This window comes from Acinetobacter sp. G11, assembly GCF_049808495.1.
GTDB classification, from domain to species: domain Bacteria; phylum Pseudomonadota; class Gammaproteobacteria; order Pseudomonadales; family Moraxellaceae; genus Acinetobacter; species Acinetobacter kookii.
In genome coordinates this window covers 1-57,671 of the sequence record NZ_JBNCAT010000018.1, presented here as the reverse complement: position 1 = coordinate 57,671, position 57,671 = coordinate 1, and the positions used below count along the sequence as shown (strand labels likewise).

Genomic DNA, 57,671 nt, shown 5'->3' with positions numbered 1-57,671 from the left:
ATGGAGTTCTAAGGACGTAAACGGTTCCAGGCATCACGTGAGGCATGTTTAGCCTCTTCCCAAGTTAGACGGGACTGTGCTTTTGATCCTTCCCACTTGGCACGAAGATCCGGCTCTACGTCTTCAAACCGCTTGCTTGAATCATACGCAGATACATCTTCATAACCTACCCGATAGGCGTGATGATAATCCCGATCATAGTCCAAATCAGGATAAGTATTTTGGCTGGACTTATAATAAGGTTGATTAACACTGTTTTCACGCCAATACGCATCTTCAACAGTGGGATCAATCGCCTCGCCTACTGCATGGCCAGCCACACCGCCGACAATTGCACCCACTGTCCCTCCGACAATAGCTCCGATTGGACCACCTGCACTACCGATTGCGGCACCTGCGGCAGCAGCACCCGCGGCACCTACACCCGTTCCCACTGGATGTGATTCATCTGTATCTGGGTCATTATCTACATCCTTTCTTACATCATTTGGATCGGCCATTTTTTTCTCCTTATAACAATAGGGTATTGAGGAAAATAAGCTGGTTATAGCCATTTTCACCTAGAGTGTTTCTATTTAAAAAAACGTCCAGGTTCGGTTCTTTAAACACGATCATCATTGGTATTAGGGTATTGATCTAGACGTTTGAGCTTATCTTATGCACAGGACTCACCCATGTATTACCTTGCTCATTCTTTAAATTTCCCATATTTTCATCTTTATTTCTTTCATATATGGAATAAAGAATGACTGCAATGATGACCACGACAATGACAGCGATTATGATTTTCACATCTTTTGAGTTCATATTATTCTTCACTTTTGATTAATGTGGATGAATAGAAATAATGAGACTATAAATCTGGAAAAACTTTTCACAAAGAACACTACCCGAGTATTAATCAATACTCCGATCAGAAAATCCAAGTCTTATTTCTGTGGTCTTTGCGGATTTTTAACTTACTGATTCTATTGTTTATGCTGAATCTTTTGAGTATTTTCTTGTGTAGCCATTTTATTTATCTCCTATGGTCTGAATTACTGCACACCTACAGCTTTATTCACTCTACTCTTTATATTTCATTGACCAAGCTTATATCTGTTTCAATTCTCTTCAATGTAAATCCTTTTATTTTATGTGGTTGATCTATATTAGAAGAGTGTTACGTACTTAACATTTATTCTTTAAAGTTTGACAAAAATAAATACAGCAAAATATAAAAGGCATAATAACCAGGCGATGAAATTCTATCTGATGCTTTAGAGATTTTGCTAAAATATGAGGCATATTCTACCTACAGGAAATTCATGTTTAGCTTCTGAATTTTTAAGATTAAGAAAGAACTCTTTTTAAAAAATTAAATATATACATTCAAGAAGTATTTTAAATTCCAACTTAATGAAAACCATGCAAAGAAAAATTAAACATGTGTTCTTGTTATATTGAGGAGATAAATTGGAGCTTCTTTTCTTAAGCATCGTTACAATATTGAATTAACAGATTCAAAAATTTTTGCCTTTCACATTTACTCAAGCTTTATTTTGTGAATAGAATTATAAGTATAAATGGCAAAGCAAAATGTTATGTTCCAGAAATTTAGACTCTTGTTGTGGTTCAAACTTTCTTTAATGTTTGATATTTATAACTTTCGTTTTCGAAATTTGACTACGGGTGAGATCAATCTTGCACGTCAAATTTTCGGTAATTTAATCAATTACGATGACGTTAAAATATTTAATATCAAATATCTTCCCTGGCAACCCGTAAACATGTATATGGCACCCAATGGCAAAATCTTTATGAACAACGAAAATTTTTGTGAAGACTTTTCCCAGCGATCCAAAGCAATGCAAGGTCTGTTCATACATGAGATGACTCACGTTTATCAATACCAGTCCAATATCAATGTTCTCTTGCAAGGTGCTCTATTACAGTCCGGATATTTTTTGAGTTTTAAAAAATATAATCCTTATCAATATGACTTTATTGAAAGCAAACCCTTTCATACCTATAACATTGAACAACAGGGCGAAATTGCAAGAGACATATTTTTTAAAAATATTCCTAACATTATTTTAAATAATCAGCACATAGTGCATTGATTTTTTCTGCTCATTTTTTAATCTTTTTTTTATTTATATATTTGATTACTCATTTTATCCTTCTTTGCATCTCTCATCGCACCCATCATCTTGTTTGATTTTCTAAGGAGGTAATTTCATCCTCCAGCCAGCTGATTGCTTTAAGAACGAGCGAGATCATGATCTCCAAAAGTATCAGGTTATAGCGCTATTTGATCCAACTAAAAGCTATTTACAAAATTGCTGGGTATTCATAATGACTTGAGATGAATGGACTGATTTTTAGCCATCTCTCTACAAGCTTTAATATGTATAATTTTGTGTATAACTCTCAACCACACCCACCTATCTAGCCTTAAACCGCCTGGCAGTTGTCCACCCGTAGTCAAGATATAAGTTTTACCTCAATTAATTGATTTAAAACATTTAAAAAGAATTTCACTCCAAAATCATTTCATTCAATCATGCTAATTCATTAACAACATGGCCATTTTTGCAGCCATGCTGTATTTTTTTGTCTAAATTCAGATTTTTTTTTGTTTTTTTCTCTACAAACGATGCAATTCGTATATAGTATCGAATTGCTAATTATTGATTAATACTTCTATTTTATTTGTCGTCACGTACACAGCATTGAACCCATAACCATAATAAATCTAGGTCTGTGTATACATCCCTATAGGTAATAGGATTAAGTTGGAATGAAAAGTTTTAAAATTGCCCTTGCACAATTCTCTCCGCATATTGGCAATATCGAAGCAAACACTCAAAAGATGCTTGAACAGATAAATGAAGCCAAAAAACAAAAAGCTGATTTAATTCTCTTCCCGGAGCTTTCTACTGTAGGCTACCCTGCTGAAGATTTATTACTCCGTCCTAGCTTGGCAAAACGCACGCAAAAAGCATTTGAGCAGCTCAGCCAAGTCAAAGATATTGTGATGGTCTTTGGTTTTGTCAATCAAACTGAAGATGGTCAGCGTTATAACGCTGCAGCCGTAATGAAAGATGGGCAAGTACTGGGCGTTTACAATAAACAGAACTTGCCAAATTACAGTGTATTTGATGAAAAGCGTTATTTCAGCGAAGGCCATCAACACCTTGTTTTTGAATATTTAGGTCATAAATTTGGCGTGCTGATTTGTGAAGATATCTGGTCACTTAATACCGTTCATCAATTATCACAACTGAATGTTGAAACTGCTTTGGTGTTAAATGCTTCACCTTATGAAGTGGGCAAACCGCAACATCGTGTCACCACCATGAGTGAACTGGCGAAACAGTTGAATATTAATCTGGTGTATACCAACCAGATCGGTGGTCAAGATGACCTGATTTTTGATGGCACCAGTTTTGTGATCAATAAAGATGGCGGCATTGCTTTACAGGCAGCAAGCTTTAAAGAAGATCTTTATTACGCCGAATATGAAGCGGAACAAAAAGCCTATAAAGTCGGAACAGTGATTCCTGCTTTAGATACGCTGGCTGAAATCTATCAGGGTCTGGTTTTAGCGACTCGCGATTATGTTCAGCGCTCTGGTTTTCCTGGTGTAATTCTGGGCTTATCGGGTGGCATTGACTCGGCATTAACACTGGCAATCGCAGTTGATGCCATTGGTGCAGATAAAGTCCAGGCAGTGATGATGCCTTATACCTACACCGCGCAAATCAGTGTAGAAGATGCAGCCGCACAGGCCAAAACTATGGGTGTAACTTTTGGTATTGCTGAAATCAATCCAATCGTGAACAGCTTCATGCAAACCTTGTATCCTTTCTTCGGCAACAGTCCTGCAGATGCCACTGAAGAAAACCTGCAAGCCCGTGCTCGCGGTACGTTACTGATGGGCTTGTCGAACAAGTTTGGCAATCTGGTTTTATCTACCGGCAACAAGTCTGAACTTTCAGTAGGTTACTGCACCCTGTATGGCGATATGGTTGGCGGTTATGCCGTGCTGAAAGACGTGTATAAAACCATTGTGTTTGAACTGGCGAAATACCGTAACAGCATTTCAGAGACTCCGGTTATTCCAGAGCGTGTCATTACCCGCCCACCTTCTGCAGAACTGCGTCCAGACCAGAAAGACCAGGACTCTTTACCTGCCTATGAAGTACTGGATGCGATTCTGTATGCTTATATTGAAGAAGATATGAGTCAGGATGACATTATCGCCAAAGGCATTGAAAAAGAAGTGGTGGAAAAAGTCATTCGCCTGGTTGATCGCAACGAATATAAACGTCGTCAAGGTGCCATTGGTCCGCGTATCAGCTCGCGTGCCTTTACCCGTGAACGTCGTTATCCAATCATGAATGGATGGGCGCCAGGTGTCTAAGCAGGACTTGGCCCAACAGTTTGCTCAAGCGCTTATGCTTGAGCAAACCTGCTTTATTAAAAAACAATTATTAGCAGAACAACATAATCCCTATATCGAAAAATTTGTTCATCACCTCTATATTCGTTCAGAACACATCACCTTACAGCAATTCGTTGATCTGAAAGCATTGCAACAAGTGGTACAAAAATATGCCTTTGAATTAAATCTCGGCGCTGAAATTTTAGAGTTCATCGGGGTGGTTTCACAAAGAATTCATCAACTGGCAATCAACAGCCAGACTCAAATCAACACGCTGCTGTCTGATGAATCATTTGAATTGTGGATGTATAAGATTCTCGAACTGGATCAATTGCGTCATTACATCCATGACAACCTGCAGCATAATCCGCAAGTCAAACATGTCAGCTTACAGCTGGCCAATCAGATTCTTGAAAGCAATACCCCGTGGCTGGATCATCTACGCAAGTTAAATACGCATCAGCATGGCTTGGGTTCCAAGATACTCAGTTTTATTCAAGACCAGCAACAGGCGATTGAACTGAAACTGGAACAGCAGCTTGCTCAGGCCCTGGTCAAACAACTTGCCAACCTGTTTTTACTGCCCAATGAAGAACTGGCCGATATCAGCCTGCATTTATGGGAAGATATCAAGCAGAGAACACTGCAAGAAGCCTTTTCTCAATTCCAGGCCATCGACTTTGAAGAGTTTTTTATTCTAGTCTATGAAACCTGGAGACAGTTGAGACAAAGTGAATACCTGCAGCAAGTCGTACTGGATGTAGTTACAGTTTTTTATGATTATTTTGCCGACTACAACTTACAGGAACTGTTGCAATCTGTAGGATTGAATGAAACAGATTTACATCAAGAAGCACGACGTTTCCTGCCCTATACCCTTCAGGCTTTGGAACAACAGGGCTTATTGGATGGCATTATTCAGGAATTGATTGCACCTTTCTATTCAAGTGAAAATACCCATCAATTTATCGAGCAATTCCTTCAAGAGAATTTGTAATTATTATAAAAGGTCGGTGTAGTCTATAAACGGATGATCAACAGACCTTTTTTTCTTTCGAGAATCAGTCTGACTTTTTTGATCCACAAAAAAAGAGACCATGCTGAGAGCATGGTCTATAAAAATGGTGGCTATGACGGGACTTGAACCTGTGACCCCCGCATTATGAGTGCGGTGCTCTAACCAACTGAGCTACATAGCCGTAAACTGTGTGCGCATTATCTAAATTTCGACAACTAGCGTCAAGCCCTTTATTTTACGAGTGTTCAGAGTTTGAGCGTTTTATTTTTTTTCAGTTAATATTTAAACAAAACGGCTATTTATTCAGGCTCTTTTCTGTTTTAAGCTTAAAATTAAGGTACTGAAATATTGAGATAAAATGCATCCATTCAAATTCCTCGCTATCGGCTTAATGACAATACTGAGTAGCTCGTGCCAGCTGATTTCACCCATATTCGTCGATTATAATGGGGTTCGCATGGATGTGGCACGATGGATCAACAATCAACAGCTTTTGAGCATGCAGCAAAAGCGTAGCCTTGCCCAGCTCAGCAAAGCACAACAAAAACTTTATCGAATTGAACAGATTCCGCAAGACCAGAAATTAGCCATTGCCACGCAAAACCAGATTGCCCTACATTGTGCCCGGTTACATCTTACTGAAAATAAAATCAGTCAGTTGCAAAACATTATTTTTGGGGAAAATGAAAAAGTCGCTATTTTGCAAAAATACGCTGAAGAATTTCCTAAAGTAAAACTCGATGCTAGTGCAATTCAATGTGAATAATCTATTTTAAAGACAAATTTTACCCATAAAAAAAGACCACGCTTTTAGAAACGTGGTCTATGAAAATGGTGGCTATGACGGGACTTGAACCTGTGACCCCCGCATTATGAGTGCGGTGCTCTAACCAACTGAGCTACATAGCCAAAACTGTGCGCGTATTATCTATTTCAGGCAGCTTGATGTCAAGAAATATCACGCAATAATTGTAAAAAATTTAGTGAAGTGAGCCGATAAGCCGGGTTCTGTCGTGAACGATCATTCCTCTAGGCGTACAATCACTCGTACGCTCAAGCGACCTACCCGAATCCAGCACGGGCCGTGCCTGAAGGATTCCTATTTGGTCTTGCTTCTGGTGGGGTTTACCTTGCCGTGAACTGTTACCAGACACGCGGTGCGCTCTTACCGCACCCTTTCACCCTTACCATCTCTCTTGGTCTCCCCGAAAGGAGATTGCAAAGATGGCGGTCTACTCTCTGCTGCACTTGCCGTCGGCTTTCACCGCCCAGGCGTTACCTGGCACCCTGCCCTACGAAGCCCGGACTTTCCTCCCCTGCTTCAATCACGGAGATCTCCACAGCAGCGATCGTCTGGCTCACTTCGGGGCGTATGCTAACAAATTTCAGCACTAATTACTGGTGCTTTTTTGTGCAATCAGCTTTTTATATTTTTCCATCAGTTCATCTGCCGATTCCACATGCTGGGGATCATGCGGAATACAGTCGACTGGACAGAACAATTGACACTGCGGTTCATCAAAGTGCCCCACACATTCAGTACATAAGTCCGGGTGAATTTCATAAATGACTTCACCCATGTATATCGCCTCATTCGGGCACACCGGCTCACACACATCACAATTGATGCATTCATCGGTAATATATAAAGACACGCTACCAACCTTGCTGTTGTTTCCGCTTAAAGGCCTCAACCACAGCTTGCGGGACAAACTGCGCCACATCACCATTTAAGCGGGCAATTTCACGTACCAAAGTAGATGAAATAAAAGAATATTGCTCTGAAGGAGTTAAAAATACCGCTTCAAAACCTGAATCCAGACGGCGGTTCATATTGGCCAGTTGGAATTCGTACTCAAAATCCGATACGGCACGTAATCCACGCAGCACTGCTGTTGCTTTCTGTTCACGGAAAAAATTGACCAACAGACCATCAAAACCCACAAATTCTACATTAGGCAAATGACTGAGTGATTTCTTCGCCAACTCCACTCGCTCTTCCAAACTAAAGACTGGATTTTTATGATGACCGATGGCAATCGCCACCACAACTTCATCAAACATTTTCGCTGCACGTGACACCAAGTCGATATGTCCATTGGTAATTGGATCGAAAGTGCCTGGATAAATGACGCGAGATTTAGTCATCCATTTTTACTCTAGTTTTTAGTAGAGCCCTATTTTAACAAAAACTTATTTTTTTAGTGAACAATCTCCTTAATTTTGAAAAAACTTCACCTCAGCGCGAGTTTGAGGCAAAATAGAGTCAATATTGGAATATGCGTATTATGTCGAAATCAATCGTAGTTAAAAAAAATACTGGTGGCACCATTGCGCAGAACAAGCGTGCTCGCCATGATTATTTTATTGAAGAGAAATTCGAAGCCGGTCTGTCCTTACAAGGTTGGGAAGTCAAGTCCTTGCGTGCTGGGCGGATGACCATTACCGAAAGTTATATTCTTTTTAAAAACAATGAAGCGTTTTTGTTTGGTGCGCAAATCCAACCCCTGTTATCGGCTTCGACACACGTGGTGCCTGAAGCTACCCGCACACGTAAATTGTTGCTTTCACGTCGTGAAATTGAAAAGCTGCTAGGTGCGGTGAATCAGAAAGGTTATGCCTGCGTACCTTTGGCCTGTTACTGGAAAGGTCCATTGGCCAAACTGGAAATTGCCTTGGTAAAAGGTAAACAGTTACACGACAAACGTGCCACAGAAAAAGACCGCGACTGGCAGCGTGACAAGGCCCGGATTTTCCACAAGTAATTTTGCACAAAAAAACCTCCAGCCGGAGGTTTTTTGATATTTAAAAATAATTATTTGAATTTATTTAACAACAAGGCAATGTATTCACCAAACCAGATGGCCGTATCCAGATCCCCTTGTGGTGGTGTCACCTCTACCGGCGCGTTATCCGACTGGGTCATAAGCCCTAAAAAGCCCGACATCCGGTTCAGGTCCTGCGAACCACGTCCAGTCGGCATCAGCGGCAAACCTGCCCATAGCATGCCGTGCTGCATGGCAAACAGGTTAATCTGCTGCAATACTGCCAGCTTGTCACCACTTAATCCGCCACCATTGGTAAATCCTGCTGCAATCTTGCCTTGCCAGGTCCGTGCCAGCCAGCGTTTGGAAGACTGTTCCATAAATAACTTCAAGGCAGAGGTAATGCTGCCCATGTAAGTCGGACAACCCAACATGATGGCATCAGCCCGATCCAGAACTTCCCAATCCACCTGCTCGATGTTCATGCAATGTACCTGAATACCGGTTTGCTTGGCCCCTTGAGCAATAAAAGAAGCAACCTTTGCAGTATGTCCATAGGGGCTGTGATAAACGATCGCAAGAGATTTAGAAGATAAAGACATATCAATAAAAACAATAGATTTTAATCAAGTTTAACAGTTTCAGGCCATAAACACGAATGTCGCCATACGCCCGGTTTTGGCTGCACGGCGATAGGAAAAATATTCATCTGCCTGTGTATAGGAGCATTGATCGCCCCCCAGCACCATCTCAATTCCATGTTGCTTTAAGATAAATCGTGCAATGGCATATAAGTCAGCATAAAACTTGCCTGCTTTTTCACCCGCCTTAAAAGCGCTGTCCAGTTCAGGGTATTTGGAACAGAAAGCTGTTTTAACTTCTTCGCCAATTTCAAAACAGGGCTGGCTAATGGCTGCACCCAACCATGCCCAGGTCGGCTGGGTCTGCATGGCTGCAATGGTATTTTCCACAATACCATGCGCCAGACCGCGCCAGCCGGCATGCAAATTCGCTATCTCCGTTCCATCGGCATTGCCGAGTACAACAGGCAAACAATCCGCAGTCATCATCATTAAAGCATGTGCTTTACGCTGGGTCACCACTCCATCCCCTTCCAGGGCTTGAAAAGGGATTTCTTCATTGATGGTATGGCAGATGGTGCTATGCGTTTGCGTCATCCAGGTGACTTTATCTACCCCGAATTCGGCAAACTGTTGCAGCAAGGCCATACGGTGCTGCTGTACACGTTTTGCATCATCACCCACATGTAAGGCCAGATTAAATCCTGCCAATTCAGCTTGTGCAGAAGGCTGAGTTTTTTCATGATGCACTCGCGTCTGCCCAACCCACACACCTGATGGAAGCCCTTGAACAAATTGCATGTCAATTTCCTTGAGCTTTTCCTTATGATTCATACCCACCCATAAAACCGCTTAGTAGGCTTTATTTTCACTGCGCAACACCTCAATCAACTGCGCAAAATCCTCTGCCCATGGTGCTTCAAACATCATTTCTTCACCGCTACGTGGGTGAATCAGCCCAAGTTTTGCTGCATGCAAGGCCTGACGTTTAAAGCCGCGTAAAGTGTCGGCCAGTAATTCTGAAGCACCTGCCGGTACACGGACACGATTCATATAGACCTGATCGCCGACCAGACCAAAGCCCAGATAACTAAAATGTACACGAATCTGATGGGTACGGCCGGTTTCCAGACGTGCCTGCACACGGGTGAAATGCTGAAAGCGTTCTTTCACGTTGTAATGGGTCACTGCATCGCGACCGCCTGGCAATACAGCCATTTTCACGCGATCGACCGGATGGCGCTTGATTGGCTCATCAATCGTGCCACCGGCAATAATGTTGCCGTATACCACCAGATCGTAAAGACGGTATACCGATTTCTTCGCTAATTGCTTGCTTAAAGAAAACTGGGCTTCCAGATTTTTCGCCACCACCAGCAAACCGCTGGTGTCTTTATCAATACGGTGTACCAGGCCGGCACGGGCCAGTTCTGCAGATTTTGGATAATGATACAACAAGGCGTTCACCAGTGTACCGGTCGTATTTCCCGCACCCGGATGGACCACCATCCCCACCGGCTTGTTAATGACAATAATATCGTCATCTTCATACACCACATTGAGGGGAATATTTTCCGGCAAACTTTTGGTTTGTACTTCCAGCTCGACATCCAGCGTGAGCAGCTCATTGCCTTCACATTTATACTTGGGTTTGACAGTGTTACCATTTACCAACAAATGGCCATCTTTCAGCCACTGCTTCAATTTTTCACGGGAAAATTCATTCCAGATGAGTGCCGCCACCTGATCGATACGTTGCCCCAAATAACTTTCATCCAATTGAAATTGCAACGATAAACGTGTTGCAGTAGAGTCTGAAGTATGGTTATCTGCATCCTCAGAATCTTCAAGTAAATTGAAATCAGTTTCAGGGAAATTAGAATTAGAAGATTGTGCTTGACTCATTTGCTCATTCAGACAAAAGTGGTTTAATAGCGCAATTGTAGCTCATTGCCAGTATTAACAGAGGAATTTTTATGTCGTTACCACGTTATAAAATGACAATGCTTGCTTTATCTTTAGGCGTTGCGTCGGCAATAGTGGGCTGTAGCAGTAATCCAAAGAAAGAAGTTGTGGACACAGGACCGCAGTCTAGCGAGCAAGTGTATATCCAAAAAGCAGAAAAAGCGCTTGAGCGTGGACAATATACCGATGCGGCCAAACATCTTGAAGCCATAGATACCTATTATCCAACTGGTGACTATGCACAGCAGGCACAACTGGAATTGTTATACGTTAAGTTTCAACAAAAAGATTATGAAGGCGCAGTTGCCCTGGCTGAGCGTTTTATCCGCTTAAATCCGCAGCATCCCAATGTGGATTATGCCTACTATGTTCGTGGTGTAGCGAACATGGAACAAAACTATGACGGTCTGCTCCGCTATACCTCGTTAAAACAGTCGCACCGTGATGTCAGCTATTTAAAAGTGGCTTATCAGAACTTTGTCGATTTCATCCGCCGCTTCCCATCGAGCACTTATGCTGTCGATGCGGCTCAGCGCATGAAATTCATCGGCACGGAACTGGCTGAAAGCGAAATGAACGCGGCACGTTTTAACATTAAGCGTAAAGCATGGCTGGCTGCCATCGAGCGCTCGCAATGGGTGGTGGAACACTATCCACAAACCCCGCAGATTCCTGAAGCTTTAGCCACCATGGCTTATGGTTATGACAAATTGGGAGATCAGCAGACTTCACAGCAGTACATTGAAGTGTTAAAGCTGAATTATCCGCATCTGGTCAAAGCAGACGGTAGCGTGAATATGCGTGCCGCGCATAATGAAGGTAGCTGGGTTAACCGTGCCACTTTAGGTATTTTTGGCCGTGAAGCAAAAACCTCTACCGAGGCAGAGCAACAGCAAATTTCAGAACAGTCTGAAAAGCGCAGTCTCACCAACCGTTTAAGTTTTGGTTTGCTGGATCGCCCTAAAACTGAAAGCAGCATTCCTGCTGCACCAGAGCAACAGCCTCAAGCAGAAACGCCGACACCAGCACCCGGCGCAGAATAAGCCCGGCTTATTGTTCGCATTTTCATGAAGGGCAAGTTATCATACTTGCCCTTTTGCGATTTCAATGCATCATATTGATCATTTTGCGCAAAAGGTATACAAATTACTTTTAACCGAATCACGCAATTTTTACTTGCGTATATTCTGACGGCTTATTGGTCACTCATTTAAATAGATTACATACAACCCGATTGCATACCTATGGCTATTCCTCAACACACGATTGATCAAATCCTGGATCGTACCGATATTGTCGATCTGATTGGTCAGCGCGTGAAACTCAAGAAAACCGGTCGTACCTATTCTGGCTGCTGCCCTTTTCATCAGGAAAAATCGCCATCTTTCCATGTCTATCGCGACAAGCAATATTTTCACTGTTTTGGCTGTCAGGCCAACGGCAACGCCATCCGCTTTTTAATGGACATTGACGGTCGCAACTTTATCGACGTGATGAAAGACCTATCGAGCCGTACCGGGATTGAACTGCCGAAAGACAATAACGACAGCAATAAAATTAAATATAAACGTGAAGCAGTAAAACCTGCGCCCACAGCACAGCTGAAAGAACAACCGAAAAGCACCACCGATCAAGCACAGAATGCAGCACTTGACGCACATTTTGATCCTTTTGCAGAATTTCAGGCCCAGGAAAACGACTACTATGGCGACCCTTTTGCATCCTTTGAACAGATGCCAATGGAAGAAACCCCACAAGACGGCAACCTGTTTGATCTGCTGGAAAATATTGCCCAGTATTACCAACGCCAGTTACCGCAAAGTGCCAGTGCACAGCAATATTTTAAACAACGTGGCTTAAGTGCAGAGACCATTGACTATTGGCGCTTGGGCTATGCACCGGAAGATTGGCAACACCTGGAAAAAGCTTTTCCACAGGATATTGAAGGCTTAAAACTACTGGGTCTTATCCGCACCAGTGACAATGGCCGTGATTTTGACTTGCTGCGCGACCGGGTCATTTTCCCGATCCGTGATGCCAAAGGCCGTGTGGTCGGTTTTGGTGGCCGGGCCTTAAATGACGAAATCAAACCGAAGTACATCAACTCGCCTGACTCTGAAGTGTTTCATAAAAACCAGTTGCTCTATGGTTTATATGAAGGCCGCAAACAGAAAGCCCAAGACTGGCTGATGGTTGAAGGCTATATGGATGTGATTGCCTTGCAGCAATATGGCATCTCCGGTGCTGTAGCAACCCTGGGAACAGCGAGTAACACTGAACACTTAAACATCTTATTCAAACAAAACAACCGTATTACCATTGCTTTCGATGGTGATGCTGCCGGACAAAAAGCTGCCCGCCGTACACTCGAGATTGCCCTGCCGTTGCTGAATGATGGCCGCGAACTCAAGTTTTTTGTGCTGCCCAATGATCACGACCCGGATTCTCTGATTCGCCGTGAAGGCATTGAAAACTTTCAACGCCTGTTACAGCAAGCGCCGTTACTCTCCGATTTCGTTTTTGCCCATCTCACCCAGAATCATGATGTGACCAAGCCTGAGGGCAAAAGTCAGGTCATGGGTGAATTACGTCAACTGACCGAACTGTTGCCAAAACAGGGGTCCTACCGTTATTTATTGCAGCAGTTCTTTAGGGAAAAACTGGGCTTTAGCCGCAAATGGCAACCGCAAGTCAATAATGACGCATCCTTAAGCTTCAGTACCAAGATTGATGCCGAAGAATATGTCATTGCGATTTTGATGAACCATCCCTATCTGTATATTCATTTTGAACCGCTACGGGCCTTAATTGCGCAGAATCAACTGCTGTTTAAAATTTTAAATATCTTCAATATCATTTTTGATGATTTACCTGATGATACCGAGCTGTCGCAATATTACGTTTTAGGGGCTTGTGCAGCGTATCACCATGATCTGCAAAATATTTTGCTCCATGCCAATGTCAGTGATTACACTTCTTCACCTGAACAGGCCGATAAACTGGCGGAAGATTTTTCCATTAAACTGCAATACCAGTGCCTGCAACAAAAACTTAAATCGAAGAAATTTGCCAGCATTGCCGAAATGCGCAATCTGAAACAGAAAATTTATGAGATTGATAAAAAACGCTCGCTCACCCTGCTGGAAGACTAAGCGAGCGGCAGTCATTTACAGCTTAAAATTCGTGTTTGGTATTACGCCGTTTGGCAAATACTTCTTCTAATTGTTCACGCATCGATTCAAAACAGCCCGGATCTTCCGCCTTGGCTGCCTGTCGCAACAAGATAGAAGTCGGATGCAGTAATTTTTGTGTCAGCCGGTGCGAAAATTCCTGCAAAACCTGCTCCGGATTGTCACCCTTGGCTATACGGGACATTGCCAAAGCCAGTTCTTCTTGCCTGAGTACTTCACCCTGTGCACGATAAGCCTGAATGGTACTGCCGGCATTTTTAATTTTTTGCTGCGTGAGTAAATCCGTAGCCAACTGATTGACCATCACCTCGGCTTCAACCGCCGCCTGGCGGCGTTGGGCAAGATTGTCATCAATCACGCTCTGTAAATCATCGACGCCATAAAGATACACGCCATCCAGAGATTCTACTTTGGGATCAATATCGCGCGGAACGGCCAAATCCACCAACAGCATTTGCTGATAACGACGCTTTTTCAACGCTGTTTTAACATCCTGATAGGAAATAACCTGATGCAAACTTCCGGTACAACTTGAAATGACATCTGCACGGTGCAAATTTGCCGCCAGTTCGGAAAACTCGATAATTTCCACATCAACACGATGGGCAATTTCCTGTGCCAGATTTTCTGCACGCGCACGGGTCCGGTTGCAAATCAGGATTTTTCCCACACCCATTTCCGCTAAATGCTTCGCCACCAGACTGTTCATTTCCCCTGCAGCAACGACCATCACGGTCAGTTTTTCAGGTTTGCTAAAAACCTGCAGGGCCAGCTGGGCAACGGCATAACCCATTGAAACCGCATGACTCCCCACTGCGGTTTCCGAACGCACACGTTTGGCTGCATAAAAGGCATATTCAAAAATCCGGTTTAAATCCGGCGAAACGGTATGTGCATCTTTAGCCAGAGACAGTGCAGATTTTACCTGTCCCAAAATTTGCGGTTCACCCAGCATCAGTGAATCCAGGCCACTGGCCACCCGCATTAGATGGGTCACTGCCTGCGCATTTTCGTAACGATATACATGATTAAACAATTGTTTAACATCTAGGCCATTTGCTTCGGCGAGCCAATTCATTACCATGTCTGCATTTTCAGACATGGCATAAACTTCGGTGCGGTTACATGTAGAGACCACCACCATATCATTCAGGTCATGGTTTTGGCTTTGCTGGGCAAGCAAGTACATTAATTTTTCAGGATTAAATGCAATCTGCTCACGCAGTTCTACAGAGGCGGTTTGATGGTTGACACCCAATGCAAAGAAAGACATATCAGATCATCATTTCGCTAAATTTATGCTATTGTGCGGTATTGGTGTCATAAAAAGCATTACTTGGATCAAGAAAAATTGCGTCAAACAAATAGCCGGATAAACGGCACGACAATTAAGCAATATTCTACCACATTCTTACTTGTGGGTAGCATGGCTTCCAGTGCTCATATTAGAGCATCTGGAGAAATTTATCATGCCAATTCAAACTATAATGCCATAAAACAAAGCATGATTGCTGAATTTGCACTGACCTATCATGACATTCCCACAGCATTACACAACTACACTGTGCTTGCAATTAAAAGCAATTCCACCACGGTTAAACAGCGCGCCTTAAATGTTGCGATTGAACAGGATGACCTGAAAGCGGCCCTGGATATTGCCACCCATTGGGTGGTACAGGAACCGAGCGACGTACCGGCTTTATTTTATCTTTCACATATTGCCTTAAAAGCCCATGAATATGAACTGGCCGCAGAAACGCTGGACAAGATTTTAAAGATTGACCCTAATGCAGACCTGGAAAAAATTCTGGTCGGGATTGCCCCTGAAGACCCAGAAGATCGCGATTATTTAATTGATGCCTTGCGTAAAAGCAAAGAGCGGGACAATCCTTCGGTACTGGTGCTCATTGCAGGTTTAGAAGCACAGAACGGGCAACTGGAACAAGCGCTGACCACCATCAGTCGTGCATTAAAAAAGCGTGCCAATGTGACCGGCTTTATTTTAATGAAGGCCAATTTACTCACTGCCCTGGGAAATGATGAAGAAACCCTAAAATGGTACAACAAAGCCAGCCGCAAACATAAAAACAATATAGAGGTTCGCTTAGCTGAAATTAAATATTTGATTAAGCTAGATAAATCAGAAGAAGCACTCAATAAACTCGAAAATTTGCTAAAAAAATGGCCGCATGAAGAAGAAGCGCTGTTTATTGCCGGTTTGACCAGTATTGACTTGCAACAATATGAAAAAGCTGAAAAGTATTTAGTCGAGTTACGTTATTCTACTCAATATCAAAATGAAGCCTATTACTACCTGGCCGTCAATGCCGAAAGAAAGCAACATTTTGAAACGGCAAAAGCCTATTATCGTCTGGTAGATGGCAGCCTGTACACAGTTTCACGCCGCAGCATGATTAATATTTTTTCTGCCCAGAACCAGCCTACCGATGCACTGCGCTTCCTGACCCAAGAACGGGTTAATTACCCGCAATATGCCAGTTTTCTATATCAGGCACAGGCCGATATTTTAAAACGCATGGACAATAAAAAAGCAGCGATACGCCTGCTTGATGAAGCCATTAAAAACGTCCCGGATGATCCGGAACTGATTTACTCTGAAGTGTTATTGCTCGATCCTTTTCAAGACCGGGAAAAACTTGATAGATTATTGAAAAAATTGCTGGAAATAGAGCCCAATAGCCCGACTTACCTGAATGCCTATGCCTATACGCTGGCACTGCAAAACCGGCGTTTAGATGAAGCCCGCCAGTATGTCGAACACGCTCTGGAATTTGCTCCCGAACAAGCCTCTATTTTAGATACATTAGGCTATATCACCTTTTTACAAAACGACTTCAAAACCTCGGCTCAAGTGTTAGAACAAGCCTATAAATTAAGTCAAAACGTGAAAATTGGAGTGCGTTATGCCAAATCTTTATACATGCAAGGTGAGCTGACAAAATTTAGTAAAGTGTTACAACAATTACAAAAAAATCATCCGAATGATCCGCAATTAGAGCAATTGAAATCGTTACTGTTACCGCAACCCATGAAAAAGAGTTAACTATCTGTATGCACATTTTTTCTAAATTCAGTTTAAGCCTGATTGCAGCAAGCACGCTGATTCTGAGCGGTTGCCAACAATACACCCAACCCCAGGCACCGAATGTTGCCCAGATTCCTGAAGCGGCAAAAAACTTCAATCTGCAAGGTAAAATTGGAGTAAGAACACCCGGACAGTCTGGCAGTGCATTCTTCACCTGGGTACAACAGCAGGATGAATTTGACATCGAGCTCAGCGGAATTTTGGGCGTGGGTAAAACCCAGATTTCAGGTCAACCCGGTAATGTTACCCTCAACAGTGCCAAAACAGGTTTGATTCAAGCCGACACACCTGAAGAATTATTGCAGCGTGCCACTGGCTGGCAAGCCCCTATTACCCACCTAGTCGATTGGGTACAGGCCAAACCGGCAACCACACAGGCAAAAATCAGTAAAGATGAGCAAAACCGTCCCATTCAGTTTCTGGAAGATGGCTGGACCGTTGACCTGAGTTATAACGAGCAGGCGCAGCTGCCAAACAAGCTGATTCTCAAACAACTCCTTGAGTCCGGTCAGGAAAACCGTATTACAATGCTCATTCAAAACCGTTAAGCCTATCCAAAAGTTCAAAATTCTATGATTCGTGTTCCTTCTCCTGCCAAGCTTAATCTTTTTTTGCATATCACTGGTCGTCGCGAGGACGGCTATCATGAATTGCAAAGTATTTTTCAGCTGATTGACCTGTATGACTGGCTGGAATTTAGCCAAACAGCAAGCCCTGAAATTAGTATTGATGGATTAAGCAGCGTCGATTTAGAGCACAACCTGATTTTCAAGGCCACACAGATTTTAAAGCCGTATGCAAAAGCATTTTCGGGCTTAAACATCCGCATTGAAAAAAACATTCCCATGGGTGCAGGACTTGGCGGGGGCTCTTCAAATGCAGCGACCACGCTCATTGTGGTCAATCAGTTATGGCAATGTGGCTTAAACATTGAGCAGCTGGCCGAACTGGGGCTAAAACTCGGTGCCGATGTGCCCATTTTTGTCCATGGCCGGAATGCCTGGGCAGAAGGCATTGGTGAACACTTAACATTCATAGACTTAGATCAAAAACAATACATTGTGTTAAAACCTGATTGTTTTATCAGCACTCAACTGCTTTTTTCACAAAAAACGTTGACAAGAGACACGAAGCCTACTAAATTTTGCGCCTATCAGTTAAAGCCATTTAACTTTGGAAATAACTTTGAGCCTTTGGCAAAAAGCCTATATCCTGAAGTTGATGAAGCGATGCAGTATTTAGACCAGTTCGGTATTGCAAAACTTACAGGTACAGGTGCTTGTGTTTTTACTGAAGTAACTGCCGATATGAATATTGATGAGATTTTAACTCATTCACCATGTAAAGCTTACCTGGTCAATAGTTTAAATGAATCACCATTACGTCATTTCAAGGTTATATGATAGGGGCGTCGCCAAGTGGTAAGGCACCGGGTTTTGATCTCGGCATCCGTTGGTTCGAATCCAGCCGCCCCTGCCATCATATTCATCTGTAGATTACTGTATTAGGGGCGTCGCCAAGTGGTAAGGCACCGGGTTTTGATCTCGGCATCCGTTGGTTCGAATCCAGCCGCCCCTGCCATTTAAACTTACGGTTTAAATTACAATATAGCAATCAAATTTAGGGGCGTCGCCAAGTGGTAAGGCACCGGGTTTTGATCTCGGCATCCGTTGGTTCGAATCCAGCCGCCCCTGCCATTTTTCTCAAAAAAGACAGTACAGTATTTGCATGTTCATTTGTTAATTCACCTTGACACAGAACAGCAAAAATATTAAAGTTCTGCCGCATTAGGGGCGTCGCCAAGTGGTAAGGCACCGGGTTTTGATCTCGGCATCCGTTGGTTCGAATCCAGCCGCCCCTGCCATCTATTTTCAAACATTCCAACCGCCAAGGGTGCTTCATGCCCAATCTTGTCGTTTTTAGTGGAACTGCACATCCACAATTCGCCCAAAAAGTCGTAAGCCATCTGCACATCCCTTTAGGTGCAGCATCTGTAGGTCAATTTTCTGACGGTGAAATCGCTGTCGAAATTACTGAAAATGTCCGTGGTAAAGACGTATTCCTGGTACAACCTACTTGCGCCCCAACGAATGACAACCTGATGGAAGTCCTCGTTATGGCTGACGCTTTGCGCCGTGCAAGTGCAGGTCGTATCACTGCTGTCATCCCTTACTTCGGATATGCTCGTCAAGACCGTCGTCCTCGTTCAAGCCGTGTACCAATCACTGCAAAAGTTGTCGCAGACATGCTGACAACTGTCGGTATTGACCGCGTAGTAATGATCGACCTTCATGCTGACCAGATTCAAGGTTTCTTCGATATCCCTGTAGACAACATCTACGGTACTCCTGCATTACTTGCTGACCTTCGTCAACAGCAACACCATAACCTCATGGTTGTTTCTCCAGACGTTGGCGGTGTAGTTCGTGCCCGTGCTGTAGCAAAACAAATGGGTGATATCGATCTTGCAATCATCGATAAACGTCGTCAAAAAGCCAATGAATCACAAGTGATGCATTTGATTGGTGATGTTAAAGATCGTGACTGCGTTATCGTGGATGACATGGTGGATACAGCAGGTACCTTATGTAAAGCTGCTGATGCACTTAAACAGTTTGGTGCGCGCCGTGTAGTTGCTTATGCAACTCACCCGGTACTTTCTGGTAAAGCAATTGAGAACCTGAAGAATTCTGTAATCGACGAACTCGTTGTCACAGATACCATTCCTCTGTCTCAAGAAGCCCAAGAACTTGGTAAGATTCGCCAGGTTTCAGTCGCCAGCATGGTTGCTGAAACAATTCGTCGTATTAACAACGAAGAATCTATTAGCGCAATGTTTGATTCTTATCTATAATATAGCGCTAAATTTTCAAAACCCTGCCTCAAGCAGGGTTTTCTATCGCTGAGCTGGTCGAAAACTCAGCTTAATTAAACTTAAATAGGAATGTCTATCATGGCAAACTTCGTATTAAACGCAGCAGCACGTGAAGAAGCAGTACAAGGGAAAGGTTCGAGCCGCCGCCTTCGTCTTCAAAACAAAGTACCAGCAATCATCTACGGTGGTGCTGCTGAACCTGTAGCAGTTACTTTAGAGCTTCGTGAGCTTGTTAAAGCGCTTGAAAGCAACGCTTTCTTTGAAGAAGTTGTTGAAATTAAAGTTGGCGACAAAGTTGAAAGCGTTAAAATCCAAGCTTTACAACGCCACCCAGCTAAAAACACTCCATTGCACGCTGACTTCAAACGCGCATAAGTGTTAACGGTGTAAATTAGTGTCAAAACTTTCGCTAATTGTTGGTTTGGGCAATCCTGGCAAGGAATACGCCCAAACCCGCCATAATGCAGGCTTCTGGTTCGTTGAACGCCTTGCAGAACAATATGGCATCTCTCTCAAAACCGATCCTAAATTCTGCGGAATCAGTGGTCGAGGTAATATCGAAGGTCAGGACGTTCGTCTGCTGTTACCCACAACCTTTATGAATGCCTCTGGCAAAAGTGTTGTACCCTTCGCCAAATTCTATCAAGTTGCTCCTGAATCAATGCTGATTGCACATGATGAACTGGATATGGAACCTGGTATCATTCGCCTGAAAACAGGTGGTGGTCACGGTGGACATAACGGTTTACGTGATATCGTTCCGCATACAGGCCCTAATTTCCATCGCTTGCGTATCGGTATTGGGCACCCGGGTTCCAAAGAACGCGTATCGGGTCATGTCCTGAGCAAAGCTCCGAGCAGCGAACAAGGTTTAATGGATGACGCTATTGCACATGCTTTATCCCGCATTAAATTGCTGGTGAACGGTGACATACAGCCAGCCATGAATCAAATTAATGCCTACAAACCGAACTGATCATTCTACAAATAATTGAATTTTCCTTCTTGCCATGTTGCTTTTTTCGGAGCAAAATGCGCTTTCTGCGGATTACTGATCCAGTAAGAAGTGATTTGATTTAACTAAGATAAAATCTTAGGTCAACTAAGGAGACGCTAGCCATGCTTTCTCGTTTATTAAAAGCTAAAATTCACCGTTGTGTCGTGACACAAGCAGAATTACATTATGAAGGTTCTTGTGCAATTGACGGCGTGTTAATGGATTTAGCCGGTATCCGTGAATATGAAGAAATTCATATGTGGAACGTGACTAATGGTAAGCGTTTTACCACTTATGCCATCCGTGGTGAAGAAAATTCAGGCATCATTTCAGTCAATGGCGGCGCTGCCCTGCAAGCGGATGTGGGTGATTTAATGATTATCGCCACATTTGGTGATTTCACCGAAGCTGAAGCCAATGCCCATAAACCTCGCCTGGTTTATGCAAATCCGGACAATACAGTGAACCACACAGCCAACTGTATTCCTGTTCAAGTGGCTTAAGGTTGAAAGACATGAAGAGCTCGCAATAGGCGGGCTTTTTTATTACCTATTAATTTCATTTTATTATTCACATAATTACTATCCATATGACTGATTGATCTATAGAAATTTGTGCCCTCCCTGCAAAACAGGTCTATACTTATGGCACATCGCTTCAGGGCGGGGTGCAATTCCCCACCGGTGGTAATTTAAAACTATATTTTTATAGTATTTAATCAGCCCACGAGCCTGTAAACCAAAGAGGGTTTACTCGCAGATTTGGTGAAAAACCAAAGCCGACGGTATAGTCCGGATGAAAGAAGACGACGTAACCGATATTTATACGTAATATATCGCTGCGACCCCATTTCTGCATCAGTCCTGAAATGTTCAACCGTATGTTTATTTTACGAGAGCGTTTCAATGTCTAGTTTGATTCAACCCGAAATTTTCTTCTCAGCCCTTCCCCCAGCTGAACAACGTATTCAAAAAGCATTAGAAGATATCCGCCAGGGCAAACCGGTTTTGGTGATGGATGACTTTGAGCGTGAAAATGAAGCCGACCTGATTGTGGCGGCAGAAACCTTAACTGTGGAAACGATGGCTCGCATGATTCGTGATGGCTCCGGCATTGTCTGTCTTTGCCTGACCGATGAGCTCGCCAATCATTTAGAACTCCCACCTATGGTGACTGACAACTCCAGCCAGTTTAAAACCGCCTTTACCGTGACCATTGAAGCCGCACAAGGGGTGACTACAGGAGTTTCTGCAAAAGACCGTACTACCACCATTAAAGCCGCAATTCAGGATGGTGCCGTGGCCAGTGACCTCAACCGTCCGGGGCATGTGTTTCCCTTGCGTGCGCGCGAAGGCGGTGTTTTGACTCGACGCGGCCATACCGAAGGCACCATTGATCTGGCACGTTTGGCTGGCCTAAAACCCGCTGGTGTTTTGTGCGAACTGACCAATCCTGACGGTACGATGGCCTCTGGCATTCAGGTTCTGTCTTATGCACAGACTCATCATTTAACCGTGATTACCATTGAAGAACTTGTACAATACCGTTTGCAGCACACTCTCTAAACCACGCCACATAGCTTGCTACAAAAAAATAAAAGTCACCAGGCTGGATCATTAAGCCTGATGACTTTTTGAAATCCAGACTATTTCAATGCACCAAAAATGAAGGAATCTTATTTATAAATTTTAAGAGATAAAAATGAACCTAGTCCTCATCTTGCATACTTTGCAGCAAATGCATACTGATGCCATCCGCCCGTAAAAAGGCCAAATCATAACTAGCCGTGGCAAGGGCCAAAACACGTCGCTCAAATTCATCCCACAAAGGACGCACTTCTTTATAGTGAATACCTAAACCACTCTCATCAGTAAAATGACGATTTTTCTCACACAACTTTAACGCATGGTACAGCTTGCGTCCCTTGCTCGCGTCCGGACGCAAACGTACACGCTTGGACAAAACAAAACCTTCAACATGGGCGATATCCGCCATGGGCAACATCGGAATCAAAATCTGATCCAGTTGCGAATCCAATCGATGCCAAATGGCCGTATGCTGCTCTGCTGTATAGGTATTCCACTTAATCACTTCATGATTAAAACGACGGCACCCCCGACAGACCGAATCACCAAACACCGTAGAGCAACGCCCTGCACATGGAGTCAAAGAGGCCATTTGACGATCAGTATTCAAAATAAACTCCGAAATTCAACAACATTCAGGTCTGGCAAATTCAGACCATTTTTCTGATTTAAGATGCAATGAGCACAGGCATCATACATCCCCAAACAGCAAATTAAAAACCATATTTCATACTCGGTTTTATCGCTAATTGTGCCAATTCACGTTAGAATATGCGCCTTAAATTTTGTCTTACCTGAATACATTTGGAGTTTTCCATGAACGCTACTGTAGAACAGCTTGCACCTGTAGAACAGCAAGCGACCACTGACTGGGTTGTTGCGGCACTATATCAATTTAAAGAAGTTCAAGATCCGGCCGATCTGCAGCAACGTCTTCTTGATTTGGTAAAAACCATCAATCTTTGTGGAACTCTCATTGTTGCAGGAGAAGGCATTAACGGTACTGTAGCGGGTGACCGTGCAGCAATCGATACCATTCATCAATTCCTTTTGAATGAAGGTTTTAACACAATGGAATATAAAGAGTCTCACAGCTCTGACAAGCCATTCCGTAAAATGAAAATCAAACTGAAAAAAGAAATTGTAACTTTAGGCGTTGAAGTCAAACCGCGCGATTTAGTCGGGCACTATCTTGATCCGAAAGAATGGAATGAACTGATTGCACGTGATGACGTAATTTTGATTGATACGCGTAACGACTACGAATATAAAGCCGGAACGTTTAAAGGCGCAATTGACCCTAAAACTGAAACCTTCCGTGAATTCCCGGAATATGTCAAAAAAGAACTGGAGCAGCACAAAGACAAGAAAATTGCCATGTTCTGTACCGGCGGTATTCGCTGTGAAAAATCCACTTCATTATTGCTTCAAGAAGGTTTTAATGAGGTCTATCACTTGAAAGGCGGTATTTTAAAATACCTAGAAGAAACGCCTGCCGAAGAAAGCATGTGGGAAGGTGAATGTTTCGTTTTTGATGGCCGTACCGCTGTTACTCATGGTGTAGAAGAAGGTCAAAACATTAAGTGTCATGCTTGTGGCTGGCCTTTGCTTCCCGAAGAAGTGGAACTTCCAAGTTATGAACATGGCGTGTCTTGCAAATACTGCATCGACAAAACCAGCGAAAAGCAAAAAGCCGGTTTCCGTATGCGTCAGTCACAAATTGCAGCAGCTAAACGCAAACGCCTATAATCAAATGTCCTAAATCAAAGTCCTCATAAGAGGGCTTTTTTTTATTTACCTAAAAACAACAATAAATAAAAAAAAGATCACCAAGTTTTACCATTAATGTGTGTCAAGTCACAAATAATCTGTTAATCTGAGATAAAAACTACAACAAACTTATAAACCATTAATTTTTAACGTGAAATATTTAACTTATAACCTAAAAAGTAACGTGAAAAAGGAGTTAAATTATGTCAAGAACAATCAGTCGCTCAGCCAATTATACTCGACGCTTTTACCTGGTACGCGAAAAAAATCTGCAAAAAGTCGAACATATTAAACAAACTTTAGAGCAAGAATCCCATCTGTTTATTGTAATGATGGGAGCAGTGATTGGCAGTATTTTCTCCCTGTTTATTGCCTATCATCTCACACCTAATTTGCTGGAATATGCCTTGCTCGGTGTGATTCCATTTGCACTCGCCTATAGTTTAAGAAAAGTTTATATCCACACCCTGATTCATAGCCAGGAATAATCCAAAAGGATTGCTTGGCTATGCTTTACCCTGCAACAAATTAAATTTAGGATGGTGTAAATATCACTAATATTTTTATCACTTTATGAATCTGACAGAGTGGATTATTTCCATTATGGAACAATTGGGCTATCTCGGTATTGCCCTGCTGATGTTTCTTGACAATGTATTTCCTCCCATTCCTTCTGAAATCATCATGCCTTCCGCTGGCTATTCTGCATCGCAAGGCCAGCTAACTTTGTTTGGCGTCATCATTGCCGGCTGTTTCGGTTCATTGCTTGCGGCTGCTTTATTGTATTGGATTGGCTATAAGTTTAACCATGACAGCATCTTTCGTTTTGTCGACCGCTATGGCAGATATCTATTTATCAAATCGAGCGATGTTAAAAAGTCACTGGACTGGTTTGAACACTATGGACATCGCATCGTATTCTTTGGCCGCATGATTCCTGCCGTACGTTCGCTCATTAGCATTCCTGCAGGCATGAGTCGAATGCCTTTTTGTAAATTTATGTTTTACAGTGGTTTAGGTACTATTATCTGGACCACTTTCCTTGCCTGTGTCGGTTTTTATTTTGGAGAAAACCAGCATTTAATGCAGCAAATTTTCAGTAAAGTCAGTTATGTGATTATGTCCATTGTAGTCATCATTATTGGCTGGGTTGTATACCGTAGACAGCAGCGTAAAAATCGTCCATCCTGAATCAAAGTTATCCTCGGGAGGCTAAGGCAATGTCGCATTATCTTAAATATTTTGCAGTTGTTTATAGTATGGTCTTAATTCTTTTGGTCAGCCTCTTGATTTTTGGCTTAAAACTGAATGCCATTACCCTGCTGCCTGGGCTGATCGCTTCAGCATTTCTAAGTGCCAGACATTTTGTCAAAAAAGAACAACGTTTACCCAATGCCAAGGAGAAAAATACAATGGTTTGGGGATCAACAGTGATCGCCATGACCATTGGTTTTATCGTGATGTTTATCTCAATTTTTATGCATCCGCGAACTGAGGAAATTCTGATGACGATGAATTATGCCGGAAGAGCCCGAAATTCATGGTTGGTCGCAGCTGCGATTGCCCTACATGGGCTGATCTTTCATATTGCTTACAATGGCTATGCCCGCTATACATTAAATAAATTCAAATAGTTTTTAATGATGAATTACCCTGTCTCCTATAAAAAATCACGCCTAAAAAAAGCACCTTATGGTGCTTTTTTTATCTAAGGAATTAATTTGATATGAATACATGAACTGTGATTATTACAGTGCAAGGCGTACCATCACGCTGGCGTGTGGTACATTAAATATAATTCATTTAAGTTATCCGGAATTTCTTCAGCAATTTCATCCATGAGCTGGCCATTGCGACGGAAAGATTCCATTTGTGGATCTTCTTCATCCACACCACTGAACACCATCATTGGCAAAGTTAAGTCGACCAATTGCTCTTCATGTTCAGGCGTGAACCAAGCATCTTCATTTAAGAACATCGCATCGACAAAGCCAACGCTCCAGTCACCTAAACTTGAATCCACATCTGCTTCTTCAATTTCAAAAGGAAACTCGATTCCTTCTTCATTGGCCAAGCTTTGACGAATTGATTCTAACCATGCTTTTACTTGTGCAATAATTTCTGCAGGTACCTTCTTTTGATTGTTGTCAAAAAGTTCGTCCAGCCATTTATCGAATTTCGGACCAACCGCAATTGCACATAAAAAGCCATGAGTAGCCGGGAAATCTAGACCATATTCATTTTGGTCGCCATCTAGATATTCGCTCAAAAGGTCTAAATCTAAAGCACTCATTTAAAATCCAGTTTGTAAAATAACTACGGCATAGCATAGCATTTTAGCCCGCTATACAGAATCCAATTTTAGTCTTCTTCGTCATCAAAATCGTCGTCATCATCCAGATCATAATCAAAATCTTTCAGCTCGCGCTCTAAACGACGTTGTGCGAGAAGATCATCAATGAGGCGACGTTTTTCTAACGACTCTTTAGCACTAATTTTGCTTGATACTTCATCAAAACTAACATCATCATCACTGTAGCTATCATCTAGTTCAAAATCTGTAGAAGACACTAAAACTACCTCATGGTGAAAAAAAGTGAATGGGTCTAGGCGCTATTTATCCTGCTTATATACTATTGTCAAGTATTTTTATTTTTTTCTCTCACAAACCTGGTTTAATCTTGTTTTTCCCCCTAAAAATTGTGTATTTATTAGTACCTAGAATTTTCAGCCTGGCCCGTTAAAAACTCAGTATATTTTGAGTGTTCCACCCTGTGGACTTGAAAAAAAAAATTCCAGCCCAATATTGAAAACAATTGTTAAATCAAATTCATATTTTTAAATGAGACTTGAGCAATCAATATTCAAAACAATTTTAAGCAAATTGTGCTATCATGCACGGTTTTTCACTGCCACAGATTCAACGAAGAGTAAGCAAAGATGAGCGATATGACTTCCCCTACTTCGCAAGTAGCGGCTCTGATTAGCCGAGGCAAAGAGCAAGGTTACTTAACTTACGCTGAGGTTAACGATCATCTCCCGGACTCGATCACGGAAAGCGAACAGATTGAAGACATCATTCAGATGCTTCAGGACGTGGGTATTCCAGTTCATGAACGTGCGCCTGAATCTGATGACGCCATGTTCGATGGCTCAAATGCTGAAGCTGCCGATGAAGTTGCCGAAGAAGAAGCGGCAGCCGTACTTGCTTCTGTTGAAAACGAACCTGGTCGTACCACAGATCCCGTACGCATGTACATGCGTGAAATGGGCACGGTTGAACTATTAACGCGTGAAGGCGAAATTAGCATTGCTAAACGCATTGAAGAAGGTATTCGTGACGTTCTGCACTCGATTGCCTACTGGCCGAATGCCGTTGAAGTTGTATTAAAAGAATATAACGATGTCATTGAAGGTGAACGTCGTCTTGCTGATATTTTATCGGGCTATTTAGACCCGGAATCTGATGAAGAAATTCCAGAAGTTTTAGAAGATGAAGCGGACATTGATGACGAGGAAGAATCAACCTCTAAATCGACCAAAGATGTAAAACTGGACGATGATGACGAAGAAGAATCTGAAAGTGAAGATGATTCTGAAGGTGAGTCAGGTCCTGATCCAGAAATTGCACGCGTACGTTTTGCTGAACTGGAAGAAGCCTGGAAAACAACCAAAGCTGCAATTGAAAAGCACGGTCGCAACAGTAAACAGGCAGATGAAGCGCTTCAGGCACTTGCCACCGTGTTTATGATGTTCAAGTTCACTCCACGTCTATTTGACATCATTTCTGAAATGATTCGTGGCACACATGAACAGATTCGTACATCTGAGCGTGAAGTGATGCGTTATGCGGTACGCCGTGGCCGTATGGACCGTACCCAGTTCCGTACCTCTTTCCCGGGTCAGGAATCTAATCCAGCCTGGTTAGATGAACAAATTGCCAAAGCACCTGCCGAGCAGAAGGCTTACCTGGAAAAAGTACGTCCAGATGTACTGGCATTCCAGCAAAAGATTGCCGACATCGAAAAAGAGTTAGGCTTGAATGTTAAGGAAATTAAAGACATTTCTAAACGTATGGCAGTGGGTGAAGCCAAAGCCCGTCGTGCGAAGAAAGAAATGGTGGAAGCTAACTTGCGTCTGGTTATTTCGATTGCGAAAAAATATACCAACCGCGGTTTGCAATTCCTTGACCTGATTCAGGAAGGTAACATCGGCTTGATGAAAGCCGTAGACAAGTTTGAATACCGTCGCGGCTATAAATTCTCAACCTATGCTACCTGGTGGATTCGTCAGGCAATTACCCGTTCAATTGCCGATCAGGCGCGTACTATTCGTATCCCGGTACACATGATTGAAACGATTAACAAGATCAACCGTGTATCACGTCAATTGCTTCAAGAAATGGGTCGTGAACCAACGCCTGAAGAATTGGGTGAACGTCTGGAAATGGACGAAGTTAAAGTCCGCAAAGTGCTTAAAATTGCCAAAGAGCCGATTTCTATGGAAACGCCAATTGGTGATGATGAAGATTCACATCTTGGCGATTTCATTGAAGATGGCAACATCACCTCTCCGGTAGATGCAGCAACTTCAGAAGGCCTGAAAGAAGCGACTCGAGAAGTGCTGGAAAACTTGACTGAACGTGAAGCGAAAGTCTTGAAAATGCGTTTTGGTATTGATATGCCAACCGACCATACACTGGAAGAAGTCGGTAAACAGTTTGACGTTACCCGTGAACGTATCCGTCAGATTGAAGCCAAGGCATTACGCAAATTACGTCATCCTTCCCGTTCTGAACACTTGCGTTCATTCCTGGAAAATGACTAAGCCATAGTAATACCGATGGGGGTTGAAAAGTTGTCCAATAGCCCCATCTAGTATTCAGCAACACATAACGCCTGCACTACGCAGGCGTTTGATATATAAGTGGGACTATTATGACCATGTTAGACCGTACACCATCTCGCGAACTTCAAGAACATCTTTGGGTCTTTCCTATGGATTATCCAATCAAACTGATTGGTGAAGCCTGCGAAGAGTTACATATTGCTGTTGTAGACATTTTGGTAAAACATTTCCCAGACTTTGACGGTAACAGCATCAAGGTACAACCTTCACGTACCGGGAAATATCATTCTTTGACTGCTCGAATTGTTTTTGTCGAACTGGAACAGGTACATGCTTTATATGCTGACCTGGCAGCCTGCCCATTGATTAAAACTGCGCTTTAAGAATATAAAAAAACACGCTTCATGCGTGTTTTTTTATTTGTAGTACAATAAAAATATTATTAATACTACAAAAAAGTTTAAATCGTGCAGCGATCATCCCCATCTTGGCATGATTTCATTATAATTCTTTCATCCTCTTAAAAACTTTTAAGGACGCACTTCACGTGACTGATGCTGTTCTAAAACCTAAACTGATTATTCGCCAATTTAACCAGCTCACTCCCTATCTCGACCGCTTTCAGGATATGAAAAACCTGACTGAAAACCGTGATGAGAATACCCCAGATGAACTGTGGATTTTGCAGCATCATGATGTGCTGACCCAAGGCCAAGCCGGCAAGCCTGAACACATTCTTATGCCCAGCAATATACCAGTGGTACAAACGGATCGCGGTGGACAGGTCACCTGGCATGGTCCGGGTCAGCTGGTTGCCTATTTCATGTTTGATTTAAACCGTTTGGGCTGGAATGTACGCACCTTGGTGTCTTATGCTGAAAATTTAATGATTGCACTGCTGAAAAAATATGGCGTTGAAGCCTATGCCAAACCGGATGCTCCGGGCGTGTATGTCAATGAGCGTAAAATTGGTTCGCTGGGTTTTAAAATCCGCAAAGGACGCAGCTATCATGGACTGGCACTGAATATCGACTGTGACCTGTCTGGTTTCCATACCATTAATCCATGCGGTTATGCAGGTTTAGAGATGGTCCGTATTCAGGACCTGGTGCAAGATTACCCAAAATTCGAGAACTTATGCGGCGATATCATTGAAACTTTAAACAGCAGCGGTTACTTTAGGGAAGTTCAAATCATGCAACAATAACTTTGCTTTTGACATAAAAATAAATTAGAGTATTTACTCTAAACTAATAAAATATTTTTAGATAAGGGATACGCGAGTGATTTCAACCAAATCCGTTAAGCCCGCTTTACAACTGACCTATGTCAAACTCATGATGGATGTGATTGGCAGAGGTTTAGTCATGGCGAGTCAAGTCGATGCCGAAGTCAAACAGGAAGTTGCAAAATTTCCTGTCGGTTTTGTGCTATCGATGAAAGTATTTCCGAATGGCCCAGCTTTTATTGCAAAAGTCACGGAAGACCATCAATTACAATTACTGCAATCTGTAGACAGCAAACCTGACCTCACCATTACTTTTAAGCATTTAAGCCATGCTTTTTTAGTGTTTTCTTTTCAGGAAAGTACAGCACAGGCTTTTGCCCACGACCGTATGATAGCCGATGGAGATATTTCATTTGCCATTCGTCTGGTACGCTGCTTAAACAAAATGGAAGCGCTGATTTTACCTAAACTCCTCGCCGAGCTTGCTGTAAAACAATACCCAACCGAATTGAGCCTAAAAGAAAAACTGACTGGAGCTGCAAATATTTATTTGAAAGTAGCTCAATCCTATTTTAAACGGAGTGCATAACATGGCTAAGCCTTATTACGAATTTTTCTGTCCAGTCAAAGTCATCGCAGGTCATGCCGCCTTAGAACATATTCCGTTTGAACTTGCTACTTTAGGTGCAAAACGTCCGCTCATCATTACCGACAAAGGCGTACGCAGCAACAATCTGCTCGCTCCTATTGAGGCTGCTTTTGAATCTACCGATGCGGTAATTGGCCATATTTTTGATGATGTTCCACCAGATTCAAGCGTACAAACCGTTCGAAATGCAGCAAAAGCTTATCGTGATCATAATTGTGATGCGATTATCGCCGTGGGGGGCGGTTCAGTCATTGATACCTCCAAGGCAACCAATATCCTGGTGACCGAAGGCGGCGATGACCTGCTTAAATATTCAGGTGCACATAACCTGCCAAAACCGTTAAAACCATTTTTCGTGATTCCAACCACATCGGGTACCGGTTCAGAAGTGACTATGGTGGCTGTGGTGTCCGATCTGGAAAAAAATGTCAAAATGCCGTTTGCCTCTTATTACCTGATGCCGCATGCAGCCATTCTTGACCCGCGTATGACCCAGACCTTGCCACCGCATTTAACTGCCATGACAGCTATGGACGCGCTGACGCATGCGGTTGAAGCCTATACCTGTATGGCAGCCAATCCGATCAGCGATGCTTATGCAACGGCTGCGATCAAAAAAGTCAGCAACAGCCTGTTCAATGTTCTGGACAACCCGACTGATGAGTTTGGCCGCCTGGAACTGGCTCAAGCTTCAACCATGGCCGGGATTGCATTTTCCAATTCAATGGTTGGTTTAGTACATTCATTAGGACATGCTCTAGGTGCGGTTGCCCACCTGCCTCATGGCCTGTGCATGAACCTGTTCCTGCCTTATGTGCTGGAGTACAACAAGGAAGTGAATGGCGATAAAATTGCCGAATTGTTACTCCCTTTAGCTGGACCAGACATTTATGCGCAAACCCCTGCACATTTACGTGCCGATAAAGCGATTGCTACAATTCTGACCATGCGTGATCGCTTGTATGCACTGACTAAATTGCCACGTACTTTACGTGAAACCGGCAAGGTTTCAGAAGCGCAATTGAATGAAGTCGCAGACAAAGCATTAAATGACGGTTCTATTATTTACAATCCGAAAGAAGCCACCCTGAGTGATTTAAAAGCGATTTTAGAAAAAGCTTGGTAAATATTGAAAAATAAGTGAATATAGCCAAAAATAAGCCTGATGTTTTTTTGAGCATCAGGCTTTTACTTTATGGAAAATTAAAGCGAATCTTTTATATCAAATGGCATATTTACTGCATTAAAAATTCATAAAGATATTGGCAAAAGGTACCAAACTGGAGTAGATTGGCGCACTTTTGTTTTATTCATTTAGGGGGGATCGTTCGTCTCAAACGATCCTTGTAAACATGACTGATCCTTGATCAACGATAAGAGGATAACGCCGTTGACAAATATCTCTGGGACTCAATCGGCAGCTAAACTGCAAAAAACGCTTGGACTGTGGCACATCATTATTATTGGTTTAGCTTATATTCAGCCAATGACATTATTTGATACCTTCGGTCTGGTTTCCGAAGAAAGCCATTATCACGTGCCAACTTCGTACATTATTGCCCTCATTGCAATTCTGTTTACTTCTATTAGTTATGGGCACATGATCCGTCGTTATCCCTCATCAGGGTCGGCATATACCTATGCTCAAAAATCGATTCACCCTAATGTCGGTTTTATGGTGGGCTGGTCATCATGGCTCGATTATCTACTGTCACCAATGGTCAACATCATTTTGGCCGTCATTTATCTGGAAGCCCTTTTCCCTGGCGTGAACCATTGGGTTTGGGTCGTTGTACTGACCGCATTTATGACCGGGGTAAACTTGCGGGGTGCCAGATTCGTTGCCAACTTCAACGGCCTGATTGTATTGGTTCAGCTGGCAGTCATCGGGTACTTCACCTGGATGGTTTATTCTCTACTTGCAGGTGGGGTCAATGCCGATGGGACATTGGCAAATGCCAAATACCAGTTGTGGAGCCTAGATCCGTTCTGGAATGAAATGACAGCTTTAGGCCCTTTAATTACCGGTGCAACATTGCTTTGTTTCTCTTTTACCGGTTTTGACTCACTCAGTTCACTGGCAGAAGAAACTAAAGATACTGAAAAGACCTTACCCAAAGCGATTTTCCTGACTGCACTTATTGCAGGTGTCATCTTTATTATTAGCACCTACTTCATGCAAATCTACTTTCCAAATGATCCGAAGACATATTTTGAAGATGTTGCTGCAACCCAGCCGGACATTCTTCAAGCCGTTGGTGGAGTAGCATTCAAAACTGTGGTGCTTTATTTCGCAATCGTTACGGTGATGGCATCCGGTATTTCTGCACATGCGGGCGTTTCACGCCTAATGTATGTGATGGGCCGTGATGGCGTGATCAACAAAAAGATTTTTGGTCATATCAGTCCGAAAAGCTACACACCGGTTTACAACATTCTGATTGTCGGTGGCGTGGCTTTAACTGCTGGTTTCATGGATCTGGACATCGTGATTTCAATGATCAGTTTCGGTGCCCTCACTGCCTTTACCTTTGTGAATCTGTCTGTGATTTCACGTTATGCATTACGTGATGGCCGTACCAAAAATATCAAAGACATTATTAGCTTTGTTGTCATTCCTTTACTCGGCTTCTTAAGTATTTTTGCCATGTGGCTAGAGATTGAAGATACCGCATTGAAATTCGGTTTATGGTGGGCAATGTTCGGTATTTTGTACCTGGGTTATAAAACCAAAGGTTTCAAACACCCTGCTCCACAGCACAACGAGTTTGATGATACGCATTAATGTTTTGATTCCATGCATAAAAAAAGACGCTCAATGCGTCTTTTTTATGATCTGAAATTAGACCAGTTCTTTAAAACCTTGCTGACGCCATGCTTCATACAGAATAACTGCTGTAGCATTAGACAGGTTTAAACTGCGAGAGTTTGCTGCCATGGGTAAACGAATCCAGTGTTTTTTCGGGAACATCATGCGTACATTTTCAGGCAGACCGCGTGTTTCAGGTCCCATCAGCAAAGCCACGGGGCGGTTTAAATTTGAGGTATGCGGAGTTTCAGAACCTTTGGTGGTTAAAGGATAAATGGCATTGTTATCAATTCCCTGTTCTTTTAAATACGCCAGGCATTCTGCAAAGTTTTCCCACACTTTCATGTGTGCCCATTCATGATAATCCAGGCCTGCACGTCGCAGCTTTTTATCGTCGAGCTCAAAACCCAGCGGTTTAACCAAATGAAGTTGCGCACCGGTATTGGCACATAAACGGATGATATTCCCGGTGTTGGCAGGAATTTCTGGCTCGTACAAAACAACGTGGATCACTTTTTACTCACTCTAATTTTATTTAGGCAATGTTTGGACTTTGCTGATCAAGCCGGGAACCCGATAGAGGATTTCTTAGCCAAGCACCGCGTTCCGTTTGCAATTAAACAACTGCAATAAATCGCAGCTTATCCTCTTTACTCAGGCACAGCCTTCATCTTGCGCTCGGGCAACACGAAGTGTTGCTTATCCTCTTTACTCAGGCACAGCCTTCGTCTTGCGCTCGGGCAACACGAAGTGTTGCTTATCCTCGCTCATGCCCACTGCAATTGTTCACGCAGTTTTACCACTTCACCAATAATGGTGAGCGTTGGCGCTTGAATCTGATGCTCCGTCACTTTCGATGCGATATCGGCTAAGGTTCCCACCACCACTTTCTGGTCAGGGGTAGTCCCTTTGGAAATCAGGGCAACCGGCATGTCTGGACGCTGGCCATGGGCAATCAGCTGGGCACAGATTTTTTCCAGCCCCACCAAGCCCATATACAATACCAGGGTCTGGTTTTCATACACCAGCTCATTCCATGGCAACTCTGGCGAACCTTCCTTTAAATGCCCGGTCAGGAAGCGTACACTTTGTGCATAGTCACGATGGGTTAAAGGAATACCGGCATACGCAGAACAGCCCGAAGCTGCAGTAATGCCGGGTACCACCTGAAAAGCCACGCCTGCAGCAAACAGTTCCTGAATCTCTTCGCCACCACGGCCAAAAATAAACGGATCACCGCCTTTTAAACGGCAGACGCGCTTACCTTGGGCAGCATATTCCACCAATAGCGCATTAATCCCTTCTTGCGGCACACTATGATTGGAACGGGCTTTACCCACATAGACCTTTTCCGCATCACGGCGGCATAAGTCCATAATTGCAGGCGACACTAGACGGTCGTAAATAACGACATCTGCCTGCTGCATCAAACGCAATGCTTTTAAGGTCAGCAGTTCAGGATCGCCTGGCCCCGCACCCACCAGATAGACTTCACCTTTCGGCGCTTTCCATTCCATTAAGGCTTGCTCAATCAAACGGTCGGCTTCAGCAAGATTGTCATTAAACACCTGTTCTTTGAGGGGACTGACATACAGGTCTTCCCAAAAAATACGGCGTTCATCCGGATTTTCAATTTTGGCTTTGACTGCGGCACGCCATTTACCTGAAAAATCGGCAAGTTTTCCCATGCCATGCGGAATGCTCGCTTCCAGCTGGGTACGGATTTGACGGGATAAAACTGGTGATTTGCCATTGGTGGCAATTGAAACCACCAAAGGAGAACGGTCGATAATGGCAGGCACCATAAAACGGCAATGCGGTAGATCATCGACACTATTCACCAGAATTTTTTCAGCTTCGCAAGCTTCAAAAACCTGAACATTGGTGGCTTTATTATTGGTTGCCGCAATCACCAGACGGTAATCACGCAACGGAATATCTGGACTAAAAGGCGCTTGGACATATTGCCCTTGGCTGGCACGAACAATCTCAAGTAAATCATTTTCGATTTCAGGCGCAATCACATCAATGACTGCCCCTGCTTTTGCCAAAAGTACGGCCTTACGGTAAGCAATGCGCCCACCACCGACAATCAGACAAGGTTGCTGCTGCAACTTTAAAGAGATTGGAAAGATATCCACGAATGACCTCAATATTTTAAATCTGACTGTCTTAAGCAATTTTCATGCACAAAATTGTGCTATTCATAAATTTATTGATCAATCCGAAGATCAATCAATAAATTCCGCACCGCCCATATATGGACGAAGCACTTCAGGAACCTCAATCGAACCGTCTGCACGTTGATAGTTTTCCATCACCGCAAGCAAGGTACGGCCAACAGCCAAACCTGAACCGTTCAGGGTATGCACAAATTCGGTTTTCTTCTGGTCAACACGGTAACGTGCTTTCATACGGCGGGCCTGGAAATCACCCATGTTTGAACATGAAGAGATTTCACGGTAGGTATTTTGGCTCGGTACCCAGACTTCAAGGTCATAGGTCTTGGTTGAACCAAAGCCCATATCGCCACCACACAGGATGATTTTACGGTATGGCAGACCAAGTGCCTGCAAAATGCCTTCAGCATGCCCGGTCAGTTCTTCCAAAGCCTGCATCGAATCTTCAGGTTTTACAATTTGCACCATCTCGACTTTGTCGAACTGATGTTGACGAATCAGGCCACGGGTATCACGGCCATAGGAACCTGCTTCGCTGCGGAAACATGGCGTATGTGCGGCATATTTCAATGGCAAACGTTCAGGATCAATAATTTCGTCACGCACGAAATTGGTCACTGGCACTTCAGCGGTTGGAATCAGGTAATATTCTTTTTCACCCTGCAATTTGAATAAATCTTCTTCAAATTTAGGCAATTGACCTGTACCGCGCAATGAATCTGCATTCACCAGATAAGGCACATAGGCTTCAGTATAACCATTTTTCAGGGTATGGGTGTCCAGCATGAACTGGGTCAGCGCACGCTGTAAACGCGCCAATGGACCTTTCAGAACACTGAAACGTGTACCGGTCAATTTTGTTGCAGTTTCAAACTCCAAACCGCCCATCCATTCACCCAGGTCAGTATGATCCTTGATTTCAAAATCAAATTGACGCGGAGTGCCCCATTTTAAAATTTCAACGTTGTCGTCTTCATCTTTACCCTCAGGTACAGATTCATGCGGCATGTTTGGAATGCTTAAAGACTTGGTTTCAATTTCAGTTTGCAATTCTGCAAGTGCAACTTCTGCGGCTTTAATTTCATCGCCAATGGCTGCCATACGCGCCATAATTTCAGATGCATCGCCACCAGATTTTTTAATTTGGCCAACTTGTTTTGCACCCGAATTACGCTCTGCTTGCAAAGCTTCAGTTTTCGATTGAAGCTCTTTACGGCGAGCTTCAAGGGAAGCCCACTCTTCGACATTAAGCTGTACACCACGTTTTGCCAAGGCTAAATTTACAGCCTCAATATTATTTCTGATTAATTTCGGGTCGATCATAGCCAATCTTTTGCAAAGAAAAAAACTGGCTATAGTGTAAGCGCTAAACATTAAAAAAGACAGTGATCGAGCGGACAGCTGTGGCTTATTAGAGCAAATTTACCCGAATTAAGCTGAAATTAGGACGATGGATACTTGGGCAAACCTGGCAAATATTCCGCTTTAATCAGTTTGCCCAGTGCCGAATAAGGCAAGGTCAGCTCGGTCATGCCTTCTGCATAGGAAGCCAGTTCATATAAGGGATAAACAAAAACAATGCCATTGGCACCATAGTAAAAATTATCACTTAATTTCAGTTTTTCCCTGTCGATACTGTGCTGCTCCAGCCAGATACTGTTTGAATCATACAAAGTATTCAACAATTGCTGCTCTGTGCCTTTGACCATAATATCTTGCAGCGCCAGACGCTTTTTGTTTTTCAAATCAAAATTGACAAATTCCTGATGATACATGCCATGCGCAGCACCGGATGAATAGGTATAGGTCTGAATGGCAAAGGTTGCCCGATCATACTGCTGACTGACAAAACGAATATAGGTCGAGCTTTGACTTAGATTGGGGTTCGCGCCTTCGGCAGTATTGATCTTTTGATTGGGCGCTGTAGAAAATGCAATCGGATCGGCTTTTTTCACCCGATCGAGAAAATAGTCATCTCCCCATTTCAGATTGGTTTTTACCGTTTGAATCTCATACTGGGTACAACCTTCCGCATCACATGCTTCCGGTTTGCTCAGTTTCACAGGAACAACCTTGGCTTGAATTAATGGAATTGTCTGGGTATTTTCCTGCTTGGTCGTACTTGCCTGTTCAGGCTGTGGAGCAGGTCGTTCCTGACACCCTGTTGTGACAAGCGCTGCTAGAGAAACAGAAAGTGCCCATAGCCATTGTTTATTCGTGCGTGTTTCCATTTTATTTTTACAACCTGAGACCCTTAGAATGCTTCTGCACTATACAAAGCCAAGTGACTGAATAAAATTTAAAATATGTATCTTTAAGCATGTTTAGCCGAATAATGAAGCATTCGTATAAAAAATGCCTGCTTTTAAGACAGGTCCACCCAATTACCATGAAAGCCCAGGGGCACATGTACGCCCAGGATGATTTCGGCTTGAGGTTGAACATTGAGTCCTTGCGCTTTCAGAATCACTACTTTGGAAGATTGTTTATGGATATGCTGCACATCAGATAACAAATAGCCCTCACCTTCAGCCGCTTTTGAAATATTGAGCCTTGTAATGTCCAGACTCAGGCTTAAATATACTTTTTACAGTTACGCCTTGTGAATAAAAACTTCCTCATTTTCTAGCAGAATCTCCAATAAAAAAGCAGCCACGCAGGGCTGCTCTTAATTAATAAAACCTTAATGAAATATTATAAATCAATTTATTATTGATCAATAATATCGGTACCTTTTGGTGGCGTGAAATTAAAGGTTGAAGAAGCAATGGACGGATTTACTTTCACATTATTGAAGCGCACATAGGTAGTTTGCCCTAATGAGTCCTGCAGAATCATCAAACTTGGTGCTTTATTTGCGCCAAAACTGATGGTCAGGCTTTGGAATGCACTGTCTTTCACTTTAGGGTACAAGGTGTAATAAGTCTTGCCTTTATCTGGTTGAGTCACCCGATAAGACTTCATAATCTGGCTGGTATTGCCCGACAATAACAATGCCGGTGTATTCGCTACCTGTTCATCCAGACTTTGACGGACGGCTTGCTGTAAATCGGGATCATAAATCCAGACGGTTTTACCAGAGGTTACAATGGTCTGTTTGGCTGGACTGGTGGTTTCCCAGAAGAACTTGCCAGGACGCGCCACTTTCATCACCCCTTTAAAGGTCTGGTTCATGTGTTGTCCGGTCAAGCCTTTTTTCTGTGGGGCTTTACCCGAAGTTGCCTTGGTGGTTTGTTCAAAATTAGCGGATAAGGTCCGGATATTGCCTAACTGTTTGACCAGATTGTTCGTTGCTTGCTGCTCCGATGCTGCTACAGGTGCAGCAAAAACAGTTGTACTCATTACCGGTGCAAGCGTTGCAGCACCCAAGGTCATCGCACACAGGGTTTTACGAAGCATTTTCATATCATCACCTTTTTTTATTTGCGGTATCGCAATTTGTTCAATGCGTCCATCTTAAACCAATTTTTCTTTCTAATAATTGAGAAAATAAGAAGTTTTGTATTGTTATTAATAGCCAATGTAGCCATTTCTACATCATGATGGAGAACCGGAATTGTTTTAATGAATTTACAGCCATAAAAAAACCCACATTTAATGTGGGTTTTTCGTACCATTAAAACTTATGCAGTTTCAACAGATACGTAGCGACGGCCAAATTGACCTTTCACTTCGAATTTGATCACGCCGTCAGCGGTAGCAAATAAAGTATGGTCACGGCCCATACCTACGTTTGCACCAGCGTGGAATTCTGTACCACGTTGACGAACGATAATGTTACCTGCAGTCACAGCTTGACCACCGTACATTTTAACGCCTAGCATTTTAGGGTTTGAGTCACGACCGTTACGTGTCGATCCACCAGCCTTTTTAGTAGCCATGTTTCATAATCCTCGTAATTAGCCTGAAATAGCAGTAATTTTCAACTCGGTAAACCATTGACGGTGACCTTGTTGTTTACGGTAATGTTTACGACGACGCATTTTAACAATACGGATTTTGTCGTGACGACCGTGGCTAACTACTTCAGCAGTTACTGTCGCACCAGCAACAACTGGAGCACCAATTTGAATGCTTTCGCCGTTTACAAGCATCAATACGTCATCAAACGTAATCGTTGTACCAGTTTCAGCTTTCAATAATTCTACTTTAAGGGTTTCACCCTCAACCACACGGTGTTGTTTACCACCGCTTTGGATTACTGCGTACATAATGTACTCCAAATATGCCCGTGTCGTCGTGCCGATAAAGGAATATATCGATCTTAAAACGAACGCCACTGGGGGGATATATAAGGGCAAACATATTAAGTGATAATAAATCAAACAACAAGCCATTTCAGCGTTTTTTTGCACTTTGTCCGCGGTTTATTTTATAAACAATCAAGGCGCATTAAAAAAATGCTCCTTAGCGATGTAGAGCTGACATTTTGTAAATGTAATAGATTTTTAAAATCAATTCGCTAATATAAAACACCCAATGCCAGTTCCATCACACATCTGGCTGGATAATAATAATTCGACTAAATTTAAAACCATTTGCCTAGTCAGGATTTAAACAACTATATTAAGATCTTCGCTTTATCTGAGTTATAGTTGTTACACTATAATAAGCAATTCAATTTTTAGAGGTTTCTCTTCACATGGCCATCGACTTTAAGCAAGACATTCTCGCTCCTGTTGCTTCAGACTTTGCTGCGATGGACACATTTATCAATGAAGGGATTACTTCAAAAGTTGCCTTGGTCATGGCGGTCAGTAAACACGTGGTTGAAGCGGGCGGCAAACGCATGCGCCCGATTATGTGCCTATTGGCGGCAAAAGCCTGCGGCGCGACCGATATTGAACGTCAGCGTAAACTGGCAGCCATTATTGAAATGCTGCATACCGCAACCCTGGTGCATGATGATGTAGTGGATGAATCAGGCTTGCGCCGCGGTCGCCCTACAGCGAATGCCACCTGGAATAACCAGACTGCGGTTCTGGTCGGCGATTTCCTGATTTCCCGTGCTTTCGATTTGCTGGTCGACCTGAACGATATGACCTTGCTGAAAGACTTTTCTACCGGTACCTGTGAAATTGCCGAAGGTGAAGTGTTGCAGCTGCAAGCCCAGCATCAGCCAGAAACCACTGAAAAGACTTATCTCGACATTATTCACGGTAAAACCTCGCGCCTATTTGAGTTGGCCACTGAAGGCGCTGCCATTTTATCGGGCACACCCCAATACCGTGAACCCTTGCGCGTCTTTGCCGGTCACTTTGGCAATGCTTTCCAGATTATTGATGATATTTTAGACTATACTTCCGATGCGGAAACATTAGGTAAAAATATTGGTGATGATTTAATGGAAGGCAAACCGACTTTGCCCTTAATCTCTGCCTTGCAAAAAACCACCGATGAAGAACATGAAATTGTTCGTCGTAGTATTGCCACTGGCGGTCTTAACCAGCTAGAACGGGTGATCGAGATTGTACAAAGCTGTGGTGCGCTGGATTATTGCCGCCAACGTGCCACTGAAGAAACCCAGTTTGCACTCAACGCATTAGATGCACTTCCGGAGAGTGAATATCGCCAGGCATTGATTAATTTGGCCCAACTTGCCCTTAACCGGATTCAATAACGGGATTTGAAAAATATAGTTTTACCCCTCGCCTATGCATATAAATTTTAATGATCTATTTTTAAAAATGCAGGAGCAGCTTGAATCCAGTCAGGCTGTTCTTGATGACTCACTGCTGATCGAGCTGGTGAGCCGTATTCGACCAAATGACTCTACCAATCTCGACGAAATCAACAGCAAATTTCACGCTTTCATACAAGCGCTGCTGCTTACGCCCCATGCAGTCATTACATTTCAGAATTTTATCCTGAAACTCATTAACCAATACAAGCAAACCAGTTTATATGCCGATACCGGCATTTTGTCTCTGGATGGTTTCTGGAATCAGCTTGCTCAGCGGCTGGGTGCGCATTTTCTTCCCCTGATTAATGATCAAAGCCAGCTGCAAGATTTAGTACGGCGTGTTTTTTATCAGCGCAGTGACAAATACTGGCTGGATAGTATTGCAGATCAAGACTGGCAAAAACTCTTTTCCTTGATCAATCAGGGTCACAGCAATCAGCAAGACAAGCTTAAAATTAAAAGCGAGCTGATTAAGGCCATTACCGTTTTGTCTTACCGGATTAGTGGCATTGGTCTGTATCCGGAATTTATTAACGCCCATCCGGAACTCACCGAATATGAATCGCCTTTCCTGGTACAAAACCGGGAAATCAATGAATTTATCCAGCATTACAAGGCACTGCATCAAAACACCGACCCGATGGCCTTAATTGCTGCTCCGGACGCTTCTCAAGCTTTGGTCATGATTGAGCAATGTCGGGATGTGGTGTTAAAAATTCGTCGTGCCACCAAAAGAATTGGCGTAAGTTTAAGCCTGACCTATCTGCTGTCATTACTGGAACAATGTCTGGACCGTATTGAACTGTTGCTTAATCTGATTATGGATGAAGACCAGCTGCGCTATGAATCTTTAGGCTTATTGCTGGTCGATATCACCCATGCCATTTATAGCGAGCGCAGTGTGCGGTCACTTTTAGCCGCCAATAGTGAACTGATTGCGTTACAGGTCACCGAGAATGCCAGCAAAACCGGTGAACACTATGTCAGTACCGACAAGCAGGGTTTCTGGTCGATGTATAAATCGGCTGCGGGTGCCGGTGTCATTATTGCCACCATGGCCACCCTAAAAATATTGGCTGCACGACTGGCCATGGCACCCATCATGCAGGCCCTGGTGTTTAGCATGAATTATTCGTTCGGTTTTATGCTGATTCATGTCTTGCATTTTACCGTTGCCACCAAACAGCCCGCCATGACTGCCGCGGCGCTTGCGGCAACGGTACAACAGACCAAAGGCTCTAAAACCGCACAGATTGCTGAACTTGCCGCACTGATCATTAATATTATCCGCACCCAGTTCATTGCCATTCTGGGTAATATTTCCATTGCCATTCCAACCGCAGCGTTAATTACCCTGCTCTGGCAGTACGGCATGGATGAGCCGCTTTTAACGCATGCCAAGGCCAGCAACACTTTACATTCCCTCAATCCGTTTACCTCACTCGCCATTCCGCATGCAGCGATTGCCGGGGTGTGCCTATTCTTTTCCGGACTGATTGCCGGTTATTTTGACAACATGGCGGTGTACCGTAAGGTGGGTCCGCGTTTACAGGTCCATGCGAACTTAAAACGGTTATTGGGACAAGAACGGCTGAATAAATTTGCCGCCTATATAGAACGGAATTTAGGTGCTTTGGCCGGGAACTTCCTGTTCGGGATCATGCTCGGCAGTATGGGCACCATCGGTTTTATTTTAGGATTGCCTCTGGATATTCGCCACATTGCCTTTGCTTCAGCCAACTTTATTCAGGGTCTGATCTGTATTAATGGCAGTCCTGAAATTGGCCTGATTATTGTTTCATTTTTAGGGGTATTGTTAATTGGTTTGACCAACCTGTTTGTGAGTTTTAGCCTGACCATTATTGTGGCCCTGCGGGCCCGCCGGGTTCGCTTTGAACAATGGAAGCCGTTGGCCAAACTGGTACTCACCCACTTCCTGACCCGACCAAGTGACTTTTTTTGGCCACCCAAAACCCCATTAGAAGTAGATGAATTTTCAACACCGCAAAAATCTGCAATGAAGTAATTTGCTGTTTTTGTTTTACTTCGCGTTAAAAAATCGGTAAAAAGAAAAGCATAATTTACACATACTTGAAATAAAGTGTACTGATGAGTACACTTTAACCATTCATTAGTCACGCTTCAATCGGCTAAGATAACCAAGGTTCCATACATGCCTTATCTGTTGCTTGGTGTAGGATTTTTTTTATTTATTTTCAGCATATTAATGCTGGTTACGCCGTCCTTGCATCACTTTGACTGGGTGATGGTTGAATGGCTGAGCCAGCATCGTAGCGTGCCTCTAAATAGAATATTCATCACGCTTTCGACTATAGGCGGTATGCCATTTGTGTTATTTTTAACCATACTCTGGTGTTTACATCAGGCATGGTATAAAAAATTTACAAATGTTGTTTTTATTGGCATAGGACTATTCGGAAGTACTGCCACGGTTTGGCTGCTTAAATATGTAATTTCAAGACCTCGCCCACCTGAAATGTATCATCTGGTCGAAAGCTATGGTGCTGCATTTCCCAGTGCGCACAGCATTTATGCCGCAACTTTGGGTTGTCTTGCAATTTATCTCAGTCAAAAACATCCACAGCACATACTGATTAGCATATGTGCTTTTATGTGGCTGTCTGTTATGGGAATTTCCAGAGTCTATCTGGGCGTGCATTTCCCCTCTGATGTCTTGGCGGGTTGGAGCGTAAGTTTTATTTGGATCACACTACTTTATCTGCTGTATGCCAAATTGAGTAGAGAGAAAATAAATTAGTTTTTAGAGAAGAATCTAATCGAGGTGGAACAATGATGTCTGCAAAGCTATGGGCACCCGCCCTTACCGCTTGCGCATTAGCAACAAGTATTGCACTTGTTGGTTGTAGCAAAGATCCTAAGGATGCGCAGCAAGCTGCAGCAGCCCAAAAAATGCCACCGGCTGAAGTCGGTGTCATTGTTGCTCAACCACAAAGCGTCGAGCAATCGGTAGAACTTTCTGGCCGCATGACGGCATTTGAAATTTCTGAAGTCCGTCCACAAACCAGTGGCGTCATTCTTAAACGTCTGTTCACTGAAGGCAGTTATGTGCGTCAAGGACAGGCGCTGTATGAAATTGACTCGCGAACCAACCGTGAAACTGTTGCCAGTGCACGTGCTGCGCTCAACCGTCAGCAGGCCAACTTAAGCCTATTACGCGTGAAAGAAGGACGTTACCGTCAACTTGTCGGCACCAATGCCATTTCAAAACAAGAATATGATGATATTGCTGCACAAGTAAAACTGGCTGAAGCGGATGTCGCGGCAACCCAGGCTGAACTTAAAAATGCAGAAATCAACCTCGGTTACTCTACTGTTCGTTCACCTATTTCAGGTCAGACCAACCGTTCAAGCGTCACTGTAGGTGCTCTGGTTACAGCAAGCCAGGCAGAACCTTTGGTGACGGTGCAACGCCTGGACCCAATCTATGTCGACATTAACCAGTCGAGTGCCGAGCTGCTGCGTTTACGCCAACAGTTGAGTCAAGGTGATTTGGGCAGCAGCAACAATACGAAAGTGAAGCTTAAGCTTGAAGATGGTAGCTATTACCCGGTTGAAGGCCGTCTTGCATTCTCCGATGCCAGCGTGAATCCGGAAACTGGTACCGTGACTTTGCGTGCTGTGTTCCAGAACCCGAACCATTTATTGCTTCCTGGCATGTACGCAACTGCCCAAATCGTGCAAGGTGTGATTCCGAATGCCATGCTGATTCCTCAGGCAGCGATTACCCGTACCCCAACAGGTCAGGCGATTGCCATGATCGTGAATGCCAAAGGTGTGGTTGAAACACGTCCGGTAGAAACGGCTGGCGTGCAAGGCAAAGACTGGATTGTGACTAAAGGCTTGCAAACGGGTGAAAAAGTGATTGTGGATGGTATTGCCAAGGTGAAAGAAGGTGCAACTGTGGTTGCCAAACCTTACCAGCCTCAAGCTGCTATGCCTCAGGGTGCAGGCCAGCCTGCAGCAGATGCAAATAAAGCAGGCCAACCTGCCGCTCAAGCCCAACCTAAAACTGAACAAAAAGCTACTTCAAATGCATAAGGGGTAGACTGAATGGCTCACTTTTTTATTCATCGCCCGATTTTTGCCTGGGTGATTGCATTGGTGATTATGCTGGCGGGTATTTTGACCCTCAGCAAAATGCCGATTGCACAATATCCGACCATTGCACCGCCAACGGTAACCGTTGCTGCAACCTATCCGGGTGCATCTGCTGAAACTGTAGAAAATACAGTGACCCAGATTATTGAACAGCAAATGAATGGCCTGGACGGCTTACGCTATATTTCTTCAAATAGTGCCGGTAACGGTCAGGCTTCCATTGCCTTGAACTTTGAACAAGGGGTCGATCCCGATATCGCTCAGGTTCAGGTACAAAACAAATTACAGTCCGCAACAGCTCTTTTGCCTGAAGATGTACAGCGTCAGGGCCTCAAGGTGACCAAATCGGGTGCCAGCTTCCTGCAAGTTTTGGCATTCTATTCACCGAATGGTTCAATGACTGACGCCGACATTAAGGACTACGTCAACTCCAATATTTCTGAACCGCTGAGCCGTGTGGCTGGTGTGGGTGAAGTACAGGTGTTTGGTGGTTCTTATGCCATGCGTATCTGGCTGGACCCTGCGAAACTCAGCAGTTATCAGCTGACCCCAAGTGATGTGGTGGCTGCCCTGCGTACTCAAAACGCTCAGGTTGCCGTAGGTCAATTGGGTGGTGCGCCTGCTGTTCAAGGTCAGGTACTGAATGCCACTGTAAATGCGCAAAGCTTATTACAGACACCTGAACAGTTCCGTGCCATTTTCCTGAAAAATGCCGGTTCGGGTGCAAAAGTCACCATTGGCGATGTGGCTAAAGTTGAATTGGGTTCTGACAACTATCAGTTCACCTCTAAATTCAACGGCAAACCTGCTGGCGGTGTCGCAATTAAACTGGCGACCGGTGCAAACGCGCTCGACACGGCAACAGCCGTTGAAGAACGCCTGCAACAACTGCGCAAAAACTATCCAGCCGATCTGAAAGACCAGTTGGCATTTGATACAACACCATTCATCAAACTCTCAATTGAAAGTGTGGTTCACACCTTGATTGAAGCGGTCGTGCTGGTATTCCTGGTGATGTTCCTGTTCTTGCAGAACTGGCGTGCCACCCTGATTCCAACCATGGCTGTGCCTGTGGTGGTGTTGGGTACTTTTGCCATCATCAACCTGTTTGGCTTCTCGATTAACACGCTCACCATGTTTGCCATGGTACTGGCCATTGGTCTGCTGGTGGATGATGCGATTGTCGTGGTCGAGAACGTGGAACGTGTCATGCAGGAAGAACACCTCGATCCGGTTAGCGCGACTGAAAAGTCGATGCAACAGATTTCGGGTGCCCTGGTCGGTATTACCACCGTATTGACTGCAGTATTCGTACCCATGGCATTCTTTAGCGGGACGACTGGAGTCATTTATCGCCAGTTCTCGATCACGCTTGTCACCGCGATGATTTTATCGCTGGCGATTGCCCTGACCTTTACCCCTGCCCTTTGTGCAACCTTGCTCAAACAGCATGATAAAGACAAACCGGAAAGCAATGGTGTGTTCGCGCGCTTCTTCCGCTGGTTTAACCATAGCTTTGACCGCTTGTCAGGCGGTTACCAGAAGTGGGTTGGCAAACTGCTGATTCATAAAGTGATTGCCGGCGTTATTTATGCTGTGGTGATTGCGGGTCTATTGTTCATGTTCAAGAACCTGCCTAGCTCATTCCTGCCGAATGAAGACCAGGGTGTGGTGATGACACTGGTTCAATTGCCACCGAACGCCACACTGGACCGTACCGAGAAAGTTATTGATCAAATGACTGGCTTCTTTATGGAAGGTGAAAAAGCCAATGTCGATTCTGTATTCAGCGTTGCGGGCTTCTCTTTCACAGGTGTCGGTCAGAATGCCGGTCTAGCCTTCATTAAGTTAAAAGACTGGAGCGAACGGACCTCCCCTGAATCTCAAATCGGCGCCATCATCCAGCGTGGTATGGCCCTGAACGTGATTGCCAAAGATGCCTCTTACGTGATGCCGTTGCAGCTTCCTGCAATGCCGGAACTGGGTGTTTCTGCGGGCTTTAACTTGCAGTTGAAAGATGCTGCCGGTAATGGTCACGAAAAACTGATTACTGCCCGTAACATGATTCTGGGTATGGCGGCGCAAGACAAGCGTCTGGCCGGTGTACGTCCAAATGGCCAGGAAGATACGCCGCAATACAAGGTTTATGTCGATAACGAAAAAGCCAGCGCCATGGGCGTCAGCATTTCTGAAATCAACAGCACCATGAGTATTGCCTGGGGCGGTTCATACATTAATGACTTTATTGACCGCGGTCGCGTGAAAAAAGTCTATGTTCAGGCCGTACCTGATGCGCGTATGATGCCGGAAGACTTGAACAAATGGTATGTACGTAACAATCTGGGACAAATGGTGCCGTTCTCTGCCTTTGCCACAGGTGAATGGACCTATGGTTCGCCACGTCTTGAACGTTATAACGGTATTTCATCGGTCAACATTCAGGGTACCCCTGCACCGGGCGTCAGCTCTGGTGATGCAATGCTCGCCATGGAAGAAATCATTGCCAAACTGCCACAAATGGGCATGAGCGGTTTTGACTATGAATGGACAGGTTTATCTTTGGAAGAACGTGAAGCGGGTTCGCAAACTGCGGGTCTATACGGACTTTCGATGTTAATCGTGTTCCTGTGCCTGGCTGCCTTGTATGAAAGCTGGTCTATTCCATTCTCGGTACTGCTGGTGATTCCTTTGGGTATTGTGGGTGCAATTGGCTTAACGTTCCTCGGCATGATTGTGCTGAAAGATCCAAACTTGTCGAATAACATTTACTTCCAGGTTGCAATTATTGCGGTCATTGGTTTGGCCGCGAAGAATGCGATCCTGATTGTCGAATTCGCCAAGGAGCTGCAGGAAGATAAAGGCGAACCTTTACTTGAAGCCACACTTCATGCAGCGAAAATGCGTTTACGTCCAATAATTATGACCACCCTTGCCTTCGGTTTTGGTGTACTTCCGCTTGCCATTGCTTCAGGCGCAGGCGCAGGTAGCCAACACTCGGTCGGTTATGGTGTACTGGGTGGTGTAATCAGTTCAACCTTATTGGGTATCTTCTTTATTCCTGTGTTCTATGTCTGGATTCGAAGTATCTTTAAATACAAACCTAAAAACCGAAATAATCAGGAGCAAGCATCGTGATGCAAAAGGTATGGTCTATTACAGGTCGTAGCATTGCGGTATCTGCACTTGCGCTTGCTTTGACTGCATGTCAAAGCATGCGTGGCCCAGAGCCCGTAGCTCAAGCAAATATTCCAGAACAGGGTTATTTAACCGCAAGTTCCGGACCTTCAATTGCTGAACAAGGTTATAAAGACTTTTTTGCCGATCCACGCTTGCTTCAAGTGCTGGATCTGGCATTGGCCAATAACCGTGATTTGCGTACTTCGACCTTGAACATTCAGCGTGCGCAGCAACAGTATCAGATTACCCAGAACAACCAGCTTCCAACCATTGGTGCCAGCGGCAGTGTACTTCGTCAAGACACGCTCAACAGCAATGCCATGACCAGCTACAATGTCGGTCTGGGTGTGACGGCCTATGAGCTGGACTTTTGGGGCCGTGTACGCAGCCTAAAAGATAATGCTCTAGATACGTATTTAGCGACTGCAAGTGCGCGTGATGCGACTCAAATTGCATTAATTGGCCAGGTTGCTCAAGCCTGGTTGAATTATTCGTTTGCCAATGCAAATTTAAAACTTGCCGAGCAAACGCTGAAAGCCCAGCTTGAGTCTTATAACCTCAACAAGAAACGTTTCGATGTCGGTATCGACAGTGAAGTTCCTGTTCGTCAGGCACAGATTTCTGTCGAAACGGCCCGTAACGATGTTGCCAATTACAAGACCCAGATTGCCCAGGCTCAGAACCTGCTGAACCTGCTTGTCGGTCAGCCAGTTCCTGTGAATCTGCTGCCTGCGCAACGTATCACACGTATTACTAGCAGCAGTGCTTTAACTGCAGGCTTACCAAGTGACCTGTTAAATAACCGTCCCGACATTCGTGCTGCGGAATATAAACTGTCTGCGGCGGGTGCCAATATCGGTGCAGCTAAAGCACGCCTGTTCCCGACCATCAGTTTGACCGGCAACGCAGGCTATGCATCGACCAGCTTGAGCGACCTGTTTAAATCGGGTGGATTTGTCTGGTCGATTGGTCCAAGTATCGACCTGCCAATCTTCGATTGGGGTACACGTAAAGCCAACATCAAGATTTCAGAAACAGACCAGCAAATTGCCTTGTCTGATTATGAAAAATCCATTCAGTCCGCTTTCCGCGAAGTGAATGATGCCCTGGCCGTACGTCAAAATATTGGTGACCGTCTGGCAGCGCAGCGCCGTCTGGTGGATGCAACCAATACCACTTACCGACTGTCGAATGCCCGCTTTCGTGCAGGTATTGACAGTTACCTGACGGTACTGGATGCACAACGTGCCTCATATGCAGCTGAACAGGGTTTATTGTTGCTTGAACAGGCCAACATGAACAATCAGGTTGAACTGTATAAAACCCTTGGTGGTGGTTTGAAAGCCAATACCGGTGATGCGGTTCAACAGGCACCGTCTAGTGCTGAACGCAAAGCGGCAAACAGCGCTCAATAAATCTGGATTCATAAAAAAGCCTGCGCCATGCAGGCTTTTTTATTGCTTTTTTAAACATGATTTCCTATCTTCAATAAATCTTCTTTCATTCGAATATCAAAACATGCTGCTGAGTAATTTAGAAACCGTTCCAGGCCATACCATTAGCCGACAAATTGATGTGGTCTATGGCAGCACTGTGCGCAGTAAACATGTGGGTCGTGACCTGCTTGCAGGCTTAAAAAACATTGTCGGTGGTGAACTGACTGCTTATACCGAGCTGCTGGAAGAGTCGCGTCAGGAAGCCATGAACCGCATGATTGAGAAAGCAAAAGCTATGGGTGCCAATGCCGTGGTGGGCATCCGTTTTTCAACCTCCAATATTGCCCAAGGTGCTTCGGAACTTTTTGTATATGGCACCGCAGTTGTGGTGGAACCAAATCTTCCCAAACTTCCCGACCCATTTCAGGCGCAGGTTTAAGTGATGGATGGCTTGATTCTCCAGATCGTTGTTTTTGCCATTTTATTTGCAATAGGTTTTGGTTTCGGCAGATACAATGAACGCAAGCACCTAGATTCACTGGCGGCAAATGAACAGCGCCTGGCTTATATCACCCTGGATAACAGCCGCTTTAAAACATCTTCCCATCCAGGACAAATGATCAGTAGCAATGTGGTCATCTCGCATGATTACTTTAAATATGTCATTGCCAATATCCAGAACTTTTTTGGTGGGCGGCTGACCAGTTATGAAAGCATAGTTGAACGTGCCCGCCGTGAAGCGATTGTCCGCTTAAAGCTGGAAGCGGAAAAAATAGGCGCAACCCGGATTATGGGCTTACGCCTCAGTACCACAGAGCTGGGCATGCAAGGCGGAATGGTAGAAGTGTTTGCGTATGGGACGGCAGTTCAGGGTTAGGTAATTTAAATAAGGTTTAAATCCCCCTTTTGCAAAGGAGGACTTTAAAGTCCTACTGTCCCATAATTTAAATTTTATTTCCGCACCAAATCAATAGGATTGATATTTTATATTTAAGCATATGATATTTATTTATATTTAATTTTTTCACAGCCTTATCTTTTCTTTAAAAGTTTAAGTAACTTTGTGTAGGCTGAACCCTACTTTTGAAAGACCAAAAGTAGGCAAAAGTCTTTTATTCCCCATACACGACATCCTGTCGTGATGGGGAATGTGTGGCATCCTTGCCACACTCACAAATCTAACACCTGCAATTCAACTATGGGACAGCAGTGACTTTAAAGCTTCCTTTAAAAACGAAGGAGCTTCAATTATTTCACTTTAGCTTTGCGGATCATTTTATACAGCGTGCTTGGCGATAAGCGCGACATCCAGACACCGAGTTTTTCTTTGGTCCCCCCGACCACAATGTATTCTTCACCGTTCAGCAAGGCATTCACCACCGTTTTGGCAAACACTTCTGGCTCTAAACCATTTTCAATCGCTTCATCCTGATGTCCTTGCGGTTTACCGGCACCATCTAAGGCATTGAAAGACACATTGGTTTTGACAAAACCCGGGAAAATCACCGAAACATCGACCCCGTCCTGTGCCACTTCGGCCCGCAAACTGTTGGCCCACATATGAATGGCCGCTTTTGCTGCTGAATACGAAGCACGGTACTGAGTGCCCAGCAAGCCTGCCACACTGGAAACAAAGGCAATACGACCGGACTTTTGTTTTAGGAATGTCGGCAAAACCGTTTTAGTCAGAAACACCTGCGAGAAATAATCCACTTCCATAATGGCGCGTTCAGTTTGCATGGTGGTGTCGGCAATTAAGGCACGCTGGCTTAAACCGGCATTGTTGATTAGCCAGTCAATCCGCCCTTTCTGGTTCAGCACCTGTTCATAGGCATGGCGAACCTGATTTTCATTGCTAATATCGGCACTGACACAAATATGCTGGTCAGGATTGGTCAAGCTTAAACGGACTTTTTCCAGTTCATCTACACGGCGTGCGGTCAGTACCACCTGCGCCCCCTGTAAAGCACACTCTTGAGCAAGTGCCTTGCCTAAACCTGAAGATGCACCGGTAATCCATACCACTTTATTGCTTAAACTGCCCTGCTGCGCCATGTTATCGTTCCTGTTTTGAATTAGGTTTCAGAATGGTTTGATCTGTCATTTTTAGGCTCCTGGTTCAAAAACATCAGAAAATGATCAAGGTAGCGATGCGTTTCTTGCGCATCGTAATAAGCACCCAGTTTTTCCAGACGTTTATAGCCCATTTGCGTGGTCAAACTAATGACCCCGTTTAAGGTTTTATCAACCACCAAATTGAATTTTAACATTTTTTTAGGTTCACGCACCAAATAGGTCACACCTTGATCGACCATTTCGGTAAACGCTTTCAAGGCAGGCGAAACATATTGGCTATTGCCACTCTTGACTTGTTCCACACAACCTAACAGTTCCACCACCAGCACATGGTCAACCCGATAGGAAATATAGTGCTGATCATTTTTTTCATGTGCCATTTCAATCAAATAATTGACCATTGGAATAAGGCGGTCATTGCCAAAAAATGACACGGACCACGGCATATACTTACGTACCGTATCTAAAATCTGCTGCACCACCTTGTCTGACTCCCTGTCACCCGAAGTAGATAAACGCGAAATTTCGCCAAAAACCTGATCAACAATTTCGCAGGAAATATCTGCCAGCACTTCACCCAGCGGTTTCGCCAGGCTTTCGGTTTTACCTTCATTCAGCTGCTGGTGAATCTGTCGGAATCTGTGGTGGGTGTCTGCTTTTAATTTTAAAGAAATCAAGTAACTCATGCTCATTATCTCCTTTTAGAATTGTTCTGCGATCATCTGCGCTGTTTTTATCATACTCTCATCATAGAACCGAATTGTGTATGTGCCAAATGCTTATTTTTTGCATTTTCTTTAGCTGCCTCATCTGTGTTTTTTTTTGCTACAATAGATGCAATTTTTTATTCACTTTTGATCTGTTCGAACTATGACTGATTCAGCGCAAAATATTGCTACAACCTACGATCCGACCGAGATCGAGAAAAAATGGTACCAAACGTGGGAAGAGCGTGGTTACTTTAAGCCGTCTGAAAAAGGCGAGTCTTTCTGTATCATGATTCCGCCGCCAAACGTCACTGGTAGCTTGCACATGGGTCATGGTTTTAACAATGCCATCATGGATGCCTTGACGCGTTACAACCGTATGTCTGGCAAAAATACGCTTTGGCAACCGGGTACGGACCACGCCGGTATTGCAACGCAAATGGTGGTAGAGCGTCAGCTGGGTGCAGAAGGTATTAGCCGTCATGACCTGGGTCGTGAAAAGTTCATCGAAAAAGTCTGGGAATGGAAAGAACAGTCTGGCGGTAACATTACCCGTCAAATCCGTCGTTTGGGTTCTTCTGTAGACTGGTCACGTGAACGCTTCACCATGGATGAAGGTCTATCTAACGCAGTAAAAGAAGTGTTCGTGAAACTGCATGAAGAAGGCCTCATCTACCGTGGCAAACGCCTGGTGAACTGGGACCCTAAACTGCAAACGGCGCTTTCTGACCTGGAAGTTGAGTCTGATAAAGAAGAACAAGGTTCACTGTGGCACTTCAAATATTTCTTTGAAGATAAATCACTTCGCACGCACGATGGTAAAGATTACATCGTGGTTGCAACGACTCGTCCTGAAACATTGCTTGGCGATACAGCGGTTGCTGTTGCGCTGGATGATGAACGCTACGCTCACTTGGTAGGTCAAAACATCATCTTGCCAATTACCGGTCGTGCGGTTCCTATCGTTAAAGATGAATATGTCGACAAAGAATTCGGTACAGGCTGTGTAAAAATCACCCCTGCGCATGACTTCAATGACTATGAAGTGGGTAAACGTTGTGAATTGCCTATCATCAACATCTTCAACAAAAATGCTGAAGTTCTTGCTGAGTTTGAATACATCGCAAAAGCGGGCGAGCAAATTTCTAAAACCATTCCTGCACCTGCGGACTATGTTGGTTTAGAGCGTTTCGAAGCACGTAAAAAGTTAGTAGCTCAAGCGGAAGCTGAAGGTTGGTTAGACCAAATTCAACCATATACCTTGAAACCACCTCGTGGTGACCGTTCAGGTGTAATCGTTGAGCCATTATTGACTGACCAATGGTATGTGAAGATTGCGCCACTTGCGAAACCTGCCATTGAAGCGGTTCAAGACGGTCGTATCAAGTTTGTTCCTGAGCAGTACAGCAACATGTACATGGCGTGGATGAACAACATTCAAGACTGGTGTATCTCGCGTCAATTGTGGTGGGGTCACCGTATCCCTGCTTGGTACGATGCTGAAGGCAATGTTTTCGTTGGTCGTGACGAAGCGGAAGTTCGTGCGAAAAACAACATTCCTGCCGATGTTCAGTTAAGCCAAGACGAAGACGTACTGGATACCTGGTTCTCTTCAGGTCTTTGGACATTCTCAACTTTAGGTTGGACAGGTGATGCCAAGAAAGATGCTGAAAACTACTTCTTAAATACCTTCCACCCGACTGATGTCTTGGTGACAGGTTTTGACATCATCTTCTTCTGGGTTGCCCGTATGATCATGATGACCATGCACTTCATGAAGAATGAAGATGGCACACCACAAGTACCGTTTAAAACTGTGTATGTACACGGTTTGGTGCGTGATGGCGAAGGTCAGAAAATGTCTAAATCTAAGGGTAACGTGCTTGACCCATTAGACTTGATTGACGGTGTGGATTTAGAAACTTTAGTACAAAAGCGTACAACAGGTTTGATGAACCCGAAACAGGCCGCGAAGATTGAAAAATCGACCCGTAAAGAATTCCCTGAAGGTATTCAATCTTACGGTACAGATGCAGTTCGTTTCACGTTCTGTGCGCTTGCCAACACAGGTCGTGACATTAAGTTCGATATGAAGCGTGTTGAAGGTTACCGTAACTTTGCTAACAAAATCTGGAACGCAACTCGTTTCGTGATGATGAACTGCGAAGAGCAAGTGATTGGTCAAGAAGTTCGTCAAGACCTTTGGGAATTGCCTGAACAGTGGATTGTCAGCCGTCTACAAAAAGCAGAACAAGCAGTACAAACAGCATTTGCGACTTACCGTTTAGACTTGGCTGCACAAGCGATTTACGAGTTCATTTGGAATGAATACTGTGACTGGTATGTAGAGTTAACTAAGCCTGTACTGAATGATGAAAACGTATCGGTTGAGCGTAAAGCTGAAGTTCGTCGTGTTCTTCTTTCTGTAATGGAAGCATCTTTACGTTTGGCTCATCCGTTGATGCCGTACCTAACAGAAGAAATTTGGCAAACGCTTGCGCCGAAACTGAACATTTCTGGCGAAACCATTATGTTGGCGCAGTACCCTGTTGCTGACCAAGCGCTTATCAATGACCAAGCTGAAGCAGATATGCAATGGCTTCAAGGTTTGATTGGTGCGGTACGTAACATCCGTGGTGAGATGGGTCTAGGTAATGCTCGCTTGTTGCCTGTTCTTCTACAAAATACCACTGATGCTGAAAAAGCACAGATCACGCGTATTGAAGCATTGTTTAAAGCATTGGCAAAAGTTGAGAGCATTACTTTCCTTGCTGATGGTGAACAACCGCCATTGTCTTCATCTTCTGTAGTGGGTCATGTATCTGTATTCGTTCCAATGAAGGGTTTAATTGACCCGAAAGCGGAATTGGGTCGTTTGCAAAAAGACTTAGACAAGGTTCAAAAACAGCATGACCAAATTGCCACTAAACTTGGCAATGAAGGTTTTGTAGCGAAAGCACCTGCGGCTGTAGTTGAAGGCGAGAAAGTTAAACTTGCTGAATTTGCTGATCAGTTAGCGAAGATTAAAGCGAATATGGAGCAAATTGCAGCGCTTTAATGTGTTGTTAATTTAATCTAATTTGTAGTATAAAGGGCTGATTATTCAGCCCTTTATTTATTATTTTGGTAATAAATCAGGGAATAAACCACATATCACAGCCATCACATAGCTTCCCAAAGCACCAAGCAATATAGTAACTATTATCTTTATAATTACAGCAGAGATATTTTTCTTTCTATTATTAATTAGATTACTATCACCCTTATTAATATTAATGAATGATAAAAAAGGGTAAAAATCTAAAAAATTCTCAACTAAATCACCAACACCCTTAGCAATTTTAATAATAATAAATGAGATACCTAAACACTGTGCTGATAATACAAAAATATCTCGAATATTAGCGTCAATTTCAATTAAGTTACTTATATTATTTGACAAGTAATTAACAATAAATAGAACACAAAAAGTAGCAAATATACTTGGCAGAGTTGAAGAGTTATTTTGCAAAAATCTAATAAGTTTATTAACACCATTACTATTATGTGGACAACCATTCACCCAATCATCAATACCATCTAAGATCACTTTTGCTTTTAAATAATCTTCGTATTTAATATGGATTTCGACTACAGGCATAACTCTGATTAGTAATGCCTTCATAGCGGATGGCAGTTGATCTGAGTTTAACTCCTCATATGCCGATAATTTATTAAGTAATTCAATTGTTACTTCATAATTTTGAATTTCTTTAGTTTCTGAATATTCTATTGCATATTTATAAATTAATACTACTTTATGAGTAGGGCTACTTGTACCAGTCGCATATTCATTAAATTGCTTAAATGAATCAAATACAATGCGTGTTTTATCCATATGAATAACAGCAACTGAACAATTTATCCCCAATAAATGTTCTCTTTTCAAAAGTTGCAAAATCATGGAATTTAGATGTTGTATTTCTTCATAATTAATTTCTAAGTTTTTATTATATGATTTACCTAAAGAAGTTTTTGGGGCGGTAAATTGTAGAAAAATATCTTGTACTGCCTCAGCTGTGACTCTGTGTCCTCTTTTAGTTACGATACCAGTAGCCGAACTTTCACCTTCAGTACGAATTAATTCCATCTTCCCCCCCTTATTTGATATTAGTTAAATCTAAATTTTCATAAATTTTTAGAAATACTATTTTATTTATCAACAATTTACAATAAAAATTAAATCATTAACTCTATTTCTAAAAAAACTTAAAGATAGATAATTTCTCTTTTTTATCATCCCTCACCCCGACCCTCTCCCATAGGGCATAGGTATCTACACATCTTTAGGTACCTAATGCAATGTGAATAGCCACCAAAATTCTAGACACACCTAACCATCTTTTGATGGGCCTTTTCATAATCTAATGGAGAACGCTGACCATTGGAACCATGTCTGCGTTTTGAATTGTAGAA

Annotated in this window: 55 protein-coding genes, 6 tRNA genes, 1 other RNA gene and 1 riboswitch; of the genes, 38 read left to right on the top strand and 24 right to left on the bottom strand. The window is 43.6% G+C overall.

The window, feature by feature from the left end; translation table 11 throughout:
* Nucleotides 1-8: 8 nt before the first annotated feature.
* The gene (locus tag ACPUEY_RS08600; protein ID WP_092819715.1) at nt 9-500 is read right to left on the bottom strand and encodes a hypothetical protein; all 492 of its coding nucleotides are present in this window, start codon (nt 498-500) and stop codon (nt 9-11) included.
* Nucleotides 501-1,565: 1,065 nt separating this feature from the next.
* Here ACPUEY_RS08600 and ACPUEY_RS08595 point away from each other — a divergent pair.
* The 3 genes from ACPUEY_RS08595 to ACPUEY_RS08585 all read left to right on the top strand — a co-directional run bounded on the left by ACPUEY_RS08595 (nt 1,566) and on the right by ACPUEY_RS08585 (nt 5,426).
* Nucleotides 1,566-2,102 (top strand): hypothetical protein, encoded by a 537-nt coding sequence (locus ACPUEY_RS08595; RefSeq protein ID WP_425121807.1) that lies wholly within the window; start codon nt 1,566-1,568, stop codon nt 2,100-2,102.
* Between the two features lie 680 nt (nt 2,103-2,782).
* The gene (locus ACPUEY_RS08590; protein WP_425121806.1) at nt 2,783-4,408 is read left to right on the top strand and encodes an NAD+ synthase; all 1,626 of its coding nucleotides are present in this window, start codon (nt 2,783-2,785) and stop codon (nt 4,406-4,408) included.
* Nucleotides 4,401-5,426: a hypothetical protein gene (locus tag ACPUEY_RS08585; RefSeq protein ID WP_425121805.1), complete on the top strand. Its 1,026-nt coding sequence runs from the start codon at nt 4,401-4,403 to the stop codon at nt 5,424-5,426. The genes ACPUEY_RS08590 and ACPUEY_RS08585 overlap by 8 nt, the downstream gene beginning before the upstream one ends.
* Nucleotides 5,427-5,551: 125 nt before the next feature.
* Here ACPUEY_RS08585 and ACPUEY_RS08580 read toward each other — a convergent pair.
* Nucleotides 5,552-5,628: transfer RNA gene (locus ACPUEY_RS08580), tRNA-Met, on the bottom strand.
* Nucleotides 5,629-5,805: 177 nt separating this feature from the next.
* Here ACPUEY_RS08580 and ACPUEY_RS08575 point away from each other — a divergent pair.
* Nucleotides 5,806-6,213: a hypothetical protein gene (locus tag ACPUEY_RS08575; protein WP_425121804.1), complete on the top strand. Its 408-nt coding sequence runs from the start codon at nt 5,806-5,808 to the stop codon at nt 6,211-6,213.
* 66 nt (nt 6,214-6,279) lie between these two features.
* Here the strand turns inward: ACPUEY_RS08575 and ACPUEY_RS08570 are convergent.
* From ACPUEY_RS08570 to coaD, 4 genes are all read right to left on the bottom strand, one after another.
* Nucleotides 6,280-6,356: transfer RNA gene (locus ACPUEY_RS08570), tRNA-Met, on the bottom strand.
* Between the two features lie 72 nt (nt 6,357-6,428).
* Nucleotides 6,429-6,812: RNase P RNA component class A (gene rnpB / locus ACPUEY_RS08565), an RNA gene on the bottom strand.
* Nucleotides 6,813-6,838: 26 nt separating this feature from the next.
* Nucleotides 6,839-7,102, bottom strand: a complete 264-nt coding sequence (locus tag ACPUEY_RS08560; protein WP_261182049.1) for a YfhL family 4Fe-4S dicluster ferredoxin — start codon at nt 7,100-7,102, stop codon at nt 6,839-6,841.
* A gap of 1 nt (nt 7,103) precedes the next feature.
* A complete protein-coding gene (coaD, locus tag ACPUEY_RS08555) occupies nt 7,104-7,595 on the bottom strand; it encodes a pantetheine-phosphate adenylyltransferase (protein ID WP_092819719.1) in 492 nt (163 codons plus the stop codon).
* 140 nt (nt 7,596-7,735) lie between these two features.
* Between coaD and smpB the strand changes: the two genes are divergently transcribed.
* Nucleotides 7,736-8,212: an SsrA-binding protein SmpB gene (smpB, locus tag ACPUEY_RS08550; RefSeq protein WP_092819720.1), complete on the top strand. Its 477-nt coding sequence runs from the start codon at nt 7,736-7,738 to the stop codon at nt 8,210-8,212.
* Between the two features lie 50 nt (nt 8,213-8,262).
* Here smpB and ACPUEY_RS08545 read toward each other — a convergent pair whose 3' ends face one another.
* From ACPUEY_RS08545 to rluD, 3 genes are read right to left on the bottom strand one after another with little or no spacing between them, the layout of a single operon-like run.
* Nucleotides 8,263-8,814, bottom strand: coding sequence for a flavodoxin family protein (locus ACPUEY_RS08545; protein WP_092819721.1), 552 nt, complete (start codon nt 8,812-8,814; stop codon nt 8,263-8,265).
* Between the two features lie 39 nt (nt 8,815-8,853).
* Nucleotides 8,854-9,594, bottom strand: a complete 741-nt coding sequence (gene pgeF, locus ACPUEY_RS08540) for a peptidoglycan editing factor PgeF (protein WP_425121803.1) — start codon at nt 9,592-9,594, stop codon at nt 8,854-8,856.
* Between the two features lie 51 nt (nt 9,595-9,645).
* Nucleotides 9,646-10,698: a 23S rRNA pseudouridine(1911/1915/1917) synthase RluD gene (gene rluD, locus ACPUEY_RS08535; RefSeq protein ID WP_131274080.1), complete on the bottom strand. Its 1,053-nt coding sequence runs from the start codon at nt 10,696-10,698 to the stop codon at nt 9,646-9,648.
* A 71-nt stretch (nt 10,699-10,769) separates the two neighbouring features.
* Here rluD and ACPUEY_RS08530 point away from each other — a divergent pair, with 71 nt between their 5' ends.
* Nucleotides 10,770-11,801, top strand: coding sequence for an outer membrane protein assembly factor BamD (locus tag ACPUEY_RS08530; protein ID WP_092819724.1), 1,032 nt, complete (start codon nt 10,770-10,772; stop codon nt 11,799-11,801).
* 201 nt (nt 11,802-12,002) lie between these two features.
* Nucleotides 12,003-13,910 carry a DNA primase gene (locus ACPUEY_RS08525; RefSeq protein WP_425121802.1) on the top strand — a complete coding sequence of 636 codons (1,908 nt, stop codon included), beginning with the start codon at nt 12,003-12,005 and terminating at the stop codon, nt 13,908-13,910.
* Between the two features lie 22 nt (nt 13,911-13,932).
* Here ACPUEY_RS08525 and hemA read toward each other — a convergent pair whose 3' ends face one another.
* Nucleotides 13,933-15,222, bottom strand: coding sequence for a glutamyl-tRNA reductase (gene hemA / locus ACPUEY_RS08520; RefSeq protein ID WP_425121801.1), 1,290 nt, complete (start codon nt 15,220-15,222; stop codon nt 13,933-13,935).
* 78 nt (nt 15,223-15,300) lie between these two features.
* On the opposite strand from hemA, the gene ACPUEY_RS08515 reads away from it, so the two are divergent.
* From ACPUEY_RS08515 to ribB, 12 genes are all read left to right on the top strand, one after another.
* Nucleotides 15,301-17,013 carry a tetratricopeptide repeat protein gene (locus ACPUEY_RS08515; RefSeq protein WP_425121800.1) on the top strand — a complete coding sequence of 571 codons (1,713 nt, stop codon included), beginning with the start codon at nt 15,301-15,303 and terminating at the stop codon, nt 17,011-17,013.
* Nucleotides 17,014-17,021: 8 nt separating this feature from the next.
* A complete protein-coding gene (lolB, locus tag ACPUEY_RS08510) occupies nt 17,022-17,603 on the top strand; it encodes a lipoprotein insertase outer membrane protein LolB (RefSeq protein ID WP_425121799.1) in 582 nt (193 codons plus the stop codon).
* Between the two features lie 24 nt (nt 17,604-17,627).
* Nucleotides 17,628-18,458, top strand: coding sequence for a 4-(cytidine 5'-diphospho)-2-C-methyl-D-erythritol kinase (gene ispE, locus ACPUEY_RS08505; RefSeq protein WP_425121798.1), 831 nt, complete (start codon nt 17,628-17,630; stop codon nt 18,456-18,458).
* Nucleotide 18,459: 1 nt separating this feature from the next.
* Nucleotides 18,460-18,534: transfer RNA gene (locus ACPUEY_RS08500), tRNA-Gln, on the top strand.
* A 27-nt stretch (nt 18,535-18,561) separates the two neighbouring features.
* Nucleotides 18,562-18,636, top strand: a tRNA-Gln gene (locus ACPUEY_RS08495).
* A 41-nt stretch (nt 18,637-18,677) separates the two neighbouring features.
* Nucleotides 18,678-18,752: transfer RNA gene (locus ACPUEY_RS08490), tRNA-Gln, on the top strand.
* Nucleotides 18,753-18,844: 92 nt separating this feature from the next.
* Nucleotides 18,845-18,919: transfer RNA gene (locus ACPUEY_RS08485), tRNA-Gln, on the top strand.
* A 36-nt stretch (nt 18,920-18,955) separates the two neighbouring features.
* On the top strand, nt 18,956-19,909 hold the full coding sequence (locus tag ACPUEY_RS08480) for a ribose-phosphate pyrophosphokinase (RefSeq protein WP_086196840.1): 954 nt from the start codon (nt 18,956-18,958) through the stop codon (nt 19,907-19,909).
* Nucleotides 19,910-20,008: 99 nt separating this feature from the next.
* A complete protein-coding gene (gene rplY, locus ACPUEY_RS08475; protein ID WP_131274085.1) occupies nt 20,009-20,305 on the top strand; it encodes a 50S ribosomal protein L25 in 297 nt (98 codons plus the stop codon).
* Between the two features lie 19 nt (nt 20,306-20,324).
* Entirely contained in the window at nt 20,325-20,906 is a 582-nt protein-coding gene (pth, locus tag ACPUEY_RS08470) for an aminoacyl-tRNA hydrolase (RefSeq protein ID WP_425121797.1), read from the top strand.
* Nucleotides 20,907-21,049: 143 nt separating this feature from the next.
* Nucleotides 21,050-21,430 (top strand): aspartate 1-decarboxylase, encoded by a 381-nt coding sequence (panD, locus tag ACPUEY_RS08465; RefSeq protein WP_086196843.1) that lies wholly within the window; start codon nt 21,050-21,052, stop codon nt 21,428-21,430.
* 147 nt (nt 21,431-21,577) lie between these two features.
* A riboswitch (FMN riboswitch) is annotated at nt 21,578-21,738 on the top strand.
* A gap of 94 nt (nt 21,739-21,832) precedes the next feature.
* Nucleotides 21,833-22,492, top strand: a complete 660-nt coding sequence (gene ribB, locus ACPUEY_RS08460; RefSeq protein WP_425121796.1) for a 3,4-dihydroxy-2-butanone-4-phosphate synthase — start codon at nt 21,833-21,835, stop codon at nt 22,490-22,492.
* Nucleotides 22,493-22,634: 142 nt separating this feature from the next.
* Here the strand turns inward: ribB and ACPUEY_RS08455 are convergent, their stop codons facing one another.
* Complete coding sequence (locus ACPUEY_RS08455) at nt 22,635-23,105, bottom strand: DUF1289 domain-containing protein (protein ID WP_425121809.1); 471 nt, start codon at nt 23,103-23,105, stop codon at nt 22,635-22,637.
* A 224-nt stretch (nt 23,106-23,329) separates the two neighbouring features.
* Here ACPUEY_RS08455 and ACPUEY_RS08450 point away from each other — a divergent pair, with 224 nt between their 5' ends.
* From ACPUEY_RS08450 to ACPUEY_RS08435, 4 genes are all read left to right on the top strand, one after another.
* Nucleotides 23,330-24,262 carry a rhodanese-related sulfurtransferase gene (locus ACPUEY_RS08450; protein ID WP_425121795.1) on the top strand — a complete coding sequence of 311 codons (933 nt, stop codon included), beginning with the start codon at nt 23,330-23,332 and terminating at the stop codon, nt 24,260-24,262.
* Between the two features lie 224 nt (nt 24,263-24,486).
* The gene (locus ACPUEY_RS08445; protein ID WP_425121794.1) at nt 24,487-24,771 is read left to right on the top strand and encodes an FUSC family protein; all 285 of its coding nucleotides are present in this window, start codon (nt 24,487-24,489) and stop codon (nt 24,769-24,771) included.
* Between the two features lie 85 nt (nt 24,772-24,856).
* Nucleotides 24,857-25,474 carry a DedA family protein gene (locus ACPUEY_RS08440; protein ID WP_425121793.1) on the top strand — a complete coding sequence of 206 codons (618 nt, stop codon included), beginning with the start codon at nt 24,857-24,859 and terminating at the stop codon, nt 25,472-25,474.
* 29 nt (nt 25,475-25,503) lie between these two features.
* Nucleotides 25,504-25,917 carry an ABZJ_00895 family protein gene (locus tag ACPUEY_RS08435; protein WP_425121792.1) on the top strand — a complete coding sequence of 138 codons (414 nt, stop codon included), beginning with the start codon at nt 25,504-25,506 and terminating at the stop codon, nt 25,915-25,917.
* A 134-nt stretch (nt 25,918-26,051) separates the two neighbouring features.
* Here ACPUEY_RS08435 and ACPUEY_RS08430 read toward each other — a convergent pair whose 3' ends face one another.
* Together ACPUEY_RS08430 and ACPUEY_RS08425 are read right to left on the bottom strand one after the other, a co-directional pair.
* Nucleotides 26,052-26,576: a YecA family protein gene (locus tag ACPUEY_RS08430; protein WP_092819737.1), complete on the bottom strand. Its 525-nt coding sequence runs from the start codon at nt 26,574-26,576 to the stop codon at nt 26,052-26,054.
* Between the two features lie 68 nt (nt 26,577-26,644).
* Nucleotides 26,645-26,854, bottom strand: coding sequence for a PA3496 family putative envelope integrity protein (locus tag ACPUEY_RS08425; protein WP_086176283.1), 210 nt, complete (start codon nt 26,852-26,854; stop codon nt 26,645-26,647).
* 369 nt (nt 26,855-27,223) lie between these two features.
* Here ACPUEY_RS08425 and rpoD point away from each other — a divergent pair, with 369 nt between their 5' ends.
* The 6 genes from rpoD (at nt 27,224) to ACPUEY_RS08395 (ending at nt 33,793) form a co-directional block, all read left to right on the top strand.
* Nucleotides 27,224-29,110, top strand: coding sequence for an RNA polymerase sigma factor RpoD (gene rpoD / locus ACPUEY_RS08420; RefSeq protein WP_131274093.1), 1,887 nt, complete (start codon nt 27,224-27,226; stop codon nt 29,108-29,110).
* 116 nt (nt 29,111-29,226) lie between these two features.
* Nucleotides 29,227-29,514, top strand: coding sequence for a YbeD family protein (locus ACPUEY_RS08415; RefSeq protein WP_092819857.1), 288 nt, complete (start codon nt 29,227-29,229; stop codon nt 29,512-29,514).
* A gap of 164 nt (nt 29,515-29,678) precedes the next feature.
* Nucleotides 29,679-30,338 carry a lipoyl(octanoyl) transferase LipB gene (gene lipB / locus ACPUEY_RS08410; protein ID WP_425121791.1) on the top strand — a complete coding sequence of 220 codons (660 nt, stop codon included), beginning with the start codon at nt 29,679-29,681 and terminating at the stop codon, nt 30,336-30,338.
* A 76-nt stretch (nt 30,339-30,414) separates the two neighbouring features.
* Nucleotides 30,415-30,948 carry a hypothetical protein gene (locus ACPUEY_RS08405; RefSeq protein WP_425121790.1) on the top strand — a complete coding sequence of 178 codons (534 nt, stop codon included), beginning with the start codon at nt 30,415-30,417 and terminating at the stop codon, nt 30,946-30,948.
* Nucleotide 30,949: 1 nt separating this feature from the next.
* Nucleotides 30,950-32,134: an iron-containing alcohol dehydrogenase gene (locus tag ACPUEY_RS08400; protein ID WP_092819741.1), complete on the top strand. Its 1,185-nt coding sequence runs from the start codon at nt 30,950-30,952 to the stop codon at nt 32,132-32,134.
* 264 nt (nt 32,135-32,398) lie between these two features.
* A complete protein-coding gene (locus tag ACPUEY_RS08395) occupies nt 32,399-33,793 on the top strand; it encodes an APC family permease (RefSeq protein ID WP_092819742.1) in 1,395 nt (464 codons plus the stop codon).
* A 57-nt stretch (nt 33,794-33,850) separates the two neighbouring features.
* Here ACPUEY_RS08395 and ACPUEY_RS08390 read toward each other — a convergent pair whose 3' ends face one another.
* The 8 genes from ACPUEY_RS08390 to rplU form a co-directional block, all read right to left on the bottom strand.
* A complete protein-coding gene (locus ACPUEY_RS08390) occupies nt 33,851-34,330 on the bottom strand; it encodes a tRNA (cytidine(34)-2'-O)-methyltransferase (RefSeq protein ID WP_425121789.1) in 480 nt (159 codons plus the stop codon).
* 254 nt (nt 34,331-34,584) lie between these two features.
* On the bottom strand, nt 34,585-35,958 hold the full coding sequence (gene cysG, locus ACPUEY_RS08385) for a siroheme synthase CysG (protein ID WP_425121788.1): 1,374 nt from the start codon (nt 35,956-35,958) through the stop codon (nt 34,585-34,587).
* A 90-nt stretch (nt 35,959-36,048) separates the two neighbouring features.
* Nucleotides 36,049-37,320 (bottom strand): serine--tRNA ligase, encoded by a 1,272-nt coding sequence (gene serS / locus ACPUEY_RS08380; RefSeq protein WP_092819745.1) that lies wholly within the window; start codon nt 37,318-37,320, stop codon nt 36,049-36,051.
* Between the two features lie 119 nt (nt 37,321-37,439).
* Nucleotides 37,440-38,228 carry an RsiV family protein gene (locus ACPUEY_RS08375; protein ID WP_425121786.1) on the bottom strand — a complete coding sequence of 263 codons (789 nt, stop codon included), beginning with the start codon at nt 38,226-38,228 and terminating at the stop codon, nt 37,440-37,442.
* A 134-nt stretch (nt 38,229-38,362) separates the two neighbouring features.
* Nucleotides 38,363-38,542: a carotenoid oxygenase family protein gene (locus tag ACPUEY_RS08370; RefSeq protein ID WP_425121808.1), complete on the bottom strand. Its 180-nt coding sequence runs from the start codon at nt 38,540-38,542 to the stop codon at nt 38,363-38,365.
* Nucleotides 38,543-38,706: 164 nt separating this feature from the next.
* The gene (gene lolA / locus ACPUEY_RS08365) at nt 38,707-39,402 is read right to left on the bottom strand and encodes an outer membrane lipoprotein chaperone LolA (RefSeq protein WP_425121785.1); all 696 of its coding nucleotides are present in this window, start codon (nt 39,400-39,402) and stop codon (nt 38,707-38,709) included.
* Between the two features lie 218 nt (nt 39,403-39,620).
* Nucleotides 39,621-39,878, bottom strand: coding sequence for a 50S ribosomal protein L27 (gene rpmA / locus ACPUEY_RS08360; RefSeq protein ID WP_092819748.1), 258 nt, complete (start codon nt 39,876-39,878; stop codon nt 39,621-39,623).
* A gap of 18 nt (nt 39,879-39,896) precedes the next feature.
* On the bottom strand, nt 39,897-40,208 hold the full coding sequence (gene rplU / locus ACPUEY_RS08355; protein WP_086196864.1) for a 50S ribosomal protein L21: 312 nt from the start codon (nt 40,206-40,208) through the stop codon (nt 39,897-39,899).
* A gap of 431 nt (nt 40,209-40,639) precedes the next feature.
* On the opposite strand from rplU, the gene sdsA reads away from it, so the two are divergent.
* From sdsA to ACPUEY_RS08315, 8 genes are all read left to right on the top strand, one after another.
* Nucleotides 40,640-41,617, top strand: a complete 978-nt coding sequence (gene sdsA / locus ACPUEY_RS08350; RefSeq protein ID WP_261182014.1) for an All-trans-nonaprenyl-diphosphate synthase — start codon at nt 40,640-40,642, stop codon at nt 41,615-41,617.
* 34 nt (nt 41,618-41,651) lie between these two features.
* Nucleotides 41,652-43,706: a site-specific recombinase gene (locus ACPUEY_RS08345; RefSeq protein WP_425121784.1), complete on the top strand. Its 2,055-nt coding sequence runs from the start codon at nt 41,652-41,654 to the stop codon at nt 43,704-43,706.
* Between the two features lie 147 nt (nt 43,707-43,853).
* A complete protein-coding gene (locus ACPUEY_RS08340) occupies nt 43,854-44,459 on the top strand; it encodes a phosphatase PAP2 family protein (protein WP_425121783.1) in 606 nt (201 codons plus the stop codon).
* A 32-nt stretch (nt 44,460-44,491) separates the two neighbouring features.
* Entirely contained in the window at nt 44,492-45,760 is a 1,269-nt protein-coding gene (locus ACPUEY_RS08335; protein WP_261182010.1) for an efflux RND transporter periplasmic adaptor subunit, read from the top strand.
* Nucleotides 45,761-45,772: 12 nt separating this feature from the next.
* Entirely contained in the window at nt 45,773-48,955 is a 3,183-nt protein-coding gene (locus ACPUEY_RS08330) for an efflux RND transporter permease subunit (RefSeq protein ID WP_425121781.1), read from the top strand.
* On the top strand, nt 48,955-50,412 hold the full coding sequence (gene adeK, locus ACPUEY_RS08325) for a multidrug efflux RND transporter AdeIJK outer membrane channel subunit AdeK (protein WP_092819754.1): 1,458 nt from the start codon (nt 48,955-48,957) through the stop codon (nt 50,410-50,412). Before ACPUEY_RS08330 ends, adeK begins: the two co-directional genes overlap by 1 nt.
* Nucleotides 50,413-50,515: 103 nt before the next feature.
* Entirely contained in the window at nt 50,516-50,872 is a 357-nt protein-coding gene (locus tag ACPUEY_RS08320; protein ID WP_092819859.1) for a YbjQ family protein, read from the top strand.
* A gap of 3 nt (nt 50,873-50,875) precedes the next feature.
* The gene (locus ACPUEY_RS08315) at nt 50,876-51,310 is read left to right on the top strand and encodes a YbjQ family protein (RefSeq protein ID WP_425121780.1); all 435 of its coding nucleotides are present in this window, start codon (nt 50,876-50,878) and stop codon (nt 51,308-51,310) included.
* 371 nt (nt 51,311-51,681) lie between these two features.
* Here the strand turns inward: ACPUEY_RS08315 and ACPUEY_RS08310 are convergent, their stop codons facing one another.
* Entirely contained in the window at nt 51,682-52,488 is an 807-nt protein-coding gene (locus tag ACPUEY_RS08310) for an SDR family oxidoreductase (protein ID WP_425121779.1), read from the bottom strand.
* Between the two features lie 20 nt (nt 52,489-52,508).
* Nucleotides 52,509-53,195 carry a hypothetical protein gene (locus ACPUEY_RS08305; RefSeq protein ID WP_092819757.1) on the bottom strand — a complete coding sequence of 229 codons (687 nt, stop codon included), beginning with the start codon at nt 53,193-53,195 and terminating at the stop codon, nt 52,509-52,511.
* A gap of 184 nt (nt 53,196-53,379) precedes the next feature.
* Here ACPUEY_RS08305 and ACPUEY_RS08300 point away from each other — a divergent pair, with 184 nt between their 5' ends.
* Nucleotides 53,380-56,274, top strand: coding sequence for a valine--tRNA ligase (locus ACPUEY_RS08300; RefSeq protein WP_425121778.1), 2,895 nt, complete (start codon nt 53,380-53,382; stop codon nt 56,272-56,274).
* Between the two features lie 60 nt (nt 56,275-56,334).
* Here the strand turns inward: ACPUEY_RS08300 and ACPUEY_RS08295 are convergent, their stop codons facing one another.
* A complete protein-coding gene (locus ACPUEY_RS08295) occupies nt 56,335-57,345 on the bottom strand; it encodes a hypothetical protein (protein ID WP_425121777.1) in 1,011 nt (336 codons plus the stop codon).
* Nucleotides 57,346-57,671 lie beyond the last annotated feature (326 nt).

Excerpts from the sequence above, each read along its gene's own strand:
- rluD (WP_131274080.1), bottom strand. The coding sequence starts at position 10,698 with ATGAGTCAAGCACAATCTTCTAATTCTAATTTCCCTGAAACTGATTTC.
- ACPUEY_RS08455 (WP_425121809.1), bottom strand. The coding sequence starts at position 23,105 with ATGGCCTCTTTGACTCCATGTGCAGGGCGTTGCTCTACGGTGTTTGGT.
- ACPUEY_RS08295 (WP_425121777.1), bottom strand. The coding sequence starts at position 57,345 with ATGGAATTAATTCGTACTGAAGGTGAAAGTTCGGCTACTGGTATCGTA.
- lolA (WP_425121785.1), bottom strand. The coding sequence starts at position 39,402 with ATGAAAATGCTTCGTAAAACCCTGTGTGCGATGACCTTGGGTGCTGCA.
- ACPUEY_RS08435 (WP_425121792.1), top strand. The coding sequence starts at position 25,504 with ATGTCGCATTATCTTAAATATTTTGCAGTTGTTTATAGTATGGTCTTA.
- ACPUEY_RS08375 (WP_425121786.1), bottom strand. The coding sequence starts at position 38,228 with ATGGAAACACGCACGAATAAACAATGGCTATGGGCACTTTCTGTTTCT.
- rplY (WP_131274085.1), top strand. The coding sequence starts at position 20,009 with ATGGCAAACTTCGTATTAAACGCAGCAGCACGTGAAGAAGCAGTACAA.
- pgeF (WP_425121803.1), bottom strand. The coding sequence starts at position 9,594 with ATGCAATTTGTTCAAGGGCTTCCATCAGGTGTGTGGGTTGGGCAGACG.
- ACPUEY_RS08450 (WP_425121795.1), top strand. The coding sequence starts at position 23,330 with ATGAACGCTACTGTAGAACAGCTTGCACCTGTAGAACAGCAAGCGACC.
- ACPUEY_RS08445 (WP_425121794.1), top strand. The coding sequence starts at position 24,487 with ATGTCAAGAACAATCAGTCGCTCAGCCAATTATACTCGACGCTTTTAC.
- ACPUEY_RS08600 (WP_092819715.1), bottom strand. The coding sequence starts at position 500 with ATGGCCGATCCAAATGATGTAAGAAAGGATGTAGATAATGACCCAGAT.
- ACPUEY_RS08530 (WP_092819724.1), top strand. The coding sequence starts at position 10,770 with ATGTCGTTACCACGTTATAAAATGACAATGCTTGCTTTATCTTTAGGC.
- ACPUEY_RS08340 (WP_425121783.1), top strand. The coding sequence starts at position 43,854 with ATGCCTTATCTGTTGCTTGGTGTAGGATTTTTTTTATTTATTTTCAGC.
- ACPUEY_RS08315 (WP_425121780.1), top strand. The coding sequence starts at position 50,876 with ATGGATGGCTTGATTCTCCAGATCGTTGTTTTTGCCATTTTATTTGCA.
- ACPUEY_RS08575 (WP_425121804.1), top strand. The coding sequence starts at position 5,806 with ATGCATCCATTCAAATTCCTCGCTATCGGCTTAATGACAATACTGAGT.
- rplU (WP_086196864.1), bottom strand. The coding sequence starts at position 40,208 with ATGTACGCAGTAATCCAAAGCGGTGGTAAACAACACCGTGTGGTTGAG.
- lolB (WP_425121799.1), top strand. The coding sequence starts at position 17,022 with ATGCACATTTTTTCTAAATTCAGTTTAAGCCTGATTGCAGCAAGCACG.
- ACPUEY_RS08400 (WP_092819741.1), top strand. The coding sequence starts at position 30,950 with ATGGCTAAGCCTTATTACGAATTTTTCTGTCCAGTCAAAGTCATCGCA.
- ACPUEY_RS08415 (WP_092819857.1), top strand. The coding sequence starts at position 29,227 with ATGTTAGACCGTACACCATCTCGCGAACTTCAAGAACATCTTTGGGTC.
- panD (WP_086196843.1), top strand. The coding sequence starts at position 21,050 with ATGCTTTCTCGTTTATTAAAAGCTAAAATTCACCGTTGTGTCGTGACA.
- ACPUEY_RS08305 (WP_092819757.1), bottom strand. The coding sequence starts at position 53,195 with ATGAGTTACTTGATTTCTTTAAAATTAAAAGCAGACACCCACCACAGA.
- rpoD (WP_131274093.1), top strand. The coding sequence starts at position 27,224 with ATGAGCGATATGACTTCCCCTACTTCGCAAGTAGCGGCTCTGATTAGC.
- coaD (WP_092819719.1), bottom strand. The coding sequence starts at position 7,595 with ATGACTAAATCTCGCGTCATTTATCCAGGCACTTTCGATCCAATTACC.
- ACPUEY_RS08545 (WP_092819721.1), bottom strand. The coding sequence starts at position 8,814 with ATGTCTTTATCTTCTAAATCTCTTGCGATCGTTTATCACAGCCCCTAT.
- ACPUEY_RS08330 (WP_425121781.1), top strand. The coding sequence starts at position 45,773 with ATGGCTCACTTTTTTATTCATCGCCCGATTTTTGCCTGGGTGATTGCA.
- serS (WP_092819745.1), bottom strand. The coding sequence starts at position 37,320 with ATGATCGACCCGAAATTAATCAGAAATAATATTGAGGCTGTAAATTTA.
- ACPUEY_RS08430 (WP_092819737.1), bottom strand. The coding sequence starts at position 26,576 with ATGAGTGCTTTAGATTTAGACCTTTTGAGCGAATATCTAGATGGCGAC.
- ACPUEY_RS08525 (WP_425121802.1), top strand. The coding sequence starts at position 12,003 with ATGGCTATTCCTCAACACACGATTGATCAAATCCTGGATCGTACCGAT.
- ribB (WP_425121796.1), top strand. The coding sequence starts at position 21,833 with ATGTCTAGTTTGATTCAACCCGAAATTTTCTTCTCAGCCCTTCCCCCA.
- rpmA (WP_092819748.1), bottom strand. The coding sequence starts at position 39,878 with ATGGCTACTAAAAAGGCTGGTGGATCGACACGTAACGGTCGTGACTCA.
- ACPUEY_RS08595 (WP_425121807.1), top strand. The coding sequence starts at position 1,566 with ATGGCAAAGCAAAATGTTATGTTCCAGAAATTTAGACTCTTGTTGTGG.
- smpB (WP_092819720.1), top strand. The coding sequence starts at position 7,736 with ATGTCGAAATCAATCGTAGTTAAAAAAAATACTGGTGGCACCATTGCG.
- ACPUEY_RS08300 (WP_425121778.1), top strand. The coding sequence starts at position 53,380 with ATGACTGATTCAGCGCAAAATATTGCTACAACCTACGATCCGACCGAG.
- ACPUEY_RS08345 (WP_425121784.1), top strand. The coding sequence starts at position 41,652 with ATGCATATAAATTTTAATGATCTATTTTTAAAAATGCAGGAGCAGCTT.
- ACPUEY_RS08320 (WP_092819859.1), top strand. The coding sequence starts at position 50,516 with ATGCTGCTGAGTAATTTAGAAACCGTTCCAGGCCATACCATTAGCCGA.
- ACPUEY_RS08310 (WP_425121779.1), bottom strand. The coding sequence starts at position 52,488 with ATGGCGCAGCAGGGCAGTTTAAGCAATAAAGTGGTATGGATTACCGGT.
- ACPUEY_RS08335 (WP_261182010.1), top strand. The coding sequence starts at position 44,492 with ATGATGTCTGCAAAGCTATGGGCACCCGCCCTTACCGCTTGCGCATTA.
- ACPUEY_RS08440 (WP_425121793.1), top strand. The coding sequence starts at position 24,857 with ATGAATCTGACAGAGTGGATTATTTCCATTATGGAACAATTGGGCTAT.
- hemA (WP_425121801.1), bottom strand. The coding sequence starts at position 15,222 with ATGTCTTTCTTTGCATTGGGTGTCAACCATCAAACCGCCTCTGTAGAA.
- sdsA (WP_261182014.1), top strand. The coding sequence starts at position 40,640 with ATGGCCATCGACTTTAAGCAAGACATTCTCGCTCCTGTTGCTTCAGAC.
- ACPUEY_RS08590 (WP_425121806.1), top strand. The coding sequence starts at position 2,783 with ATGAAAAGTTTTAAAATTGCCCTTGCACAATTCTCTCCGCATATTGGC.
- ispE (WP_425121798.1), top strand. The coding sequence starts at position 17,628 with ATGATTCGTGTTCCTTCTCCTGCCAAGCTTAATCTTTTTTTGCATATC.
- adeK (WP_092819754.1), top strand. The coding sequence starts at position 48,955 with ATGCAAAAGGTATGGTCTATTACAGGTCGTAGCATTGCGGTATCTGCA.
- ACPUEY_RS08480 (WP_086196840.1), top strand. The coding sequence starts at position 18,956 with ATGCCCAATCTTGTCGTTTTTAGTGGAACTGCACATCCACAATTCGCC.